Annotated in this window: 51 protein-coding genes (2 of these 51 only partly in view); 15 read left to right on the top strand and 36 right to left on the bottom strand. The window is 35.7% G+C overall.

Going from position 1 to position 57671, the window contains the following annotated elements:
• A protein-coding gene (locus E0W73_RS05755; RefSeq protein ID WP_135221137.1) for a protein-disulfide reductase DsbD family protein crosses the window boundary here: on the top strand, positions 1 to 1668 show its 3' portion. 435 nt of this gene lie to the left of the window's left edge; 1668 of the gene's 2103 nt are visible here — the last part of the coding sequence; the start codon falls outside the window, past its left edge; its stop codon occupies positions 1666 to 1668.
• Positions 1669 to 1966: 298 nt separating this feature from the next.
• Here E0W73_RS05755 and E0W73_RS05750 read toward each other — a convergent pair whose 3' ends face one another.
• From E0W73_RS05750 to E0W73_RS05740, 3 genes are all read right to left on the bottom strand, one after another.
• Positions 1967 to 3283 carry an ammonium transporter gene (locus E0W73_RS05750; RefSeq protein WP_135221136.1) on the bottom strand — a complete coding sequence of 439 codons (1317 nt, stop codon included), beginning with the start codon at positions 3281 to 3283 and terminating at the stop codon, positions 1967 to 1969.
• Positions 3284 to 3623: 340 nt separating this feature from the next.
• Complete coding sequence (locus tag E0W73_RS05745) at positions 3624 to 4931, bottom strand: amidohydrolase family protein (RefSeq protein ID WP_135221135.1); 1308 nt, start codon at positions 4929 to 4931, stop codon at positions 3624 to 3626.
• A gap of 35 nt (positions 4932 to 4966) precedes the next feature.
• Positions 4967 to 7963 carry an amidohydrolase family protein gene (locus E0W73_RS05740; protein WP_135221134.1) on the bottom strand — a complete coding sequence of 999 codons (2997 nt, stop codon included), beginning with the start codon at positions 7961 to 7963 and terminating at the stop codon, positions 4967 to 4969.
• A gap of 130 nt (positions 7964 to 8093) precedes the next feature.
• On the opposite strand from E0W73_RS05740, the gene E0W73_RS05735 reads away from it, so the two are divergent.
• Both E0W73_RS05735 and E0W73_RS05730 read left to right on the top strand, forming a co-directional pair.
• Positions 8094 to 9068, top strand: coding sequence for a Gfo/Idh/MocA family protein (locus tag E0W73_RS05735; RefSeq protein ID WP_135221133.1), 975 nt, complete (start codon positions 8094 to 8096; stop codon positions 9066 to 9068).
• 79 nt (positions 9069 to 9147) lie between these two features.
• Positions 9148 to 10683 carry a YifB family Mg chelatase-like AAA ATPase gene (locus E0W73_RS05730; RefSeq protein WP_135221132.1) on the top strand — a complete coding sequence of 512 codons (1536 nt, stop codon included), beginning with the start codon at positions 9148 to 9150 and terminating at the stop codon, positions 10681 to 10683.
• Positions 10684 to 10763: 80 nt separating this feature from the next.
• Here the strand turns inward: E0W73_RS05730 and E0W73_RS05725 are convergent, their stop codons facing one another.
• The 14 genes from E0W73_RS05725 to gltB all read right to left on the bottom strand — a co-directional run bounded on the left by E0W73_RS05725 (position 10764) and on the right by gltB (position 27731).
• Positions 10764 to 11312, bottom strand: a complete 549-nt coding sequence (locus E0W73_RS05725) for a hypothetical protein (RefSeq protein WP_135221131.1) — start codon at positions 11310 to 11312, stop codon at positions 10764 to 10766.
• An 81-nt stretch (positions 11313 to 11393) separates the two neighbouring features.
• Entirely contained in the window at positions 11394 to 11912 is a 519-nt protein-coding gene (locus E0W73_RS05720) for a hypothetical protein (protein ID WP_135221130.1), read from the bottom strand.
• Between the two features lie 139 nt (positions 11913 to 12051).
• Positions 12052 to 12939 carry a hypothetical protein gene (locus E0W73_RS05715; protein WP_135221129.1) on the bottom strand — a complete coding sequence of 296 codons (888 nt, stop codon included), beginning with the start codon at positions 12937 to 12939 and terminating at the stop codon, positions 12052 to 12054.
• A gap of 116 nt (positions 12940 to 13055) precedes the next feature.
• On the bottom strand, positions 13056 to 13553 hold the full coding sequence (locus tag E0W73_RS05710; RefSeq protein WP_135221128.1) for an SRPBCC family protein: 498 nt from the start codon (positions 13551 to 13553) through the stop codon (positions 13056 to 13058).
• Between the two features lie 224 nt (positions 13554 to 13777).
• On the bottom strand, positions 13778 to 14281 hold the full coding sequence (locus E0W73_RS05705) for an SRPBCC family protein (RefSeq protein ID WP_135221127.1): 504 nt from the start codon (positions 14279 to 14281) through the stop codon (positions 13778 to 13780).
• Positions 14271 to 14597, bottom strand: coding sequence for an ArsR/SmtB family transcription factor (locus E0W73_RS05700; RefSeq protein WP_135221126.1), 327 nt, complete (start codon positions 14595 to 14597; stop codon positions 14271 to 14273). Before E0W73_RS05700 ends, E0W73_RS05705 begins: the two co-directional genes overlap by 11 nt.
• 251 nt (positions 14598 to 14848) lie before the next feature.
• Positions 14849 to 16033 (bottom strand): hypothetical protein, encoded by a 1185-nt coding sequence (locus E0W73_RS05695; protein ID WP_135221125.1) that lies wholly within the window; start codon positions 16031 to 16033, stop codon positions 14849 to 14851.
• 173 nt (positions 16034 to 16206) lie between these two features.
• Positions 16207 to 16671: a DUF1572 family protein gene (locus E0W73_RS05690; protein ID WP_135221124.1), complete on the bottom strand. Its 465-nt coding sequence runs from the start codon at positions 16669 to 16671 to the stop codon at positions 16207 to 16209.
• A 29-nt stretch (positions 16672 to 16700) separates the two neighbouring features.
• The gene (locus tag E0W73_RS05685; RefSeq protein WP_135221123.1) at positions 16701 to 17258 is read right to left on the bottom strand and encodes a hypothetical protein; all 558 of its coding nucleotides are present in this window, start codon (positions 17256 to 17258) and stop codon (positions 16701 to 16703) included.
• Between the two features lie 314 nt (positions 17259 to 17572).
• Positions 17573 to 18205 (bottom strand): hypothetical protein, encoded by a 633-nt coding sequence (locus E0W73_RS05680; protein ID WP_135221122.1) that lies wholly within the window; start codon positions 18203 to 18205, stop codon positions 17573 to 17575.
• Positions 18206 to 18623: 418 nt separating this feature from the next.
• The gene (locus E0W73_RS05670) at positions 18624 to 19076 is read right to left on the bottom strand and encodes a hypothetical protein (protein WP_135221120.1); all 453 of its coding nucleotides are present in this window, start codon (positions 19074 to 19076) and stop codon (positions 18624 to 18626) included.
• A gap of 376 nt (positions 19077 to 19452) precedes the next feature.
• Positions 19453 to 20676 carry a diaminopimelate decarboxylase gene (lysA, locus tag E0W73_RS05665; RefSeq protein WP_135221119.1) on the bottom strand — a complete coding sequence of 408 codons (1224 nt, stop codon included), beginning with the start codon at positions 20674 to 20676 and terminating at the stop codon, positions 19453 to 19455.
• Positions 20677 to 21626: 950 nt separating this feature from the next.
• A complete protein-coding gene (locus E0W73_RS05660) occupies positions 21627 to 23081 on the bottom strand; it encodes a glutamate synthase subunit beta (protein WP_135221118.1) in 1455 nt (484 codons plus the stop codon).
• Positions 23082 to 23213: 132 nt separating this feature from the next.
• On the bottom strand, positions 23214 to 27731 hold the full coding sequence (gene gltB, locus E0W73_RS05655) for a glutamate synthase large subunit (protein WP_135221117.1): 4518 nt from the start codon (positions 27729 to 27731) through the stop codon (positions 23214 to 23216).
• A 416-nt stretch (positions 27732 to 28147) separates the two neighbouring features.
• Between gltB and sucC the strand changes: the two genes are divergently transcribed.
• Positions 28148 to 29341, top strand: a complete 1194-nt coding sequence (gene sucC, locus E0W73_RS05650) for an ADP-forming succinate--CoA ligase subunit beta (RefSeq protein WP_091131042.1) — start codon at positions 28148 to 28150, stop codon at positions 29339 to 29341.
• A gap of 446 nt (positions 29342 to 29787) precedes the next feature.
• Here sucC and E0W73_RS05645 read toward each other — a convergent pair whose 3' ends face one another.
• The gene (locus E0W73_RS05645) at positions 29788 to 30585 is read right to left on the bottom strand and encodes a DUF5694 domain-containing protein (protein WP_135221116.1); all 798 of its coding nucleotides are present in this window, start codon (positions 30583 to 30585) and stop codon (positions 29788 to 29790) included.
• Positions 30586 to 30806: 221 nt separating this feature from the next.
• On the opposite strand from E0W73_RS05645, the gene E0W73_RS05640 reads away from it, so the two are divergent.
• Both E0W73_RS05640 and E0W73_RS05635 read left to right on the top strand, forming a co-directional pair.
• On the top strand, positions 30807 to 31847 hold the full coding sequence (locus E0W73_RS05640) for a sensor histidine kinase (RefSeq protein ID WP_135221115.1): 1041 nt from the start codon (positions 30807 to 30809) through the stop codon (positions 31845 to 31847).
• 3 nt (positions 31848 to 31850) lie between these two features.
• Positions 31851 to 32558, top strand: a complete 708-nt coding sequence (locus tag E0W73_RS05635) for a LytR/AlgR family response regulator transcription factor (RefSeq protein WP_135221114.1) — start codon at positions 31851 to 31853, stop codon at positions 32556 to 32558.
• A gap of 322 nt (positions 32559 to 32880) precedes the next feature.
• Here the strand turns inward: E0W73_RS05635 and E0W73_RS05630 are convergent, their stop codons facing one another.
• Together E0W73_RS05630 and E0W73_RS05625 are read right to left on the bottom strand one after the other, a co-directional pair.
• Positions 32881 to 33348 carry a DUF1456 family protein gene (locus tag E0W73_RS05630; protein ID WP_135221113.1) on the bottom strand — a complete coding sequence of 156 codons (468 nt, stop codon included), beginning with the start codon at positions 33346 to 33348 and terminating at the stop codon, positions 32881 to 32883.
• A gap of 93 nt (positions 33349 to 33441) precedes the next feature.
• On the bottom strand, positions 33442 to 34452 hold the full coding sequence (locus E0W73_RS05625) for a dipeptide epimerase (protein ID WP_135221112.1): 1011 nt from the start codon (positions 34450 to 34452) through the stop codon (positions 33442 to 33444).
• Between the two features lie 152 nt (positions 34453 to 34604).
• On the opposite strand from E0W73_RS05625, the gene E0W73_RS05620 reads away from it, so the two are divergent.
• Positions 34605 to 35006 carry a TerB family tellurite resistance protein gene (locus E0W73_RS05620; RefSeq protein WP_135221111.1) on the top strand — a complete coding sequence of 134 codons (402 nt, stop codon included), beginning with the start codon at positions 34605 to 34607 and terminating at the stop codon, positions 35004 to 35006.
• Here E0W73_RS05620 and uvrB read toward each other — a convergent pair.
• From uvrB to trmD, 12 genes are all read right to left on the bottom strand, one after another.
• Positions 35003 to 36994, bottom strand: coding sequence for an excinuclease ABC subunit UvrB (gene uvrB / locus E0W73_RS05615; RefSeq protein ID WP_135221110.1), 1992 nt, complete (start codon positions 36992 to 36994; stop codon positions 35003 to 35005). The genes E0W73_RS05620 and uvrB overlap by 4 nt on opposite strands.
• A 15-nt stretch (positions 36995 to 37009) precedes the next feature.
• Positions 37010 to 37978, bottom strand: coding sequence for an alpha/beta fold hydrolase (locus tag E0W73_RS05610; protein ID WP_135221109.1), 969 nt, complete (start codon positions 37976 to 37978; stop codon positions 37010 to 37012).
• An 84-nt stretch (positions 37979 to 38062) separates the two neighbouring features.
• A complete protein-coding gene (locus E0W73_RS05605; protein WP_135221108.1) occupies positions 38063 to 38302 on the bottom strand; it encodes a uroporphyrinogen decarboxylase in 240 nt (79 codons plus the stop codon).
• An 80-nt stretch (positions 38303 to 38382) separates the two neighbouring features.
• Positions 38383 to 39333, bottom strand: a complete 951-nt coding sequence (rlmF, locus tag E0W73_RS05600) for a 23S rRNA (adenine(1618)-N(6))-methyltransferase RlmF (protein ID WP_135221107.1) — start codon at positions 39331 to 39333, stop codon at positions 38383 to 38385.
• 345 nt (positions 39334 to 39678) lie between these two features.
• A complete protein-coding gene (locus tag E0W73_RS05595; protein WP_135221106.1) occupies positions 39679 to 40341 on the bottom strand; it encodes a thiamine diphosphokinase in 663 nt (220 codons plus the stop codon).
• A 135-nt stretch (positions 40342 to 40476) separates the two neighbouring features.
• Positions 40477 to 40923: a DinB family protein gene (locus E0W73_RS05590; RefSeq protein WP_135221105.1), complete on the bottom strand. Its 447-nt coding sequence runs from the start codon at positions 40921 to 40923 to the stop codon at positions 40477 to 40479.
• A gap of 2 nt (positions 40924 to 40925) precedes the next feature.
• Entirely contained in the window at positions 40926 to 41408 is a 483-nt protein-coding gene (locus E0W73_RS05585) for a GyrI-like domain-containing protein (protein WP_135221104.1), read from the bottom strand.
• A gap of 2 nt (positions 41409 to 41410) precedes the next feature.
• Positions 41411 to 42241 (bottom strand): DUF4249 domain-containing protein, encoded by an 831-nt coding sequence (locus tag E0W73_RS05580; RefSeq protein WP_135221103.1) that lies wholly within the window; start codon positions 42239 to 42241, stop codon positions 41411 to 41413.
• A 23-nt stretch (positions 42242 to 42264) separates the two neighbouring features.
• Positions 42265 to 44646 carry a TonB-dependent receptor gene (locus E0W73_RS05575; protein WP_135221102.1) on the bottom strand — a complete coding sequence of 794 codons (2382 nt, stop codon included), beginning with the start codon at positions 44644 to 44646 and terminating at the stop codon, positions 42265 to 42267.
• 145 nt (positions 44647 to 44791) lie between these two features.
• Positions 44792 to 47014, bottom strand: coding sequence for an NADP-dependent isocitrate dehydrogenase (locus E0W73_RS05570; protein WP_135221101.1), 2223 nt, complete (start codon positions 47012 to 47014; stop codon positions 44792 to 44794).
• A gap of 279 nt (positions 47015 to 47293) precedes the next feature.
• Positions 47294 to 47644 carry a 50S ribosomal protein L19 gene (rplS, locus tag E0W73_RS05565; protein WP_135221100.1) on the bottom strand — a complete coding sequence of 117 codons (351 nt, stop codon included), beginning with the start codon at positions 47642 to 47644 and terminating at the stop codon, positions 47294 to 47296.
• Positions 47645 to 48092: 448 nt separating this feature from the next.
• Positions 48093 to 48773, bottom strand: a complete 681-nt coding sequence (gene trmD / locus E0W73_RS05560; protein WP_135221099.1) for a tRNA (guanosine(37)-N1)-methyltransferase TrmD — start codon at positions 48771 to 48773, stop codon at positions 48093 to 48095.
• A gap of 183 nt (positions 48774 to 48956) precedes the next feature.
• Here trmD and E0W73_RS05555 point away from each other — a divergent pair, with 183 nt between their 5' ends.
• From E0W73_RS05555 to E0W73_RS05525, 7 genes are all read left to right on the top strand, one after another.
• Positions 48957 to 49316, top strand: coding sequence for a hypothetical protein (locus E0W73_RS05555; protein ID WP_135221098.1), 360 nt, complete (start codon positions 48957 to 48959; stop codon positions 49314 to 49316).
• Between the two features lie 40 nt (positions 49317 to 49356).
• Positions 49357 to 50235, top strand: coding sequence for a sugar phosphate isomerase/epimerase family protein (locus E0W73_RS05550; RefSeq protein ID WP_135221097.1), 879 nt, complete (start codon positions 49357 to 49359; stop codon positions 50233 to 50235).
• Positions 50236 to 50244: 9 nt separating this feature from the next.
• A complete protein-coding gene (locus E0W73_RS05545; protein WP_135221096.1) occupies positions 50245 to 51114 on the top strand; it encodes a Zn-dependent protease in 870 nt (289 codons plus the stop codon).
• 87 nt (positions 51115 to 51201) lie between these two features.
• Entirely contained in the window at positions 51202 to 51552 is a 351-nt protein-coding gene (locus E0W73_RS05540; RefSeq protein WP_135221095.1) for a cupin domain-containing protein, read from the top strand.
• A 142-nt stretch (positions 51553 to 51694) separates the two neighbouring features.
• Positions 51695 to 52849, top strand: a complete 1155-nt coding sequence (locus tag E0W73_RS05535; protein ID WP_244248438.1) for an MFS transporter — start codon at positions 51695 to 51697, stop codon at positions 52847 to 52849.
• A 43-nt stretch (positions 52850 to 52892) separates the two neighbouring features.
• A complete protein-coding gene (locus E0W73_RS05530) occupies positions 52893 to 53825 on the top strand; it encodes a peptidylprolyl isomerase (protein WP_135221093.1) in 933 nt (310 codons plus the stop codon).
• A 95-nt stretch (positions 53826 to 53920) separates the two neighbouring features.
• A complete protein-coding gene (locus E0W73_RS05525) occupies positions 53921 to 54232 on the top strand; it encodes a cytochrome c (RefSeq protein WP_135221092.1) in 312 nt (103 codons plus the stop codon).
• A gap of 94 nt (positions 54233 to 54326) precedes the next feature.
• On the opposite strand, the gene E0W73_RS05520 is transcribed toward E0W73_RS05525, so the two are convergent.
• The 3 genes from E0W73_RS05520 to E0W73_RS05510 form a co-directional block, all read right to left on the bottom strand.
• On the bottom strand, positions 54327 to 54707 hold the full coding sequence (locus tag E0W73_RS05520; RefSeq protein WP_135221091.1) for a GreA/GreB family elongation factor: 381 nt from the start codon (positions 54705 to 54707) through the stop codon (positions 54327 to 54329).
• Positions 54708 to 55074: 367 nt separating this feature from the next.
• A complete protein-coding gene (locus E0W73_RS05515; protein WP_135221090.1) occupies positions 55075 to 55629 on the bottom strand; it encodes a thioredoxin family protein in 555 nt (184 codons plus the stop codon).
• A gap of 127 nt (positions 55630 to 55756) precedes the next feature.
• Positions 55757 to 56650, bottom strand: coding sequence for an alpha/beta fold hydrolase (locus E0W73_RS05510; RefSeq protein ID WP_135221089.1), 894 nt, complete (start codon positions 56648 to 56650; stop codon positions 55757 to 55759).
• A gap of 135 nt (positions 56651 to 56785) precedes the next feature.
• Here E0W73_RS05510 and E0W73_RS05505 point away from each other — a divergent pair, with 135 nt between their 5' ends.
• The gene (locus tag E0W73_RS05505; protein ID WP_135221088.1) at positions 56786 to 57121 is read left to right on the top strand and encodes a tRNA-binding protein; all 336 of its coding nucleotides are present in this window, start codon (positions 56786 to 56788) and stop codon (positions 57119 to 57121) included.
• Positions 57122 to 57254: 133 nt separating this feature from the next.
• Here the strand turns inward: E0W73_RS05505 and E0W73_RS05500 are convergent, their stop codons facing one another.
• Positions 57255 to 57671: the 3' portion of an RBBP9/YdeN family alpha/beta hydrolase gene (locus tag E0W73_RS05500; protein WP_135221087.1), read on the bottom strand. The gene runs 129 nt beyond the window's last position; 417 of the gene's 546 nt are visible here — the last part of the coding sequence; the start codon falls outside the window, past its right edge; it ends in the stop codon at positions 57255 to 57257.

The following is a 57671-nucleotide window of genomic DNA, read 5'->3' as shown; positions in this document are numbered from 1 at the left end:
CAGGTTTGTAAAGAAGTATGCATCAATTCTAATAAAAAATTCTCGATAGCAGTTCCTGCAGCTTTTAAGAAAGAGGATATTCCGGTAGTTGCAGAAGCAAAACTAGACGAAACCAAAGTAGTGGGCCTTGCTGTTGATACAGTGAGCAAAACTCCTGTAGCTGAAAAAACCGAAGCGCAAAAAGCGGATAATGAAACTGCAAAAGCAAAAGACAATTTAGAGTTGCCATCTTCTACAAGAAGTTTATGGTCTATATTTTTCTTTGCTTTTTTAGGTGGTTTTGCTGCATTATTCACGCCTTGCGTATTCCCAATGATTCCAATGACGGTAAGCTTTTTTACAAAACAAAGCAAAAGCAAAGCAAAAGGAATCAGAAATGCTGTTTTTTACGGATTGTCAATCATTGGAATTTATGTTTCACTTGGATTTTTGGTTTCATTTATTTTTGGTGCAGACGCTTTAAATTCATTAGCAACAAACGTATATTTTAACCTCGGGTTCTTTGTCCTACTGATTGTTTTTGCAACATCATTTTTGGGAGGTTTTGAAATTATGCTTCCAAATTCATGGGCAAACAAAGTGGATCAACAGGCTGATAAGGGCGGTATAATCGGAATTTTGTTTATGGCTCTTGCTTTGGCAATTGTATCCTTTTCATGCACTGGGCCAATTGTAGGGCCGCTTTTGGTTGAAGCGGCAACAAATGGAGTTTCTGGGCCGATTGTCGGAATGCTGGGCTTTTCTTCTGCGCTTGCTTTGCCATTTATGCTTTTTGCAATGTTTCCAAGCTGGTTGAATTCGCTGCCAAAATCTGGCGGATGGCTTAATACTGTAAAAGTGTTTTTAGGCTTTTTGGAATTGGCTTTTGCCTTTAAGTTTTTATCAAATGCCGATTTGGTATTGCAATTGCATTTTTTAGAAAGAGAAGTTTTCTTGGTGATATGGATTGCTATTTTTGGTGCTCTTGCCTTTTATTTATTCGGAAAAATTACGTTGCCTCATGATAGTCCAACCAATCATATTTCGGTAGGAAGATTGTATTTAGGTCTTGTTACCCTTGCTTTTACACTTTATTTGATACCAGGACTTTGGGGAGCGCCATTGAAATTGATCAGCGCTTTTCCGCCGCCTCCACAATATAGCGAAAGTCCGTTTGGAGTAGGAGGGTCGGGTCATGCAGCTGTCACTACTGATGCTGCAAAAAGTCTTCCTGAAGGCGCAGAATTGGGCCCTCACGGAATTGTAGTTTTTCATGATTACGAAGACGGAGTAGCCTATGCTAAAAAAGTAAAGAAACCAATCATGCTCGATTTTACAGGTTATGCTTGCGTAAACTGTCGAAAAATGGAGAATAATGTATGGTCTGAAAGTTCGGTACTGCCAATTTTAAAAAATGATGTGGTTTTGATTTCGCTTTACGTTGATGATAAACGCGAATTGCCAAAAGAAAAACAGTTTGTTACCGCTGCTGGAGAAAAAATTGAAACTACCGGTGATAAATGGACAGATTTTATGATTTCAAAATACAAAACCAATACGCAGCCTTTGTATGTAATTACAGATGCGGAAGGAAATAACTTGAATACTTCTAAGCCAACAATCAGCTATGTAAGCACTGATGAATATTTAAAATGGCTAAAAGAAGGGATTGCGAATTTTAAGGAGTGAGTTAGTTTTTTTAGTCTCTTAGTCCTTAGTTCTTAGTCCTTAGTTCTTAGTTCTCAGCCTTACTCTTTTAGTTCTTAGTTGTAAGTTTTTATTTGTTAGTTGTTTGTATTTAGTTAGATTTAAATGCTATTTCTCAATTTAAAGTCTACAATTTAAAGTCTACAATCTAAAGTCTACAATCTAAAGTCTACAATCTAAAGTCTACATTTTAAAGTCTACAATCTAAAATTAAAAAAGCACTCTAAAATTAAATTAGAGTGCTTTTTTTATCAAGTAACGAAAAGTGAAAATTAATATCTTATAAGAATTCTCCGTGTTGAGAGATGTCTAATCCTAGTTCTTCTTTTTCTTCGGTAACTCTTAGAGGAGTGATTTTATTTACGATGAAGAATAAAGCGTAAGAAGCTACAAAAGCAAAGATTGAAACGATAACTAAAGCAGTTAATTGGTTGATGAATAATGTTGGAGTTCCGAAGATTAAACCTTGATTGTCTCCAACTGCAGGATTGATTGCTTTTGAAGCGAAAACACCAGTTAAAAGCATACCTACCATACCACCTACACCGTGACAAGCAAATACGTCAAGAGCGTCATCGATTTTTCCTTTAGGGAATTTGCTTACTACAATGTTACTCACAATTGCAGAAAATAAACCAATAAAGATTGCGTGAGAGATACTTACGAAACCAGCAGCAGGTGTAATAGCAACAAGACCTACAACAGCTCCGATACAAGCTCCAAGAGCAGATAATTTGTGTCCTAAAATTTTATCAAGGAAAACCCAAGCCATCGCAGCGGCAGCGGCAGCAACAGTAGTTGTTCCTAAAGCTTGAGCAGCAAGTCCGTTTGCTCCTAATGCAGATCCAGCGTTGAAACCAAACCATCCGAACCAAAGTAAACCTGTTCCTAATAATACATAAGTGATTCTAGCAGGATTAACTTTTTGAACTTTTCTTTTTCCTAAGAACATAGCTCCTGCCAATGCAGCCCATCCAGCGCTCATGTGCACTACAGTTCCACCAGCAAAGTCTAATACTCCCATTTTAAAGAAAACCCCATCAGGATGCCAAGTCATGTGAGCAAGCGGAGTATATATCAGTAATATGAATAAAACCATGAACAACAAATAAGCCCAGAAACGTACACGTTCTGCAAAAGCACCTGTAATTAATGCAGGAGTAATGATGGCGAATTTTGCCTGAAATAATGCGAATAATATAAAAGGAATTGTTGGTGCAAGGCTCCAAGCGGTATTGGTGCCAACTCCTTCGAAGAATAAATTATAAGACGGATTTCCGATAATCCCTCCAATAGTTGGTCCGAAAGCCAATCCAAAAGCAACAACAGTCCACAAAATAGTAACAATTACCATTGCCATGAAACTTTGAAGCATAGTACTAATTACGTTTTTCTTACCGACCATACCTCCATAGAAAAATCCTAATCCGGGAGTCATTAACAATACAAATGCAGTTGCAACGATCATCCAGGCGGTATCTCCTGTATCAAACTTTACAGCTTCTGCCGGAATTGGGTTGTCTGCAATAATAAAGTTCGAAATAAAGGTTAGGACCAAAATCGTGATAAGAATCACACTTAAAATAATTTTTCGCATAGTTATTTAGTTTTAAAATTTTTTATAAAAGTATAAAATGATTTCATACCCCAATAAAAAATGGGGTCATGTGTTTAATTTTTGTTAATTTTTCATTTTAACCCCCTCTAATTTTATTCTGTATGTTAAAACAATGTAAAAATTTACGATTTGGTAATCAATTTTGCCGTTGGTCTGCGATTTAGGTCATTTTTTGTTGAAGATTGGGTTTGAAAAGTGCGAATTTTAGTCAAAATGTTGCGGTATTATCTTTAAATTTCTAAAAATGATGGTTTTTTGAACAAAAAAAGACATCAAACGATTCACATTTGATGTCTTTTTAAGAAAGTAAGTTTAAGAATTACTTCTGGTTGTATTTTGCTTTAAATTTAGTATTCAGCTTATTCTGAAAAGTATCTAAATTAATGTTTCTTCCTTGAATGAATGCCATGGTCAGCTTATTGGTTCTCATATCAAGTGCATCGCCTTCTGAAATAAATAGTGTTGCGTCTTTTCCTGTTTCCAGAGTACCACACAGACTGTCAATGCCTAAAAGTTTTGCAGTGTTAGAAGTGATCAATTGCACCGCTTTTTCTTTATCCATTCCAAATGCGGCACAAGTTCCCGCTAAAAAAGGAAGATTTCGAACACTCATACGTTCGTGGTCGCCGCTGTTTTCTAAACCAACCAAAATTCCTTTATCAGTTAGGATTTTTGCCATTTTGTAAGGAAGATTTACATCCTGATCATCACTGGTAGGCATATCGTGAACACGTCTCAGCAAAACCCCTACGTTGTATTTCAATAAAATATCTGAGGCTTTGTGTGCTTCAAAACCACCAACGATAACAATTCTTTTGATTGAATTTTTAACTGCCAATTCAATAGCATCTACTATTTGTTTCTCTTCTTCAGCATGAATGTAAAGTATCTGAGTTCCATCAAATAGTCCTTTTGCAGCTTCCAGAACAATGTTTCTTTCTTTTGGAGTATCCTGATTATAGGCTTTTGCATTTACAAAGAATGCATTAACTTCTTCGGCCTGTTTTGGATAGTCCTTATTAGGTTCAATTACTCCAGGTTCGAACCAAGTTCCTGATCTTTTGAAACTAGATGGGAAATTCAAATGAATCCCGTCATTTTCTTTCATAATGGCATCGCTCCAACTCCAAGCATCCAGCTGTACAATTGATGATGTTCCAGAAATTCTGCCTCCTCTAGGAGTAACCTGTGCTACCAAAACCCCGTTTGGTCGAACAGTCTCTACAACTTTAGATTCTGAATTGTAAGCGATGATGCTTCGTACGTTTGGATTGATGCTTCCAATTTCTTCCTCGTCGTCAGAAGATTTTACTGCATCAATCTCTACAAGCCCTAAAGTAGAATTAGGCGAAATAAAACCAGGATAAACATGTTTTCCGCTTGCATCAATTGTGGTGTCGTAGGCATTGTCGGCTAGCCTTATTGTTGTAGCATCTGCAACAAGAGTCAGTTTGCCGTCTTTAAAGCCTATGGCGCTGTTTTGTATTACAGTTCCGTTTCCTAAGTGCGCAGTTGCGTTTAAGATTAAAACCGATTTGGATTGTTTTGGCGCTGGTATCTGCTGTGCAGACAGCTGCATAGAAGCGCAAAACAATAATAGAAGTTTGTATATATTTTTATGTGTCATGATGTTTTTCTTTATCATTTAGAATTTCTAAAGTTTTAAAACTGTTCTAAAGTATCACAGTGATATTCTTTTTTCTCTTTTCTGGTTGGAGTCTGAGTACTGTTTCCTTTGTTTTTTTCCTGCAGCATCTGTCCGATCAGAATGTTTCTTTCTTTGTTGATGGCTTGTTGTTTTTGTGCATCTTTTTCGATGTCAAAATATACCACTCCTTCAATGATTGTTTTTTCTGCTTTAGCATAAATAGATAAAGGGTTTTCGCTCCATAAAACTACATCGGCATCTTTTCCGACTTTAAGGCTTCCTACCTTATCGTCTATATGCAATAGTTTTGCCGGATTAAGAGTTACAAATTTCCAAGCATCTTCTTCAGAAACATTTCCGTATTTTACAGCTTTTGCCGCTTCCTGGTTCAATCTTCTTGACATTTCGGCATCATCAGAGTTGTAAGCTACGACCAGTCCTTCATTGTGCATAATTGGCCCGTTGTACGGAATTGCATCGTTTACCTCAAATTTATACGCCCACCAGTCTGAGAATGTAGAAGCGCCAACACCATGTTGTTTCATTTTATCAGCTACCTTATATCCTTCAAGAATATGTGTAAAAGTGTTTACCCTGAAATTGAATTTCTCTGCTACATTCATTAACATCAAAATTTCAGATTCTACATAAGAGTGACACGTAATAAAACGTTCTTTGTTTAAGATTTCAGCAAGCGTCTGCAGTTCTAAGTCAACTCTTGGTGCTTTGCCTTTTTTAGAAGAATTGAATTTTTTCCAGCTTTCGTCATATTCTTTAGCCAGTTGGAAATAGTCTGTAAAAACCTGCTCAACTCCCATACGAGTTTGTGGGAAACGTGTCGGATTATCAATTCCCCAGTTGGCTTGTTTTACGTTTTCACCCAAAGCAAATTTGATGAATTTAGGCTGGTTTTTGTACAACATTTCTTCAGGAGATTGTCCCCATTTCCACTTTACGATTGCAGAACGGCCACCAATCGGGTTAGCAGATCCGTGCAATAATTGCGAAATAGTTACACCGCCTGCCAAATCTCTATAAATATTAATGTCTTCTGAGTTTACAACATCTTGAATAGTAACTTCGGCTGTCGAATTGTGTCCGCTTTCATTTACACCCTTAGAAATTGCAATATGAGAATGTTCATCGATAATACCGCTGGTAATGTGTTTGCCTTTTGCGTCAATCACCGTTGCAGATCCGTCTGAAAGGTTTTTGCCTACAGCAGCAATTTTTCCATTTTTGATTAAAACATCAGTTTCGGTCAAAATTCCTTCTTTTTCATTTGTCCAAACTGTTGCGTTTTTGAATAGTATAGTCTGTGCAGTCAGTTTTTTGTTTTCTCCAAAAGCAATATTCGGATAAGTTACCGGCATAACTGCATTAGGCTTTTCTGCTTTGGTTGTATCTTTTACAGCAACAAATGCACTTGTTTTTACGGCATTCCAAGAAACTTCTTCTCCGTTAGAAAGTACTGCTTTTCCAGATAAATTAGGGGTGCTTTCGGCAAGTCCAGTCAAACGTGTAAAGTTTGATTTGATAGTGTCTTCAGGTTTTATAACCAATGAAATCCAGTTTTTAGAAATGGCAAAAGTGCTTTTCAATTTTTTGGAATCTGCAGTCGTAACCTCCGATTTTTGAGCTTCGGCAGTTCCGTCAATTTTCCATTTATAAAGATCTTTTCCAATAGTTAAATCGTAGTTCCCGCGAATGTCTTTAGTCGTCATATCGTTAACAACAAATTTATTTCCAAGAACCCAGTTTTCGTATAAAACTGTTTTTTCGTCAAAATAATCTCCTGAAGTTATAATGAAGTTGGCATAACTTCCCACTTTCAAACTTCCTACTTCATTGCTTTTTCCTAAAATGGCGGCCGGAATAGTAGTCAACGCTTCAAGCGCTTTTGTTTTGTCAAAACCATATTTTACCGCTTTAAGTAGATTCGGTTTAAAATCATCTATTTTTTTTAGCTTGTCTGTAGTAAGGGCAAAAACAATTCCGTTTTCAGACAATACTTTTAAGTTTGTTGGCGCTTGGTTCCAGAAACGCATATCTGCCAATTCGATTTGGTTTGATAAATACGGATTAGAAACATCATAAGCGTGTGGAAAACTGATTGGAATGATAAATTTAGCATTGGTTGCTTTGATTTCTTCAATTCTTTCGAATTCATTTCCGCTTCCTTTTAATACATAATTCAAACCGAATTCTTTAGCAATTTTAGAAGCTCTTAAGCTGTTTAATTTGTCTTCTGAAGCAAAAATCTGAACCAATTTTTCATTATTAGCAAGAGCTTCCAATGATAAATCTCTTGTTTCAGAATTTCCTTTTTTATACCAATCCAAATCAAGATACATCTGACGCAACAGCGCCATCATTCCCATAAGCGAAGTTGGATATGCTTGATTGGTCAAAGCGCTTTTCGTAAATGCAAAATGGTTGGTTAATTTATTAGCAATAATTTGTCTGCTGTTCTCGGTACTGTTCAATGCAACCAAAGCACCAGATCCTTGCGCAATTCCGTCTGGCATGTGTGTTCCTACAACACCAAAACCGGCTTTTAAGAATTCATCTGCTTTTGGTTGGTCGTATTTAAAAGCTTCATAACCATTTACTTCAGGCCTTACACTTTCGTTCCAGTAATAACCAGTTTTTTTAGTATCGTATAACGGATTTCGGTTTCGACCCGGAGTCATATTGCCTTTTGGCTTTTCAATTCCAAAAGTGGTGTAAATATCAATAAACGAGGGATAAATCGTCTTTCCAGCCAAATCAATACTGATGGCATTCTTTGGAATAGTTATGGAATTTCCAACTGCAACTACTTTTCCGTCTTGGATCAGTAAGCTTGCTTTTTCAATTTTTTGAGTCGGAGTTACATAAATCACGGCATTGGTCAAAACAGTGTAATTTTTGTTTTTGTTGTGCACGCTTTCATTTACGGGAAAGTATTCTTGAGCATAGGTTTTTGTTAAAAAAACGCTCAAAAAAACTAGTAATAGGGCTTTTTTCATAGGTTATTTACAATTTTGCTGCTAAAAATATGAAATATATGTTACATGAGATTTATTTTTTGTTAATGTTTTTCTTTATTTTAGTTGGTTTCGAATAAAGCCGTTATTTTTAATGAATAGATAATTTTTTATGATAAATACTGAAAAACTAAAATGGGGAATTGTCGGACTGGGAAATATTGCTCATCAGTTTGCATCTGATTTGGTACTGCTAGACAATATGATTTTGAAAGGCTGTGCTTCGAGAGACAGTGAAAAAGCGTCTGAGTTTGCCTCAAAATATACTATTGAAAAAGTGTACAGCTCTTATGACGCTTTGTTTGAAGATGACGAAATCGAGATTGTTTATATTGCAACGCCGCACGATTCTCATGCAGAACTGACGTTAAAAGCACTTGAAAGCGGCAAACATGTCTTGTGCGAAAAACCACTGGCGCTTTCGTATTCAGATGCTGTCAAAATGATTGAGGCTTCCAGAAAAAATAATAAGTTTTTTATGGAAGCTTTCTGGACACGATTTATTCCGGCTATGCAAGATGTTTTGCAGAAAATAAATAGTGGAGCAATAGGAAGCGTAAATTATATCAAGGCAGATTTTGCCTTTCACGGAAGTGAAATAGAAAACAAAAGACTTTTTGATAAAAATTTAGGCGGGGGAGCCTTATTCGATATCGGGGTTTATCCATTATTTCTGTCGTACATTATTTTAGGAAAACCCAATGAAATTATTTCAAAAGCCATTAAACATAAAAATGATATAGATTTACAGACTTCCATGATTTTGCAATATGAATCTGCTCAGTCGGTTTTGCATGTTTCTATAGTTTCTGAATCTGATATGAAAGCTTTGATATCTGGTACGGAAGGTAGAATCGAGTTAAATGCGCCTTGGTACGTGGCAAATGGTTTTTCATTATTTAAAGAAGATCAGGAGTCTGTTTTTAATCTGCCTGCTACTGGAAAAGGTTATGCTCATGAAGCGATTGAATGTTTCAACTGTATTCGTAATGGTCAGATTGAAAGTGAGTTATGGTCGCATCAGAATAGCTTAGAGTTGAGTGGTATGGTTGAAAAGATTAAAAATCAGATTAAACTTTCATTTTGATACAATATTTTGTAGTAAAAAAGCTATATTTTGAAATATTTTTTGTTAGTTTGGAAAATATATTAATGAATAGGTTTTTATGCTTACAAAAGTTTACGGAAGTGCTGTTTTTGGAGTAGAGGCGACTACTATTACAGTAGAAGTCCATATGGATAAAGGAATCGGGTACCATTTGGTTGGTCTTCCAGATAATGCGATTAAGGAAAGCAGTTTTAGAATTGCGGCTGCGCTTAAAAATAACGGTTATGCGATGCCGGGAAAAAGAATCACCATCAATATGGCGCCTGCCGATCTTAGAAAAGAAGGTTCTTCGTATGATTTGACATTGACAATGGGAATCTTAGTGGGTTCTGAACAGATAAAAGCGCCTGAAATTGAACAGTATATTATTATGGGCGAACTTTCGCTTGACGGAAGTTTACAGCCTATTCGCGGTGCGTTGCCGATTGCTATAAAAGCGAAAGAAGAAGGGTATAAAGGTTTTTTTCTTCCCATTCAAAATGTAAAAGAAGCGGCTATTGTAGCAGGGCTTGATGTTTATGGAGTAAGCAATCTAAAGGAAATAATAGATTTTTTTGCCGGAAAAGATACGCTGAAACCAACCGTTATAGATACACGATCCGAATTTTATAAAACGCTAGATTTTCCCGAATTTGATTTTTCAGATGTCCGCGGACAAGAGAGCATCAAACGCTGTATGGAAATTGCGGCAGCTGGCGGCCATAACATTATTTTAATCGGTCCTCCTGGAGCGGGAAAAACGATGCTCGCAAAACGTGTTCCGAGTATTTTGCCTCCAATGACTCTGCGTGAAGCACTTGAAACTACCAAAATTCACAGCGTAGCCGGAAAATTAAAAGAGGTCGGATTAATGAATCAAAGACCGTTTCGAAGTCCGCATCACACTATTTCGAATGTTGCATTGGTAGGCGGGGGGAGTTATCCGCAGCCGGGTGAAATTTCGATGGCGCACAATGGTGTTTTGTTTTTAGATGAATTGCCCGAATTCAAGCGTGATGTTTTAGAAGTCATGCGTCAACCTTTAGAAGATCGTGAAGTAACCATTTCTCGTGCAAAATTTACGATTACGTATCCGTCTTCTTTTATGTTGGTCGCGAGTATGAATCCGAGTCCGAGCGGTTTTTTTAATGATCCGAGTATGCCCAATACTTCGTCTCCACATGAAATGCAGCGGTATATGAGCAAAATTTCGGGTCCGTTATTAGACCGAATTGATATTCATATCGAAGTGACTCCTGTTCCGTTCGAGAAACTTGCCGATGACCGAAAAGCAGAAAGCAGCATCGAAATCCGTAAAAGAGTAACGGCGGCGCGTGAAATTCAGACACGCAGATTTCAGGATATCGAAAATGTGCATTACAATGCTCAAATGAGCAGTAAACTCATTCGTGATTATTGCGTTTTAGACGAACAGTCTAAGGAATTACTGAAAACAGCAATGGAAAGACTCAATCTTTCTGCCCGCGCTTATGATAGAATTCTAAAAGTTTCGAGAACAATCGCCGATTTAGATCATTCTGAAAATATTGTTTCTTCCCATATTGCAGAGGCAATTCAGTATCGAAGTTTAGATAGAGAAGGATGGTTGGGATAACTAAAATCAGTCCTGATTTACTTTTTAATCAGGACTAATTTTAGTTTCAATTGTTTCCTTTTCAGTATTGATTAAAAAAACTATTCTGGAACTTCTATGCCAAAGCTGTGAATGGGAAAAATTAACCATCGACCAGCTAATTTCATTGCCTTCTTTATTTTAATAATGCGTTCTTTATTGTCTTCCAATTTTAGAGTAATCGTTAAATCGTAAATTTCGCATTCAGCTTCGGATCTGTCTTTAAAGTGGTGCACTTTTTTGCTTTCTAGCAGATTAGATTCGATTTTCGTAATTTTTGCTTTCTGCCAATCGAATAGCGTATTAAAATGTGCGATATATTGATTGATTGTCTTGATTTCGAATGCTTTATTTTTATTTACTTTTTCGGTAATGATTTGTATGTACTCATCAGGCGAGCTCATATTATCCATTTCTTCAGTACTTATTGCACTTGTTTGAAAACCATAGAGAGCAGTTTCTTGTGGCGTCATAAAGAGAGCGTATATTTTTTCAGCATTTTTATTTTTGATGTTGTCTACAATTTCTTGTGCAAAACTATCAGCAGTTTGTCCATTGGTATTGCAAGAATTCAAAGTTATGAGGCTGATAAATAATAGGATATACTTCATGTTGAGGTAAAATGGTTTTTAAATTAGATTTTAAATAAATACTTGATTTAAGAACGTAAGGTTCTCTAGGTCAGTTTTAGATTATTGCGAAATTATTTTTGCTTGTAAAATTTGCTCTAAATCCTGAATGCTTTTTTTGCTTTCTGCCTTAAATCCAAAAGAAACCATTGCAGTACCAAAAAGTAACATTCCCAACGGAATTAATAATCCAGGTAGGGCTTCTAATGCAGACTCATTACTAAACATAACAGTAAAAATCACTCCTAATAATGCTAGAGAAACACCGCCAAGCCAGACAATCATAAAAACTTTTACGAAAGTGTGCAGTTGCATTTTTACATTTATCTTGGTGCCATTTAGGTCTTCTCTGATTTCTCCTTTTATAAGTGGTAAAAAAGAATTTCTGTAGGTAATATTTTTTTTTATTTCGAATCTAGAATCGTAAACTCTCCCAAGATAAGGTTTAGTATAAGGATTGTTGAATCCAAAACTAAATGATTTTTCTGGCTCGATTTCATTCTCAAGATGTGCTGTAAGTTCTTGTCTGTTTAATGAAGAATGATATATTAGACGTTCAAACGGAAGTAGTTTTTTTAGCATTTTGATTTAAGGGTTAATTATTTTTGGTATTGCTTAAAATAATGATTTTTTGAAAATGGAAAATGAAATTTGCATAAGGAAATCCCATTTCATTATTGAAGCGGGATTTCAAAATTTTCAATAGCAATGAGAAATTCCATTATTTTGATTTAAGATAGATATACTGTAAATCATCTTTTGCGGTAGCATATTTAAAATATTTTTCTTTGTGAAGAATGGAGTTAAAATAGAGTTCCTGCGCCTCCTTTTTATCTTTTAATTCTGAAAGAGCCATAAACTGAGCAAGAAGTACGTGGTATAAATTATCAAAATTTACTTTACTGTAAGATTTGCTTTCTTCATAACCCGTCCATTCAAAATCATCAAAATCAAGATCAGTATGGTAGTAGTATTTTTTACCATTAAAAGTAGGCAGCTTTTCAGAAAAGGCTAAAATTTTATCGTATTTCTTGAGCATCAAAAGTACTTTAAAACGTCCTCCTACTAAAGAATTCATCGTATTGAAATAAAATATGCATTTCTCAGTTTCGTTTTTAAGACCTAATTCGTCAATATTTATGTTTTTTGAACTCAGATCGGCGTTGTTAAATAAAGATGCAATTCCGCCATGTATTCTGTAATAGTAATTGTCTAAAAGCCAGCGCTCATCAATTTTCTGCGACAATATTTCTTTTGCCACTTCGATATTTGGTCTAGGTTTTTGTTTTTCGCTTACTAGATTATAATGAATTTCACGAATTACATACCATAAAACGAGTTCTTCATTATTGGGTCTAGAAAGATATTTTTTAGAAATAAGCGATTCGCTCCCTTTTCCGACTTCAATCAAAGTTTCGCAAATAGAATTTAGTTTTGGCGTTTTTAATGAATCTATCGACTTTGCAAATTGTTCTCCACTTGCATTTGGGTTTTGAGAATATTTTTCGCTTATGGCAATTAGATTTTTTAAATCTTTATTTTCAAGTTTAACTTGAGCATAATTGCTAAAAACTATAAGAAAGAATAACAGGCTTATTGGTTTTTTCATTTAGTTTATTGATGGTTAGTAGTAAATTTTTGGTAATTTGAAATTGTTTTTTTCATTCGAAAAATACAAAAAAATCCTGCGCAAAGCAGGATTAAAAAACTGTATAAATAAATATTTTATCTCGATGCAAAAATGCTGTCCAAACCTTCCAGTGCAATGGTAAAACCTTCTTTGAAGCCCATCTGAATCGTCATTTCTAAATCTGACAGTTTATCGTGTTTGATTACTACATTCACAAAAGTTGAAGTGCCTTGTTCTGAGAACGTCACATCCCAGTCAGAACGCGGAAATTCGGTGTTTATATTTCCTTCGCTGTCGCAAAAGGCATCCAACCATTTAAAATTTGTCTTTGGACTGATTGAGGTAAAATCGGCTAACGCCCAATGTTCTTCACCTTCTGGGCCTACCATTGCATACAATCTGCGTCCGCCCTCTTTAAATTCCATGCTTTTCGTTCTTGATTTCCAAGGAGCGGGTGCCCACCATTGGTCTAAAATTTCTTGTTCTGTCCAAGCGGACCAAACTGCCGAAAGATCAGCATTAAATTCACGTTTTACATGTACCGTACTTGTTTCTTTGTTTACGGTAAAATCCATTAAAAGATTATTTTTCATAGTCTTGTTATTTTAGGTTCGTTACTAACTTTAGCCTGTTGCGTGAAATTATTTTTTTTCAATTCTATTAAATCAGCTTAGATATAAATCTGTCTAAATCTGCTTTAATCAGTTTGAATCTGCGTGAAAAACAATAAGCAAAAGAATTTCACGCAAATTTTAGCAGATCAAATTTGATTTTAATTTTTGAATGAAGCTACTTTATTCTATTTCACGGGTTAACTTTATTTCTTTTTGTCTTCAAAAATTTTATCCAAGCTTTTCATCGTGGCTGTAATTCCTTCTTTAAAGCCCATTTCTATAATTTTTTCCAATTCTTCCAAACTGTCACGTTTAATTGTGATGTCAACTAGAGTCAAATCACCTTTTTCCAAGAAACTGATATCCCAATAAGAACTTCCAAATTCTGAATTCGGATTTCCGTCGGCATCGCAAAAAGTAGTCGAATGTTTAAAATTTGTCTTCGGAGAAATCGAACTGTATTCAAAAAAACTCCAACGTTTCTGGCCATCTGGGCCAATCATAGCGTAAAGTCTTTTTCCGCCTTCTTTAAATTCCATTATTTTAGTTTCCGATTTAAACGGAGCCGGCGCCCACCACTGATCAAGAATTTCTTGTTCTGTCCACGCCGACCAAACATCTGAAAGCGGTGCATCAAATTCACGTGTAATGTTCACCTTTTTATTTTCTTTATCAACCGAAAAATTCATTATAAGATTATTTCCCATTTTCTTTAGATTTTAAGTTTAATAATACCTGATCCAATTGACTAAAACGCTGTTCCCAAATCTTTTTAAACTGTTCCAGCCATTGATCAATTTCTTTCATTTTGTCTATTTTAAGCTGATAATAAATTTCGCGTCCTGCCTTTTTTTCGTCAAGCAATTCACATTCGTTTAAAATTTTAATGTGTTTTGAAACCGCCTGTCTAGTTATTTTAAATTGTTCGGCAATGGCATTTGGAGTCAGTGCATTGGATGCCACTAATACCAAAATCGCTCTTCGGGTCGGATCGGCTATAGCCTGAAAAATATCTCGCTTCATTGTTTTTATATAATTGTGCAACTAATAGGTTGCAAATATAAGCAACTTTTTGGTTGCATTTTAATTTTATTTACTTTTTTTAAAATTAATAAAAGAAAAAAATGAGCTTATGGAACTGAATGCGTGAGGAATAGGAGTGGAAGTCCGCAGTCTGACAAAGGAATACGAGGACTTGCACAGGATAGCCCGACCCGAAAGGACACGCCCAAAAAAAATCCCATTTGCTTCTATACAAATGGGATTTGGTATTTTTATCTCCTGATCTGATTGCGAACGATAATGTCTTTGAGTTTGGCTTTTAGATCTTCGCCCGTATCAAAAATCATTTGTTCGTTGTTTGGAAAAGCGACAGAGCGTTTGTTGAAATATCCTAGATAATCTTGGTCGCAAGCGCTTCGGTCTCCTTTGTAAGTTGAGTAAATATTCTCAAAGACATATTCGCTTGTTACGGGAAAAGTCTGCACCAACTGATTGGTTTTTAGATCCACATAATCGACTTTTGCCGATACGAAGCACGATTTGAACTGTCTTGATTCGTAGACATTGGCTCGCAATGTTTTGTAATTGTCTACTTTTATTTCTTTTCCTAAACTGTCTTTCACGGGTCTTCCACGACTGTCTAAAAGTGTTTTTAAGCCGTCTTTTACTTGTTTTTCTTTAACAAACTCACGTTCCTTAATTTGTTCTGGCGAAATAGCAATTTGTACAAAATTGATAATCAAGCTGTAATCGTAAACTATGTTTTTTTGTCTTGCACTATGATAAACTGTCCATTTGTCGTTTAGCCCGTAAGTTTTAAAATCTAGCAAATCTTCCTGCAACATTCTCGGAATCACCAAATCGGTTTGATTGGTGGCGTAAACGTCTACATAATCTGTTCCTTTAGCCAGCGCATTATCCATGAGTTTTTTAGCGTCCTTGTAGTTCGGAATCAGATTTTCCAAATAAGCCAAATCATCATAGGCTTTTCTATAATCAAGTTTGTTTTTTGATTTTAAGAGTACCTGAGCGTTATCGTACAAATATTTTGCAAATGCATTTTTGCTTTTTACAATCTGGTCCGAATAATTATCGAAAGCAAAACTGGCATCTCTTCCTTGTTTTAATAAACGAAGCGGCAAGATCGGACGTATTTTTTCCTGCCGATTATTGAGTTGCAGATAGGTATTAAAAATGCTTTTTAAGTTGGCCTGATTCTGCTCTTTTTCCATCATTTCGATGTTTCTTAAATCGCGTTCTTTGGCTTTTGCAAAAGCTTCTTCGAGCATATAAACGTAATCCTGCTTTCCTTTTGAGTCTTTTTTTGTTCGCAGCGCTTCAACAGAACGGTCAATAGCCGCATCATAATTTCCGTCGCTTAGCAAAGACTGCGTAGTTTTGACGCCGCAGGAAACAGCAAGAAAAAATAGAGCAAACAGAAAAGTAATTTTTTGCATAGGGCTTAGTTTTGAAGGTGTAAATATATCTTTTTTAACATTCAACAACTATGCCTTTCTCCAAATTTATTTTAGGCAGCAGTAACTATCATTTCATAATACTGAGCTGTCCCGCTTTCCGCTGCAATCTTTTATGGCTTCGCTAAAGAAACGAGGGATATTGCACTGCTTTATTAAGCCAACAGTTTTTTAATCAGCACAATCTGACCTAAATGGTAATAACTGTGCTCAATCATGGCATCTATATTTCTTAGGTAAGTTCCGTATTTTTCATCCACAAAAACCTGATTGAGTTTTTCGTCTGGCATTTCTTCAACTAAATTGGCAAATTCCGTGGCATCATTCCAAAATTTATCTAAAAAATTCGTCCAGTCTTTCTGTGAGGAAATAGGAGGAAAGTCAAAACTGAATTTGTCTTTTATGTCTAATGCACCTCCTTTAAAAACATTATTTATTCCACTTACGTAATAATGAATATGTTGCGCCAAGACCGCAATAGTATTGAGATTTTGAATAGGAGTTACCGCAATTTTCCAAGCAAGCCCATCAAGCTGGTCTTTGTAATTGGTATTGGCCACCCAAGTTCCGTTTAGGATAATTTCTCTAAAACGATTTGCAATTTCTAAGGTACTTTTCATATTCAGAATATTTAGAAGTTATACTGGTTTTATTCTTGCTGAATCCATTCGTATTTACCGTTTTTTAGATAAATAACGCCTCCGCCACAGCTTTCATCAGCATGAATAAAAATGCCGTCCTGTTGAAGTTTTATTTTATCTTCTTCTTTGACCTGATCTTCGCCGATAATCTCGCCTTCTTCGTTTACATTATTATAGTAAACTTCATTCTTTGGGGCTTTCTCAAAAATGCCAACCCAGTCAATTTCGTCAAAACCTTGCTGAAGAATATCATTTCCAAAACCTAAATAATCAATCTTTTTTCCGTTCCCATACGTAATTTTGAGACCGCTTTTTTGGTTTTTTGTGCTTCGGAATATTTCTACAGTTTCGTCTAGATTGTCTCCGTCAAGATCACATAGAATTTTGTTGGTTTTATGTTTTGTCGAAAGTACAATGGTGTCTGTCTTTTTTATTTCGGGCTCTTTTTCTGATGTAATTTTTACAGCATCTTTTGGCGTAATTTGTAGATTTTCGGTTTCTGTATTTGTTTCCTTTTTACAAGAAAAGGCAAATAAAGCTAAAAGGAGTAAAATTCTAATTTTCATATTTGGCGGAGATAAAATTGGACTGCTAATATAAAAAAATACGTATGAAAAATCACTACTTTATTCTGCTGTGAAAAGTACTGCAATGCATCCTTCTAGTTGTTTACGACAATCTTAAATATATTTCAGCCACCAATTATTCTTTACGTATGTAATCAATATTTTGAATTTAAAATAGTAGATTTAAAGTGGCAATTGAAAAGATTTTGAAGATATTTTAATCACAATACGCTATTTGAAAAAGAATAAAAAGGACAGTATAAAAAGAGTTTTTTCGTGTTTTTTTAGATTAATTTCGTAAGCTCAGTTTGTTTTTATTTGATTGTAATCCAGTCTGATTTTGCGTTCATTATTTTAGGTTCCGCAGGAGTTTCAAAATCGTTGTAAGCTCCAATTCTATTTTCTTCGGTGGTCATAAAAACAAATTCCCAATCGTTTTTTTCATCATAAATGACTTCCCATCCCATCATCAAATTTTGATTGATTTGAGTTTTAGGATATAGTTTTTTGATTTCCTGAATAGAAGATTTCGGATGCAATCCATTCGTAGTTCTTAGCTTTTCGTTTAAAGCAGCAATCGCTAGAATTTCATCAGAATCTCTTTTGGGAATAAGAGCAAGTACCAATTCATCTTTAAAAGAATACAAATACGCTTTTCCGCCGCCGTCAAATCCAAAATCATAGGCTTCGGCTTCAGTTTTGCTGAGATTTTTCAAGAAAGATTCAGCTTCATTCATGGTCATTCCAATGGTAATGTCGCCAACTTTCCCTTTTTCAATCTTAAAATTTTCAAAATCGAAATTTGGAGTTTCTCTGGTTTCTGGTGCTACTTTCTGAATGGTAACTTCTTTCGCTTCTGTATTTGCATTTTCAGTTTGCGTTTCAGTTTTTTTTCCACAGGAAATTACAAATAAAAAGAGAATCAGGAGGCTAATTTTTGATTTCATACCCTCCTTTTTTTGATTTGATATATAATTTCCCAAAAAACGACTGAAAACAATGCGTTAAACAAAACTGCAGTTTTTATATCGTATGGATCATAATTGGAAAATAGATGTAATTCTGAAAATTTTAGGGATAGGAATAAGGCTAAAACTGCGATTATAACCGAGGAAATTATATTTAGTAAAGGTTTCCATTTTAATATGGCGAATGCATAAATGATATTCAAAAGTCCAAAACCACAACCTAATGTGATATATAGATCCGTTTCTAATTTCTGGCGTATTGGCAGCAAAAGAAATGTTGAAATGATATACAAGAAAAACAAAGTTGAATAAAGCAGGAATCGTATTTGTGGTTTCATTTGAATAGGTTTTTAATATCTTATTTTGAATAAATTCAGAAAAGGAAAACTTATCGAGGTCAAGGCAAAAGCGCCTCTATTTTAGCCTCTGATTTTTCTTTCAGCGGACTATCGGCATGCAAGCTCCAGATAACAAGGAATTTTCCATTGGCGACATATTCTTCCGGATGTTCATCGGTTGGCTGGCCGTCTTTTCCCCAAAGCAATCCTTGCAGGAATCGATCGCCTTTAAAAGTGTGCTCAAACTCAAAATACATGATAGAGCCACTATCGCCTTTACTTTTAAAACTCTGAATGGCTTTGCTTTTTATTTTGCCGACAATATTGCTGTATGTTTCAATATCATTGTAAAAAGTACAGGCTTGCGCCGTAATGCAAACATGCCCATCGCTAACCATATAACCTCCTTTTGGAATTTCTTTTGGTTTTAGTTTTAAATCGGCTAGGGTTTGGCTGAATGAATTGGTTGTAAATAATAGTAATAGTGTTGATAGTAGGATTGTAGGTTTCATGATTTTTGGGGTTTATCAAATTAGATTTGGTCTTACAAAAAAAGCACAAAATCTTAAGATATTTGTGCTTTTGTAGAATTTTTTATTACTGTTTGTGTTATTCACAAGCGGTACTCTCGCATCAGTAGAGGGAATAGACGATGCAAATCTTCGCTTGTTCGCTATCATTTGAGTTTCCTTCGTCGAAATGACAATCTGTGTCGGCAGAGCTTATACAAACAAGTATTGAGTTTACTTTTCTTGGACTTCGACTTCGCTCAGCTTGACAATCAATAGAAAAAATCTGCTCAAATCTGCCAAATCTGCGTGAAACAAAAAAAAATCCCGCCTCAATTAAGAAGCAGGATTTAGAGTGATATTCCTTTTTTTTCTATTGTTAAACCGTAGCAGCAACTTCTTCTGGCAACGGAATTTGATTTTTAAGTAAATCTTCAAATGTTTCGGCTTGACGAATTAAGATTCCCTTACCGTTCATCCAAAGAACTTCAGCTGGTTTGTATCTTGAATTGTAGTTGGATGACATTGAGAAACAGTATGCTCCGGCGTTTCTGAACTCTAAAATGTCACCTTCTGTGATTTCTGCAATTCTGCGGTTGTTTGCAAAAGTATCTGTTTCACAAATGTATCCTACAACAGAGTAAAAACGCTCTTTTCCTTTTGGATTAGAGATGTTTTCGATATGGTGTGAAGATCCGTAAAACATCGGACGGATTAAGTGGTTGAAACCACTATCAATTCCGGCGAAAACTGTAGATGTTGTTTGTTTTACTACGTTTACTTTTACTAAGAAATGACCTGCTTCAGATACAAGGAATTTTCCTGGTTCAAAAATCAATGTCAAATCTCTACCATATTCAGCACAGAAAGCATTGAATCTTTTAGATAATTTTTTACCTAATTCTTCGATGTCTGTTTCGATATCGTCTTTTTTGTAAGGCACTTTGAATCCGCTTCCGAAATCTAAGAATTGTAAATCTTTGAAATGTTTAGCTGTGTCGAACAGGATTTCGGCAGCATACAAGAATACTTCGATATCTAAAATATCAGATCCTGTGTGCATATGAATTCCGACAATGCTCATTTTTGTGTTTTCAACGATTCGCAAAATATGTGGAATCTGGTGAACAGAAATTCCGAATTTACTATCGATGTGTCCAACAGAAATATTAGCGTTTCCGCCCGCCATTACGTGTGGGTTGATACGAATACATACCGGAATATGAGGATGTTTTGTTCCGAATTGCTCTAAAATAGATAAATTGTCGATATTGATTTGTACACCCATTGCGGCTACTTCTTCGATTTCTTCTAGAGAAACGCCGTTTGGTGTAAAGAAAATTCTTTCGGGTTCATAGCCAGCGTGAAGCCCTAACTGAACTTCCTGAATTGATACAGTGTCTAAGCCAGACCCCATGTTCTTTAATAACTGTAGAATCGCAATGTTTGACAATGCCTTCATGGCGTAATTAACTCTCAAGTTCTCCACCTTAGAGAAAGCTTTGGTTAATCGGTTGTACTGTGATTGGATTTTTTCAGCATCGTAAACATACAATGGACTTCCGAATTGGTCTGCTAACTGCAGTAAATCTTTTGCTTGCATTTTTAAACTTATTTTGGGCAAAGTTATTACACTTTTGATTACCAGCAAATAAAATGCAGAAAAATAACAAAATATAACAAATTGTTTTATTTTAAACAAAAAGTTGTTGTATTTGAAATTTTGTAACTCTTTTAAGGTGCTAAGGTTCTAAGATACTAAGATGCTAAGTTTTTTTGCCACGAATTTCACAAATTACACGAATTTTTAAAATGCTGCTGAGATTTTTTGCCACAGATTATATTGACTAAATGGGGTTTAATGCCAATTTCTTCTAAAGATTAAGATTTTTAACCACAAATTACACAAATTTTCGCAAATTTTTAATTTTTTATTTTTCGCAAAAATGCTCAAAACATAGCCCGTGGTTTCAACCACGGGAAACGTTGCGGATTGAACGTAATCCTTTTATTGCGTCCCCGTGTTTGAAACCACGGCAATATTTGAAAATCAGATTTTTTAATTTTCATTTTTCTCAAAACACATAAAATATAGCCCGTGATTCAACCACGGGAGCGTTACAGATGAGGCGTAATCCTATTATTGCGTCCGTGTTGAAACCACTGGCAATATTTTAAAATCAGATTTTTTAATTTTTATTTTTCTCAAAAATGCTATAACATAGCCGTGGTTTCAACCACGGGAAACGTTACGGATTGGGCGCAATCCTATTATTGCGTCCCCGTGGTTGAAACCACGGGCTATGTTTGAAATAGAAAACGTTTAGAAAAAATAAAAATTCGCGAAAATTTGTGCAATTGCTTCGCCAGTTCGCTATCGCTCGGGTTGTGGCAAATAAAAATCAATATAATCCTTTTAATCTGTGGCAAAAAAACAAAACCCCTGAATATAAAATTCAAGGGTTTGTTAGTAGTTATGTTGTTTATCGGAATAAAGATTTAATAAAGTGCTAGGAAAAAAACTTAGCACCTTAGTATCTTAGAACCTTACAATTAAAGGCTTGGTAAATCTCCTTTTCCTTTAGTAGGCAGGTTAGTAGATCCCATAAGGAACAAATCTACCTCTCTTGCTGCTTCGCGACCTTCTGAAATAGCCCACACGATTAATGATTGTCCACGACGCATATCTCCAGCGGTGAAGATATGAGGAACATTTGTCTGATAATTATGAGCTTTATAGTTGCTTCTTGCGTCAGTTTCGATTCCTAATTGCTCGCTTAATGTTTTCTCAGGACCTGTAAATCCAAGAGCCAATAAAGCTAAATCGCAAGGCCAAATTTTCTCAGAACCTTCTTTTTCGATTAATTCAGGACGCTGACCTGGAGTCATTTTCCAAGCTACTTCAACCGTTTTTAATCCAGTTAATTCGCCTTTATCGTTAGAAATGAATTCTTTTGTGTTGATCAACCAGTTTCTGTCGCAACCTTCTTCGTGAGAAGAAGATGTTTTTAACTGCAACGGCCAGAAAGGCCATGGAGTTGACTCGCTTCTTCCAACTGGAGGTTTTGGCAAAATCTCAAAGTTAGTTACCGATTTCGCTCCGTGTCTGTTTGAAGTACCGATACAGTCAGAACCAGTATCTCCACCACCAATAACGATAACATCTTTTCCAGTTGCTTTAACCTGATCCGGAATTGATTCTCCGTATAAAACTTTAGTTTGTTGTGTTAAGAAATCCATTGCCTGAACAACTCCTTTGCTTTCGATTCCTTTGGTTGGAAGGCTTCTTCTTTCAGTTGCTCCTCCGCATAATACGATAGAATCGAATTGGTTTAATTCTTCAACGCTGAAATTAACACCAACATTTACATTGGTTTTGAAAGTGATTCCTTCTGCTTCCAGAATCGCTACACGACGGTCGATGATTCCTTTTTCTAATTTGAAATTTGGAATTCCGTAACGTAATAAACCTCCAATTGCGTTGTCTCTTTCAAAAACAGTTACAGTGTGACCTGCTCTGTTTAATTGCTGAGCTGCTGCAAGACCTGCAGGTCCTGAACCAATAACGGCAACTGTTTTTCCAGTTCTTGATTTTGGTGGCTGTGGTTTAATCCATCCTTCAGCGAAACCTCTTTCTACGATGCTTTTCTCGATGTTTTCGATAGAAACCGGATCTTTGATGATTCCTAATACACATGATTTCTCACATGGAGCAGGGCATAAGCGTCCTGTAAATTCAGGGAAGTTATTAGTAGATTGTAAAATCTCTAACGCGCTCTGCCATTCTTCCTGATGCACCATGTCATTGAAGTCAGGAATTAAATTTCCTAACGGACAACCACTGTGGCAAAAAGGAATTCCACAGTCCATACATCTTGATCCTTGTTCTCTTAATTTATCTTTTGGTACCGGAATAGTAAATTCGTTGTAGTTCGAAACACGTTCTGCAACTGCTAAATTACTTTCGTCGGCTCTGTTATATTCTTTAAATCCGCCTATTTTACCCATGACTTTTCAATTAAATTCCAATTTCTTTAAATTCCAAATTCCAATCCTTGGACTTCGCTCAGGAAGTCATTTTCATTGACATTGATATTGCCATTGTAATTGAAATTGATTTTTGTTTTTTGAAATTGATTTTTATCCCGCTATTAATTCTTCTATTTGTTTTTCTTCTGCAATTCGTTTTAATGCTTTTTTGTAATCAGTTGGCATTACTTTTACGAAGTGCTGTGTTTGATTTTCCCAGTCTGCCAAAATTCTCTTAGCTAATGGACTGCTGGTGTACAATGAATGGTTTTTGATCAGTTTTCTTAGTTTCGTAAGATCTTCTTCTTCCATTGGATCAAATGCAACCATTTCCATGTTACAAACTGTAGAATCGAATTTCTTGTTCGGATCGTAAACATAAGCCACACCGCCACTCATACCCGCTGCGAAGTTTCTTCCTGTTTTTCCTAAAACTACTACTGTACCACCTGTCATGTACTCGCATCCGTGATCTCCAATTCCTTCTACAACTGCTGTTGCTCCAGAGTTTCTCACACAGAAACGCTCTCCTGCGATACCATTAATATAAGCCTCTCCGGTAATAGCTCCGTAAAGGGCAACGTTTCCGATAATGATGTTGTCTTCAGGGTTGAAAGTCGCAGTAGGAGGTACTTTTACAATTAGTTTTCCTCCAGAAAGACCTTTTCCTAAGTAATCATTACAGTTTCCGTGAATTTTAAATGACAATCCGTTTGTTGCAAATGCACCAAAACTTTGTCCGGCAGAACCTTCAAAATCAACTAAAATAGTGTCAGCTGGTAATCCTTGTGCGCCATAAATTTTTGAGATTTCGTTACTCAAAATCGCACCTACAGAACGGTCTGTATTTTTGATTTTGAAGGTAACTCTCGTTTTCTCTTTTCTATAAATAGATGGAATAGCTTCTTTGATGATGTCAAAATCCAATACATTTTCAAGAGCGTGGTCCTGAGTTGTCGTATTATGATTTGGAACCGTTTTCGCTTTTTCCGGTTTGTATAAAATAGTCGATAAATCTAAACCATTTGCTTTATAATGTTTGATAGCTTTGTCTACGTTTAATTTTTGAGACTGACCTACCATTTCTTTTAAAGTTCTGAAACCTAACTGAGCCATGATTTCTCTTAACTCTTCAGCAATGAAATACATGAAGTTGATTACGTGCTCTGGAGTTCCTTTGAAATTTTTTCTCAATTCAGGATCCTGAGTTGCAATACCAACTGGACAAGTATTCAGGTGACAAGCTCTCATCATGATACATCCAGAAGCTACAAGCGGAGCTGTTGCAAATCCGAATTCTTCTGCACCTAATAAAGCAGCAATCGCTACGTCACGGCCTGTTTTTAACTGTCCGTCACATTCTAAAACTACACGGCTTCTTAAGTCGTTCAAGATAAGTGTTTGTTGTGCTTCAGCTAAACCAAGTTCCCATGGAATACCTGTGTGCTGTAAAGATGTTAATGGAGCAGCTCCCGTTCCTCCATCGTAACCAGAGATTAAGATAACGTCAGCTTTTGCTTTGGCAACACCGGCAGCGATAGTTCCAACTCCAACTTCAGAAACCAGTTTCACGTTGATACGAGCTTCACGGTTTGCATTTTTCAAATCGTAGATCAACTGAGATAAATCCTCAATAGAGTAGATATCGTGGTGAGGCGGAGGTGAAATCAAACCTACGTAAGGTGTAGAGTTTCTCGTTTCAGCAATCCAAGGCACTACTTTTTCTCCAGGTAACTGTCCACCTTCACCAGGTTTTGCTCCCTGAGCCATTTTGATTTGGATTTCTTTGGCATTTGTCAAATAGTTGATCGAAACTCCAAAACGTCCAGAAGCAACTTGTTTGATTGCAGAGTTTCTAGAATCTCCGTTAATTTCTTTCTGGAAACGTCTTGGATCTTCTCCACCTTCTCCAGAGTTACTTTTTCCACCAATTCTGTTCATTGCAATCGCTAAGTTCTCGTGCGCTTCCTGGCTGATAGAACCATAAGACATTGCTCCGGTTTTGAATTTTTTCACAATTTCTGTCCAAGGCTCTACTTCGTCAATAGAAATTGGGTCCAAATTGTTGAATTCAAACAAACCTCTAATAGTCATTAAGTTTGAGCTTTGCTCGTTTACAGCATTAGCATATTCTTTATAGCTTTCAGGGCTGTTTAAACGAACTGCCTGCTGTAATTTAGAAATAGTGGTTGGGTTAAACATGTGTTTTTCACCACCACGTCTCCATCTGTAAATACCTCCAATTTCAAGAGAAAGCAAGTTTGCAATTTTTGAATTAGGGAAAGCTTTTTGGAAACGTTTTTTAACCTCTTTTTCAACTTCCATTAAACCAATACCCTCAATTCTTGATGGAGTGTAAGGGAAGTATTTAGAGGTAAATGTTTTGTTTAATCCTAAAATCTCGAAAATTTGAGCAGCTCTGTACGAATGTAAAGTAGAGATACCAATTTTGTTCATGATTTTCACGATTCCTTTTGCAATTGCTTTGTTGTAGTTTACAACTGCATAATCTGCTTTTACTTTTGTAATGAAACCTTTTTCAACCTGATCGTGAATGATTTCGTTTACCATGTAAGGGTTGATGGCGCTTGCGCCATATCCGAACAATAAAGCAAAATGATGAGGTTCGCGTGGTTCAGCAGATTCGATGATGATTCCAAATTTAGAACGAACTTGCAAAATGTTTAAGGAGTGGTGAATGTAAGAACAAGCCAATAACATAGGAATTGGCGCTAATTGTTCGCTTACACCTCTATCCGATAAGATGATGATGTTGCATCCTTCATTAACCGCTTTGAAAGTTGCCTGAACACATTTTTCAAGAGCACGCTCTAAACCGTTAACTCCTTTTTCTATTTTGTATAAAGTAGAAATAGTAGCCGATTTGAAATCTGCGTGATCGATATTTCTGATTTTATCCAAATCCTCGTTAGAGATAACCGGATTTTGGATTTTTAATTTTTTACATTGTTTAGATTCAATTTCGAAAATATTGAAATCGCCACCAATCGCTAAACTGATATCAGTAATAATTTCTTCACGAATACCATCCAATGGCGGGTTAGTAACCTGAGCAAATAATTGTTTGAAGTAGTTGTACAACAATTGAGGCTGATCTGAAAGAACCGCCAAAGGTGTATCGTTACCCATAGAACTGATGGCTTCAGCTCCATCGCTACCCATTGGATTGATGATAGTTTTTAGATCTTCAATAGTGTAGCCAAACAAACGTTGTCTTGTTAAGAAATCTAATTTTTCAACAGGAGTAGGGTTGTTGGTATAAGGAACGCTAGCTAATGGTAACAAGTTTTCCTCAACCCATTGTTGGTACGGACGTTTTGTAACGATCGCTTTCTTAACTTCTTCGTCTTCGATGATACGGCCTTCGTTCATATCAACCAAGAACATTTTTCCTGGCTCCAAACGTCCGTGCTGGATTACATCTTCTGGATCGATGTCTAATACACCAATTTCAGATGACATAATTACGAAGCCGCTTTTTGTTAAGGTATAACGAGAAGGGCGTAACCCGTTTCTGTCTAGTAAAGCTCCAATTACGTTACCATCAGTAAACGGAATAGAAGCTGGACCATCCCAAGGCTCCATGATGCAAGCGTTGTACTCATAAAAAGCTCTTTTCTCAGGAGACATTGTCTGGTGTTTTTCCCAAGCTTCAGGAACGACCATCATCATTGCTTCTGGAAGCGAACGTCCCGTCATTAATAAAAGCTCCACTACCATATCCATAGAAGCAGAATCTGATTTTCCTTCTAAGATAATTGGGAATAATTTTTTGATATCATCGCCAAAAACAGCGCTCTGCATCAGCTCTTCGCGAGCACGCATACGGCTTACGTTTCCGCGAAGTGTGTTGATTTCACCATTATGACACATGTATCTAAATGGTTGCGCTAAGTCCCAAGATGGGAATGTATTAGTAGAGAAACGCTGGTGTACAAGCGCTAAACGCGTCACCAAGTCCGGATCTTTCAAATCTATATAATAACGGCTGATGTCTTCCGGCATCAATAGACCTTTATATATAATAGTAGTTGTCGATAAACTAGTAAAATAAAACATGTGGCTTTCAGAAGTTTTAGATCCTCTTACGGCATGTTCAGCAATTTTTCTAGCTGCAAAAAGTTTTGCATTAAATTCGTTTTCAGTTAAATCCTGTCCGTTTTTAGAAACGAAAACTTGTTTAATTGTTGGTTCTTTTTCTGCGGCGATTTCACCTAAATTTTCAACGTCAACTGGCACATCTCTCCAACCTAAAACTTTTAAGTTCTGGTCTTTGATAGTGGCCTCAAATGCATTAATACAAAAAGAAACCTGGTTTTTGCTTTTTGGTAAAAAAACCATTCCTACTGCATACTCACGCGCTTCTGGGATTTCAAAGTCACAAACTTTCTTAAAGAAATCATGAGGAATGTCGAATAAAATTCCAGCCCCATCTCCAGTTCTTCCATCAGAACTAACGGCACCACGATGTTCCAATTTAATTAAGATGTCTAATGCTTTATGAATAATATCATTTGACTTAATACCATTCAAATTACAAATAAATCCTGCACCACAATTGTCGTGTTCAAATTCAGGCAGATAAAGCCCTTGTTCTTTAACTTTCATTCTTGATATTTTTTTTACAAAAATAAAGATTTCGTTAAACATAATGTATTGAATTTATGCTTTTGCTTTCATTTTTGTTGTAATATTAGAAAAAGGGTTCTTAATTATTAATATTGTTGTTTAAAGCATTGCGAATTGATAAAAATACAATTCCACTTAAAATATATTAGGAAAAATCGTCAATGAGGTATTGTTAACGTTGAAGTTTTTGTTAAATATCAAACTTTTTGGCATTGTTGTGTTAACATTTTAGATACAATTGTTTAATCATTTTTTCTCTTTTGCTTAAAACAGCATCGCAATCTCTTTTGTTAGTCTTTTTTAATTGAAAAAAGATTTTACTTTTCAGTTGAATTTTGCTACTTTTGTCGCACTTTTATTCTGAAATAAATTCAGAACCAGACAAATTCTATATTATGAACATACACGAATATCAAGGAAAAGAAATTTTAGCGAGTTACGGAGTACGTGTGCAACGCGGAATCGTGGCTAATAATGCAGTTGAAGCTGTGGCTGCTGCAAAACAATTAACTGCCGAGACTGGAACAGGATGGCATGTAATTAAAGCACAAATTCACGCAGGTGGTCGTGGAAAAGGTGGTGGAGTTAAGCTGGCAAAAAACTTACAACAAGTAGAAGAGTTAGCAGAACAAATCATCGGAATGCAGTTAATTACGCCTCAGACTCCGCCTGAAGGAAAAAAAGTTAACAAAGTATTAGTAGCTGAAGATGTTTACTATCCTGGAGAAAGCGAAACTTCTGAATTTTATGTTTCTGTTTTATTGAATAGAGGTACAGGACGCAACATGATTATGTATTCTACTGAAGGTGGAATGGATATCGAAGAAGTTGCTGAGCACACACCACACTTAATCTTTACTGAAGAAATCGATCCTTCTGTAGGATTACAAGGTTTCCAAGCTAGAAGAATTGCTTTCAATTTAGGTCTTTCTGGAAACGCTTTCAAAGAAATGGTGAAATTCATCGATGCACTTTACAATGCTTACATTGGTTCTGATGCTTCTATGTTCGAAATCAACCCAGTTCTTAAAACTTCTGACAACAAGATCTTAGCTGTTGATGCTAAAGTTAACATCGACGATAACGCTTTATACAGACAACCAAAATATGCTGAAATGAGAGATATCCGTGAGGAGAATCCAATCGAAGTTGAAGCTAAAGAAGTTGGTCTTAACTATGTTGACCTTGACGGTACTGTAGGATGTATGGTAAACGGAGCTGGTCTTGCAATGGCAACTATGGACTTAATTAAATACGCTGGTTTTGAGCCTGCTAACTTCCTTGACGTAGGAGGAACTGCTGATGCTAAGCGTGTTGAAACAGCTTTCAGAATTATCTTGAAAGATCCAAACGTAAAAGCTATCTTAATTAATATCTTCGGAGGTATCGTTCGTTGTGACCGTGTGGCTCAAGGTGTTGTTGATGCTTACAAAAACATGGGAGACGCTATCAATGTGCCAATTATCGTTCGTTTGCAAGGAACAAATGCTGAAATTGCAAAAGAATTAATTGACAACTCTGGTATGCCAATCTTATCTGCAGTTCAATTCCAAGAAGCTGCTGACCAAGTTAAGGCTGCTCTTTCTTAATTCAATAAGAAATCAATTTATATACAAAAATCCATTCCGAAAGGAGTGGATTTTTTTTGTTTTAATTTAACCGCAAAGAGCGCAAGGTTTTTTTGTCAAGGATTGTGAATATAAACGCGAAGTTCGCAAAAGCTAGATTAAATTTTACATAATGTATTTCAATATACCCTGCGGTTTCAACCGCAGGAACGTTTAGAGATGGATTATACATTGTGTCCCCGTGGTTGAAACCACGGGTTATATTGATAATTGCTTTTTTAATTAAAAATATTTATATAGCAATCTTGATAATTTTGAGAACAAAACTAAATGTTTAAAAAAAAGTTAGCCACAGATTTTAAAGATTAACACAGATTTTATAAATCCTTTTAATCCTAATAATCTGTGGCTAAAAAAGCTTTGCAAACTTCGCGTAATCCTTTCCGTGCTTTGCGGTTAGAAAAATACTATTTCAAAACAGTTGCCAAATCTACAATTTCAAATGTAGGATCATGCGTTATAAATTCTCTGATTAATGCAGCATGACCAGCGCCAACTAAAATCATTATTTTGTCGTCTGTGCTTTCAGTTAATTTCTGAATCAACGAATACATGTATAAGTTTCTCTGATACCATTTTGCAACTAAAGAAGCTCCTGTGAAATCGTTTACACTTCCAGTTCTGTTGGCTATTTCCAAATACCATTGAATGTTTTGGTTTTCTGTTTCTTTTTTGTTGTAATAAAGCATCATATCAGTCAACGAACTTTTGATGATTCTTTGGTTATGCTGATTCTGGAAATCTTCCATTGATTCAGTGTTTTTCTTCATCAAATCTTTTTGATTGGCTTTTTCCATACTCATCATTAAACTGTCGTATGGAAAATTATTACGATAGTCCATTGCATATAATTTTTTATGATTCAGTTTTTTAGCCGTTCGTAATGCTAACTGCGTAATTTCATTGGCGTCTTTTTTAAGCAAACTGTCTGTGTTTTTGTTGTAAAATTTATCCAACTGCTCTTGTTTGCTGTATTTCCATTCGACAAATATTTTATCTGGGCCAAATTTTTTTATTTCATCTGTCATTATTTCGAGTTCTCTTTGGCTTTTCTCAGACATTACATTAAAAGTGTTTACTTGAGCAACGTCTCGGCCAGGATTTTCGTAATGAAAAGTTCCGATCAGTAATATTTGTTTTTTCTTGGTTTGAGCCACGGTTAGATTCAAGGTAAGAAAGGCCAGTAATAAAATGATTTTTTGCATGATGATTTTGTTTTTAAATTCACTACAAATGTATCGGCAGATTAAATTCTTTATTTTGTTTTTTGATGAAGGCTTGATTTCATTAGACTAACTATTGAAATTTTATTTTCAAAATGTTCGTGTAAGGTTTTCGATTATTCATCCTTAAAAAGAAAGGTTTGATATAAATATCGATTTCTTTTAAAGCCATAATCGTATTTTTGAATTCATAACTGATTTTTATGAAAATTAAAATACCGTTTTACTACCATATCATTCTTTTCCTCGGATTGTTTTTAACCTACTTCCTTTGGGATTTTGGTATAAATAACAGAATCGCAATAGTACAGCAACCTAAACTTTATTTTTGGGTTACGTCTACTTTTATGTCTTCGGTTTTTGTGGTTTATATTCTTAATTTTTATACAGTTTGTGATTGGTTTCTAAACAAAAAAAAAATTTATTTTTACTTTTTGAGTATTCCATTTTCTTTGCTGATTTTCGCAGGAATCCGTTATCTTTTTCAGGAAATAATTATGTTTCAGATTACAGGATTTCACAATTATTTTGCCGAAGCAAGGGAGGTGAGTTATTATATAAAAGACAATTTTTTCTTTGGATTGCCAGCTATTATTCTTAGTGCTTTGAGTTATTTATTCTGGCAGTCTCAATATTCGCAGAAACAAAATCAGGAATTGCTTTTGGAAAACAAAAAAGCTGAGTTTCAAATGCTGAAGGCACAGGTCAGTCCGCATTTTTTGTTCAATACACTGAATTCCTTTTACAGTCAGCTGGTTTTAAAAGATGATGAAATGGCTGATGATATTTTGGTTCTTTCTGATTTGCTTAGATATGTTATTACCGAAACAGACAAAGATGAAGCGATTCTTTCCAAGGAAATCCAGTTCATTCAAAACTATATTCATTTGCAGAAAAAACGTTTTGAAGATCAGCTGTATTTGAATTTTTCTGTTGAAGGAGCATATTCAAATGAAAAAATCCTTTCTTCGGCTTTAATTCATTTTGTAGAGAATGTTTTTAAGCATGGAAAACTGAATAATGAAGAAGAAAAAGCTTGTATCTCAATCAAAATAAAAGAAGGTTTTTTAGAGATTTCTACTTTAAATTTTAACGTAAATGGAGAAAATTATTCGTCTACCGGAATTGGTTTTGAGAATCTAACCAAAAGACTCGAATACCTGTACAAAGACCGATTTATACTCGAAAAAACAGAGGAAAATAATACCTTTAAAACCTATTTGAAAATACCGCTAAAAAACTAATCTATGGCTTTTAAGTGCATTATTGTAGACGATGAACCGCCTGCAACTAGGATACTGGAAAATTATATAGGGAAAGTAAATTTCCTTGAAAAAGTTGGGGTTTTTAATGATTCCTTAAAAGCATTAGAATTTTTGAATGCCCAAACAGTCGATGTTATTTTTCTGGATATTCAGATGCCTCAATTGACAGGTTTGCAGCTTTCCAGAATTATTTCGAAAAATATAAAAGTCATTTTCACAACTGCTTATCCTGATTTTGCCTTAGAAGGTTTTGAGCTGAATGCAGTCGATTATTTATTGAAACCCATTTCGTTTGAGCGTTTTTATCAGGCCGTTTCAAAACTGAATTCGGAGCCAAAAACAATAGTTTCTAATCAAAGTAATCTGCCAGACTTACTGTTTGTTAAAACGGATGGAAAAAATAAATTTCAAAAGATTTTTTTAAGTGATATTCTGTATGTAGAAAGTCTTCAGAATTATGTTTGTATTCATACCGAAAAGCAACAGATTATTACGCATTCTTCGTTGAAAAATGTAATTGAGTCTCTACCTGAAAATGAATTTATACAAATTCATAAATCGTATGTGGTTTCATTAAAACATATTGCATCAACCGATAATTTTTCTGTCTTTATAAATGAAAAAGAACTGCCGATAGGAGCTACTTTTAAAGACGCTTTTTTTGATACGATTGATCAGAATAAAATTTAACCGCAAAGCACGCAAGGTTTTTTATCTTTGATGCTTTAGAAAAAACCAAAGTTCGCAAAGGTAAATCAATAAGGTTTTACGAGTTTTATTTCAGCATAGCCCGTGGTTTCAACCACGGGGACACAAAGCATATCACGAAATGTATTTCTACGCTTTCCAGCGGTTGAAACCGCGGGCTATATTTGAAAATTACAACGTAATAAGAATCTTTTTTTAAAGAACAAAGTTCGCAAAGCTATACGGATAAAGCTTTGCGAACTTTGCGTTTTTCTAAAGCATCAAAGATAAAAATACTTGCGTGCTTTGCGGTTAAATCGTCCAGTTAAGACTTTTTCTTATTGCCGTTTTTGTAAACCACTTTTTCTACAACAACTGGTTTTCCATTTCCTTTCGGGAATGATTTCTTTTTAGGCTTTCCGGCAGCTGACCCCGATTTTGACGGACTTTGATCGCCTCGGTATTTTTCAGAATCTTTTGGTACAGCCTTAAATTCAGGTCTTTCCTTAGAAGTTTCTCTTTTCGGAATCTCAGCTTTATGTTTTGCTAAAACTTCATTAGGATTCTTCGGATTTTCTTTAGTTCCTCTTAAATGAATTACCAATCCGTTCAAGAAGTTTCTTAAAACCTGATCCCCACACGCAACATAATTTGGATGGTCTTCGGCTCTAAAAAAAGCACCAAGCTCAGATTTTGAAATTCTAAAATCAACCAATTGCATTATTTCAACTATTTGGTCGTCGCGAAGCATAAGCGCCACGCGGAGTTTTTTTAATATATCGTTGTTTGTCATTTTTTGTTTTTTTTTCAGGTTTGAGGTTTCAATTTTGTATTGTTGCTTCCTCAAGATTGTTTTTGCAAAGGTACATTTTTTTCAAAGTAAAAATCAGAATATTATAACGCCATTTCCGGTTCTTTCGGGATAAAATGTCTTTCCGTTTACGATTTTAACGCCGTTTGCAATATCTTCTGCAAGCAATAAAGCGCCGTCCATATCGACATAATCCAGTTCGGGAAGTAAATGTGCGATTGCCGCAATTCCAACCGATGATTCCGTCATGCAGCCCACCATGGTTTTTAAACCTAATTTTTTGGCTGCAGCAATCATTCTTCTTCCTGGAGTGATGCCACCACATTTCATCAATTTGATGTTAACGCCATGAAAATGATTATAACATTTAGCAACATCTTCTTCGCTTATACAGCTTTCGTCTGCAATTATTGGGAGCACAGAGTTTTTGTAAACCTCACTTTGGCCTTCCCAATCCTCTGCATTTAAAGGCTGTTCAATAAATTCTACATTTAGTTTTTTAAATTCTGCAGCGTTTTTGAGTGTTTCTTCAACAGTCCAAGCGCAATTGGCGTCGACTCTGAAAATCGATTTGCTGTGCTTTCTGAGTTCTTTTACAATAGAAACATCATCAGGAGTTCCGAGTTTGATTTTATAAATCGGCCACGGAAGTTCTTCCATTTTCAGCATCATATTTTCGACAGTATCGATTCCAATAGTGTAATTTGTCAGCGGATTATGATGAATATCGTAATGCCATAATTCATACAGTTTTTTGCCTTTTTTGCGGGCGTACAAATCGTTATATGCATTGTCGAGCGCACATAAAGCAAAAGGATTGTCTTGTAAGAACGGACTTATTTTTGACCAGAATTCTTCGGGTGTTTCGTTTGAGGTTTCTGTGACAAGACTTCTTATTTTCTCAATGTCTTTTTGCAGAATATCTATGGTGATATTATAATAAGGATTTGAGGTAGCTTCGCCGTATCCTGAAAAACCGTCGTCGTGTAATTCAACAATCAGTGAAGGCTGAAAATCGATTGTTTTTCTAGAAATTCTAAAAGTATGTTTAAGTTTAAGATTGTATGATCTGAGGATTAATTCCATGTTATTTAGAAAATTGCTAATGCAAGTAGCAAAGAATTGGTAAATTATTGTGAAGCGTTTTTATTCCTTTATGCTTGAAATTTAAACAATCAAAAAAGCACTATTTTGTATTTATTTTTGATTGTAATATTTTAGCTAAAAATAAGAATTTGATGAATACTGAAGCAGAAAAAAGAAGTTTACTTTTAGAAATGATCTTGTTTGCAACCGTAGATGGACATTTGCACAAACGTGAGCTTGATTTCTTGAGGATTGTAGCTAATGAACTGGGTATTGGCGAAACTGAATTTCAGGATTTATTTCATCAAGAAACCAAACCGCTTCCGATAAAATCTGAAATGCAGCGCATCAATCAGTTCTATAGATTAGCTTTATTGATGCATTGCGACGGCATACTGCACGAAAAAGAATTCAAAGCCATACAGCAGATTGCATTAGAGATGGGACTAAATCCGACTGCTGTAAAAAGAGTTTTAGAATTAATGAAAAAAGCACCTAATACGGTGCTTGATCCAAATGTTGTGGTAAAAGTTTTTCAAGAACAGCATAATTAAGGCAGCTGTTCCTGTAGTTTTTTAATGTCATCACGCAATTTTGCCGCCTGAATAAAATCGAGTTCTTTAGCCGCTTTTTCCATTGATTTTCTTTTTTCTCGAATCATTTTTTCTAATTCTGCTTTAGACATATAAGCCGTTTCTGGCTCTGCCGCTTCTGGCATAATATGTCCCAACTCATATTCTACAAGAGGGTTTTTAGTAAATGCAGTTTCGATTTTTTTGTTTAATGCTTGCGGGACAATGTTATTTTCTACGTTAAAATTAATCTGTTTTGTTCTTCTATAATTGGTCTCGTCAATTGTCTTCTGCATGCTTTCTGTAATTTTATCAGCATACATTATGGCTTTTCCGTTTAAGTTCCTTGCGGCACGGCCTATAGTTTGTGTTAGCGATTTACGGTTACGAAGAAAACCCTCTTTGTCGGCATCCAAAATAGCTACGAGTGATACTTCTGGCAAATCTAGACCTTCTCGCAGTAAGTTTACCCCAATTAAAACATCAAAAAGCCCTTTTCTTAAATCCTGCATGATTTCGATGCGTTCTAAAGTGTCAACTTCCGAATGAATATAACGACAACGTATATTTACTTTGGTCAGGTATTTTGCCAGCTCTTCGGCCATTCTTTTAGTTAAAGTCGTTACCAAAACCCTTTCGTCCAATTCGCATCGAACCTGAATTTCTTCGATTAAATCATCAATCTGATTTAAACTTGGACGGACCTCGATAACCGGATCCAATAATCCAGTCGGACGAATAATTTGTTCGATATAAACCCCGTCCGATTTTTGCAATTCATAATCGGCAGGAGTTGCAGAAACGTAAATCACTTGGTTCTGCATGGCTTCGAATTCTTCAAATTTCAATGGTCTGTTGTCCATTGCGGCAGGTAATCTAAAACCGTATTCCACTAGGTTTTCCTTTCTGCTTCGGTCGCCTCCGTACATGGCATGAACTTGAGAAACCGTTACATGGCTTTCGTCAATTACCATCAAATAATCACTCGGAAAATAATCTAATAGGCAGAAGGGCCTTGTTCCGGCTTCACGTCCGTCAAGATAGCGAGAATAATTTTCAATTCCGGAGCAATAACCCAATTCGCGAATCATTTCCAAGTCAAAATTGGTTCTTTCCTCCAGACGTTTAGCTTCCAAGTGTTTTCCTATTTCCTTAAAATAATCCACTTGTTTAACCAAATCCTGCTGAATTTCCCAAATAGCTCCTTGCAAAACTTCAGGAGAAGTCACAAACATATTGGCAGGATAAATCGTAAGTCTTTTATATTTTTCGATTACTTGAGAAGTTTTGACATCAAAAGATTCAATTTCTTCAATTTCATCGCCAAAGAAATGAATTCGGTAAGCATCGTCAGCATAACTTGGATATACTTCAACAATATCACCTTTTATTCTGAACGTTCCCGGATTAAAATCGGCCTCAGTTCGAGCATATAAACTCTGAACAAGACCGTGAAGTAATTTGGTTCTAGAAATGACCTGATCACGATAAACTTCGATGACATTTTTTTTGAATTCCGTCGGATTACCGATACCGTACAAACAAGAAACCGAGGCCACTACCAGAATATCTCTTCTACCAGAAAGCAGAGACGAAGTGGTGCTTAAACGCATTTTTTCGAGTTCTTCATTAATAGACAAGTCTTTCTCGATGAAAACTCCTGTTACTGGCATAAAAGCTTCGGGCTGATAATAATCGTAGTACGACACGAAATATTCGACAGCATTGTTCGGGAAAAATTGTTTGAACTCAGAATACAGTTGCGCTGCAAGTGTTTTGTTATGTGCTAGTACCAAAGTAGGTCTTTGCACCTCTTGAATTACATTGGCAACCGTAAATGTTTTTCCGGAGCCGGTAACTCCTAATAAGGTTTGGTATTTTTCTCCGTCGATTACACCTTGAGCCAGTTTTTGTATGGCTTGAGGCTGATCTCCTTTTGGACTATATTCTGAGGAAACTTGAAATTTCATTTTGAATGCTGAAAATTAGTTCTGTAAAGATACGAAGTTTGAATTCGAATCTAAAAAATTAATGACAGCATCATTCGTAATTTTAGATTGATCGATAGTCAAAAAATGACCTGCATCTTTTATGATTTTTGTTTTGCATCTGGCTAAATATTTTTTTGCTCTTTCTAAACTTTCTTCAGAATTAATAACGTCTTTGTCTCCAATTACAACTAAAACAGGATTTTGAATCATTTGCAATTCTTTGTCTGAGAAAGGAGTCATTTTGAGCATGCTAGAATTTGATTTAGCGTATTTATTGGCCAAATAAAATTGTCGCTTGTAAATGGGACTTATTTTTTCGGGATGCGTTGAAAAAGTCGATAATGTTTTTCCAAATTTCTTTTCGTTAGGAAAAAGTTTCAGCATCAGGGCCGAAGAAGTCTTACCGAATTTATCAATAAATTTAAAGGTTTGCGCTGGACTCAATAAAACAACTTTGTCTATTGAATTGTTTTTTTGGGTTGCCAGTAATGTCGCAATCCATCCGCCTCGTGAAGCTCCGACAATATCAAATTTCTTTAATTTGTAATGGTCGAAGATTTCGTTGTACCAAGTCACAATTTCTTCAGATGAAAGCGGTTTTGCTGTCAAATTCGATTTGTTTGGCTCCATGATAAAATCGATGGCGTAAATTCTATGGTTTTTGGATAAAGATTTGATATTAGGATACCACATGGTAGAGCTGGCGTCCATTCCGTGAAGCAAAACCAGGTCTTTTCCGTTTTTTGGACCCGCAATAATAACATGAGCGGTTCCGAAACTTGTTTTTACATTTTCTTCCGTATAAGGAACGTTCCAAAGCTTTAAAGATTTGTCGTAAGCGTTTTGGTATTTGACTTCTTCGCTTTTGGTTTTAAAAACATAATCGTCAAATTTTGCTTTTTTTGTAGCACAGCTTGCTACTAAAAAAAGGACAACTGCTAAGCGTGAATATAGTTTTAACATGGCAAATAAAATTCAGTTTTCAACTTAAAGTTACAATTATCGCAGGCGGAAACCGTATCAGAATTTTATTTTAAAATATCATAATTATAAGGTTGTGTTGCTCTTTGAGGTTAGATAATATACCTGCACCAACGCTAAAATTGCATTTGGAATAATAACAGGTAAAAGCCATTGACCTAAATCTCTGTAATCATTTAAAAATATGCCATAGATGACAAAGGAGATACAGCCAAACATATTAATGAGCCTAATTGTTCTGAGATTTTTCAGCATAAAACCTCCAACAATAAATACAGATGTGAGATAACCGATATATTCTGCCATGATTTTGATTTTTAGTAGTTTACAATAAATGTAACGAAAGTAAATTACAAAATCACAGTTGGGTTTTGAAAATCAGTGTTTTATACGAACCATTTTTGTTCTTGTTTATCATCTAAAAAACTCCAAGCCACAATACGGCTATTTTTCTGACCTTGCGACATTTCAATTGTTTTTATAGTAAAAGCATTAACTTTCTTTAAGGTTTTATAAATCGCTGAGAGATTTTCTTTTTTAGAAACCAAAGTCGTAAACCACAATACCTGTGAAGTGTATTTGGCACTTTCGTAAATCATTTGTGTAATGAATCCGATTTCGCCGCCTTTGCACCATAATTCTGCATTTTGTCCGCCAAAGTTCAAAACAGGATTTGTATTTCTTTTTTCCTTCTGATTTAGATTAGAAACTTTTCGAGATGCACTTTTATTGGCTTCTTCTGCAGAAGCGTGAAAAGGAGGGTTGCACATTGTGAAAGCAAAACGATCTTCTGGAGTAATAATATTTTTGAAAATAAATCTAGGTTCCGTTTGTTGCTGTAGGCTAATAGAATCAACCAATTGTGGATTGGCTTGGATGATTTTCGAGCAGTTTTCAATCGCTTTTTGGTCAATATCAGTTCCAACAAAACTCCAATTATAGACGGCATTCCCTAATATCGGATAGATTAAATTAGCGCCTGTTCCGATATCCAGACCTAAAACTGTGGGGTCAGACGGAATAATTCCGTTATTGGATGTTGCCAGCAAATCGGCGATATAATGGATATAATCTATTCGGCCCGGAATTGGCGGACACAGATAATTGGGTGGAATATTCCAGAAATTAATATTGTAATATGTTTTCAGTAAAGCCTTGTTGAGCACTTTTACAGCTCCTGGATTGGCAAAATCAATAGTTTCTACTCCGAATTTGTTGATTGATAGGTATTGTTTCAATTCCGGACAATTCGAAATTAGATTTTCGAAATCATAACGGGAACGATGAAGATTTCTTGGGTGTAAATTGCTTTTTTCGGAATTGTCTTTTGCTTTCATTTCTATTGATTTCGGTGCAAAGATAGGTATTCCATTTTTGGAATAAGAATTCCGAAGGAATGAGAAATTTTGTAGCAACGGATTTAATCCGTTGAATTAGGATAATGGATGGAAAAAAGTTCCTTGGAAACGGCTCAATTACGTTGGTTGTTATTTACACCGGATTGAAATCCGGCCTTACAAAATTGTTTGAACCTAATGGCTTTAATGCTTTCAATCAAATTCCGTAAGAATGACGTATTTTGCAGCATTATGAAAACGATTGCCCTAGCCCTGATGGAAGCGGTATCCTTTTTCTGGCTTCTTTAGCCAGGAAAAGATATAGCGGACAGCAGGAAATAGCTCCTAATCAAAACACTCCATTAATAGTAAATCTCCATTTGCATGTGAAATAGTGACAAGACCATCTTTTTCAACAGAATTGCTGCTTCCTGTTCTGTAGCCCATTGTGAGCGTGTCGTTGTTTAATTCGTATTTTAAATTGGTTGACGAAATTCCGTTTACAATGCCAATCGGAATAAGGGAAATCGGTGTTTTTGCCGTATACCATTTCTCAAATTTTGTAGGTAAAAGAAATATTTTAGAATGGTCGTCAAGAATTACGATTTTGAGCAGATTGCGGTAACGAACAATCTGCGTCAGGTTGGTAATGGTATGATCAGCACGTTTTCCGGTAGCCCAAACGACATTTACGGCCGGTATTTTTCTTTCGATTAAATAATCAAAAGCTTTTTCGAGGTCGGTTTTATCCTGATCCGGCGTATGAACAATTTCGATAGGATATTGAGAAGTCTTGTAAAGTTCAGGATCAAAGCCCCGGTCAAAATCACCTAAAAGCACATCTACTTTTATACCCAATTCAATCACTCTTTCTATAGCCGAATCTAAAACGATTACCAAAGGAGACCATTCAAGCAATTGTCCTAATAATTCTGGATCGCATGCAGCGCCATTAGCAATAATTAAAGCAGGTTCCTGATCGTCTCGAACTATATGATGTGATGACATTTGATTTTTTTAGAATAGTACGGCAAAGGTACGGCTACAATTTTAGATTTTAGATTGCAGATTTTAGATTTTTTGCCACAGATTCTGCAGATAAGAAAGATTAGTCGATAAAATCCTTTAATCTGTAGCAAAAGATTAAAAATCAAGCAACCTTCTATGATAATTGATTTGGCCTAAATGATAAGCCAAATGTGTTGAAAGATGAATCAGAAAGAAACCTGTTGTCATTTCTTCTTCAAAAACAATTTCAGGATAAATGGCTTCTAAATCGGTTTTGGTTAAAGAATCGAGCACTTTATTGACCATCAAAATTGTATTTTCGATTTTGTCTATTAATTCTGTTTTAGGAATATCTTTCAAAGAAAATTCCAACGGACGATTACGGACATAGCCAGTATTGCCAAGATTTTTCCCAATATAAGTGTTGATATTTCCCATTAAATGAAGACACAGATTTCCGGCAGAATTTGAAATGTTTTTATCAACAACCCAAATTGTGTTTTCGTTTTGGTACGATTCAATTTCTGTTTTAAGTTTATTCAGATCTCTGTTAAAAAGAGTTTTTAAAGCTTCTGTAATCATAATTAATTTCTGTTTTTAATCGGAATCCAGATTTTTTCCTCAGAATCGGGATCTTCTTTTTTGTATTTCTCATCCATAACGGCAAAATGTGGCCTGTCGTCTACTGTATATTCTGAATTTGGAAGCCATTCTGTAAAAATAGAATGATAGGTTTTGTGGGCTTCAGAAGCAGGACCGAAATGAGTAAAAACAGCATAAAGCCCCGCTGGAATAATCAAGGTCTGCATTTCCATTGGTACCTCTTCAAATTTTGACACTTCTATAGCTGCCCATTTCTGAAAAGCAGAGGCCGGATCAAAATGATCAAAATGAGCATCGGGAAAAACTTCCAGTGAATATAAATTGTTATTCAGCGTGTTTTTTATTTCTTTTCGTTTTGGCATAAAACCGCTCCATAACTGAAAAGTTTTATTGTCTAAAAAAGACATTTCGAGATGCTGCCCAATAAGTTTTTTTTCTTCTAAAGTTCTAATTTCGGCTTTCATGATTATGGTTTTGGTGCAATAGTAAATATTTTTTCATCGGTTTCACTCAGAGAAAAATATCCTAAAGGGTAATTGCTTTTGTTTGTAGTATTAATAATGTTTCCTTTTACAGTTGCAGGAGGCGTCTGAAAAGGACCTCCAACATTGCTTCCGGCAATGCTGACTAGGATATTCATGTAGTTGTAATATTGTTTTGAAATTCCGTAATGCGTAATTTCAATTTCATTTCCCGGTTCTAAATCCTCTTCATCAGAACGGCTAAAAATTTCGTTTCCCTGATAAAATCTGTCGTCAGAAACATAATAGCTTGAAGTCACTTTGTTTGAATACACATATTTAAAAAGATAAAAATTTTCTTCTTCAGCAGGATCGGTAAAATAGGCTTTTACTTCAATATCTTCTCCAGTAAAACCTCCTTCATTATTTTGTTCGATTCTCGTAATCGGAGCAACAGGTTTTAAAATTTCTGTAGCCGTATAGGTATTGCCTCCGCTGACCACAGTAAGCGTGTACTGTTCGTTTAATACGGGTTTAAAAGAATTACAAACATAACGGCCAGTACCCGAGACTTCATTAAAATTGAATCGTTCATTTTTACTGTTTCTAATGTAGACTACGGCACCCGAAACATGTGGCACACTGCTTTCGTAATAGCCAGTTGTGGTGGTCAGTTTTACCGCTTGCTGTTTTCCTGAGGTTCCTTTTTGCCAGTTTATGGCGGCTTCAATTACCAATTTAGGAGGAGCGGTATCTAAGTCGACTTCTACAACTTCTTCACAACCAGCAAAGAAAAGCGGCACTAAAAGTACGATTGTTAAAAATGCTTTTTTCATGATTTTTAGGTTATGTGAATTGTTCAAAATTTAAAATTATACGTTACAGACGGCACAACTCCAAAGATGGATAATCTTACCGCTTCATTTTCACCTGTATCTACATTCTGGCGGAAATTGATCGAGGCTGCATTCATTCTATTATAAAGATTGTAAATACCAAAGACCCATTCTGCTTTCCATTTACGCTCTTTGTTTCTGCTTGGCGTCAGAGTTGCTGAAATGTCTAAATGATGATAAGCGGGCAGACGATTTTCATTTCGTAGGCCATAACTCGGAACCGTGATGCCCAGATATTGATACTGTCCGTTCGGATATGTAACCGGCTGCCCGGATTGCAATGTAAAATTAGCAGCAAACGACCATTTTTCGTTTAGATTATAAGATGAGGTTACGGCCAGATTATGTGTTTTATCGTAGGCAGAACTGTACCATTCGCCATTATTTATTCCGATTTCTTGCGGCGTTCTGCCTGGAGTCTGCTGTTCTGATTTTGATAAAGTATAAGAAATCCAGCCGTTAAATCTTCCTTCGTTTTTCTTTACCATAATTTCAAGGCCATAAGCTCGCATGCGGCCATTTAAAATAACCTGCTCTACAGCATTGTTGGCAATTAGGTCGGCACCGTCTATATAATCTAAGCGGTTTTTAATCTTTTTATAATAAGTTTCGACTTCAATGGTATAAGCACCGTCCTTAATATTCCTAAAATAACCTAATGCGCCTTGATCAGCGATTTGAGGTTTGATGTAATTATCGCTCGGCATCCAGACATCAAGCGGTGTAGGAGAGGAGGTATTGGATATTAACTGAAGATACTGCGCCATTCTGTTGTAACTTGCCTTAACAGATTGGTCGTCATTTAATTGATATGAAATTGAAAAGCGGGGCTCAAAATTACGGTAATCCTGAATTACTTTATTTTTCTCAAAATACTTTGTTGAAGTCGGAATTCCTTTTTCGTAAATCTGCATATCTTCATTAAAAGTAACAGGCTGATTATTCTCGTAATAATTGATTGTCGATTCGCCCAGACGATAAAAAAGGCTATAACGGAGTCCGTATGAAAGTGTTATTTTTTTTGAAAGCTGACTTTCGGCATCCAAATAAAGAGACGGTTCAAAAGCATATTTTTTGTCTAATTGATCCGGATTTATTCCCGAATCTTCGCCTTTGGGTTTAATGGTTCCCGGATTGAATTCGTAATAAATTCCGTTTAAGCCATAATTGAGTTTGAATTTATCCGAAAAATAATGTTTGAAATCGTATTTGATATTGTAGTTTTTGATGCCAGAGTCCCATTTAAAACCAACTACATCAAGCTCTAAACCGTAATAATAATCACTGTAAATCAGCGATAAATTAGAAAATAGTTTGCTCGAATACAAATGATTCCACCGCAGGTTTAAGGTCGAATTTCCATAAATATTGGTAAAGCTTTTATTAAGGCTGAATACGTCTCGGCCAAAGTAGCCAGATAAATACAAGTTGTTGTTGTCGTTTATTTTATAGCTCAGTTTTGTATTAAGGTCATAAAAATATGCGGCGTTATTTTTGTCTTCCTCAGAAAATTTGAGAAATAAATGCGCATAAGAAGTTCTTCCACCAATGAGAAACGAAGCTTTGTCTTTTACAATCGGTCCTTCGGCAAGCAGACGGCTCGAAATTAATCCAATTCCTCCATTTATATGGAATTCTTTACTGCTTCCGTCTTTTTGATAAATATCTAAAACAGAAGAAACCCTGCCTCCATATCTTGCCGGAATTCCTCCTTTAAACAATTTTAAATCTTTAACCGCATCGGGATTAAAAACAGAGAAAAATCCAAAAACATGCGAGGAATTAAATATTGTCGCTTCATCTAGTAATATAAGATTCTGATCGGCGCCGCCTCCGCGAACATTAAAGCCTGAAGCGCCTTCGCCTGCATTTGTAACTCCCGGAAGCAATAAAATCGATTTTATGACATCGACTTCTCCTAAAACGACAGGCATTTTTTTTATGGCTGAAATAGAGAGTTTATTTACGCTCATTTCAGGAGATTTAATATTGATTTTGCTTCGATTGTCTTTTATAATTACTTCCTGAAGTTCTTCTCCGCCTTCTTTGATTGAAAAATTCATTTTGGTATTTCGATTCAAAACAATGCTCCTCTGAATCGTCTGATAACCTATAAAGCTGATTTCGATTTCGTATTCGCCTTCTGGAACAGAAAGTGAATAAAAACCATATTCGTTTGTAGCAGTTCCTGTTTTTAAAGCCGGAATGTAAATGCTAACACCAATCAGTGTCTCATTATTTTTGCTGTCGCTGATGATGCCGCTTAAAGTAAATTTTTCCTGTGAAAAGGAATTAAAAACCGTAAATATAACAATCAACAAAAGATATAATTTTTTAGGAAGCATTATATTGATTTTGATTACATAAATAAATAATTTGTGCTAAATAGTAAAAAGATTGATTGTTAAATTATGGCTAAGATAAAAAAAAGGACAACCTTGCGAGTTGTCCTTTGTTATATTGAGATTACACAAAAGTGTTTTTCTGCAATTATTTAATTTTAGCAATAATAGCGTTAAATGTTTCGCTAGGACGCATTGCTTTGCTCACCAATTCAGGAGTTGGCTGGTAGTATCCTCCAATATTTTGAGCTTTTCCTTGTGCTCCAATCAATTCAGCGTCAATTTTAGCTTCGTTAGCTTCAAATTCAGCTGCAATTGGAGTGAAGATTGCTTTCAGTTCAGCATCTTTAGTTTGAGCAGCCAAAGCTTGAGCCCAGTAGAATGCTAAATAAAAGTGAGAACCGCGGTTGTCGATTTGCCCCACTTTACGAGCTGGAGATTTGTCGTTTGCCAAGAATTTATCGTTAGCCTGATCTAAAGTTTCGGATAAAACAATTGCTTTAGCATTGTCTAAAGTTTGTCCTAAATGTTCTAAAGAAGCACCAAGAGCTAAAAATTCTCCAAGAGAATCCCAACGCAAGTATCCTTCTTCTGTAAATTGCTCAACATGTTTTGGAGCAGAACCTCCAGCACCAGTTTCAAACAATCCACCACCATTCATTAAAGGAACGATAGACAACATTTTTGCAGAAGTTCCTAATTCTAAGATTGGGAATAAATCTGTTAGGTAGTCACGTAAAACGTTTCCAGTTACAGAGATTGTATCCAAACCTTTGATGATTCTGTCTAAAGTAAATTCAGTTGCAGCAACTGGGTTTAAAATACGGATATCTAAGTTTGTAGTATCGTAGTCTTTAAGATATTTTTGAACTTTTATGATCAATTCTCTATCGTGCGCTCTGTTTTCATCTAACCAGAAAACAGCTGGGGTATTAGATAAACGAGCTCTGTTTACAGCTAGTTTAACCCAGTCTTGAATAGGAGCGTCTTTTGCTTGACACATTCTGAAAATGTCATTAGCTTCAACGTTTTGCTCCATTAAAACAGTTCCGTTTGCGTCAACAACACGAACAACTCCGTCAGCTTTCATTTGGAAAGTCTTGTCGTGAGATCCGTATTCTTCAGCTTTTTGAGCCATTAATCCAACGTTAGGAACGCTTCCCATTGTTTTTGGATCAAAAGCACCGTGTTTTTTACAGAAATCGATAGTAGCAGTGTAAACTCCAGCATAAGAACGGTCTGGAATAACAGCAAATGTGTCCTGAAGTTTTCCTTCTTTGTTCCACATCTGTCCAGAAGTACGGATCATCGCAGGCATAGAAGCATCAACAATTACGTCTGAAGGAACGTGTAAGTTTGTAATTCCTTTATCAGAATTAACCATTGCCAAAGCAGGACCATTTTCGATTGCTTGTGCGATAGCTGCTTCAACTTCTGCTTGCTCAGGTCTTCCGGCTATTTTAGCGTAGATGTCGCCTAAACCATTTCTTGTATCTATATTCAATTCAGCGAATAAAGAAGCGTATTTTTTGAAAACATCTGCAAAATATACTTCAACGATAGCGCCAAAGATAATTGGATCAGAAACTTTCATCATGGTAGCTTTTAAGTGTACAGAAAGCAAAACTCCTGCCGCTTTAGCTTCAGCAATTGCATCTGCAGCAAAAGCTTTTAATTTGTTTACGCTTAGAACAGAACTGTCGATAATCTCTCCAGCTTTTAACGGAGTACTTGCCTTAAGTACAGTTGCAGTTCCGTCTTTAGCAACAAATTCGATTTTTACGTCATTAGCTTCGTTTACAGTCAATGATTTTTCACTTCCGTAGAAGTCGCCATTTGACATAGAAGCTACTTTTGTTTTTGAGTCAGCAGACCAAGCACCCATTGAGTGCGGGTTTGCTTTTGCAAAGTTTTTAACTGCTCTTGGCGCTCTACGGTCAGAGTTTCCTTCACGTAAAACTGGGTTTACAGCAGAGCCTAATACTTTTGCATATTTTGCTTTAATTTCCTTTTCAGCATCGTTTTGAGGATCTTCTGGGAAATTTGGTACGTTATATCCGTGTGATTGTAATTCAGCAATAGCAGCTTTTAACTGCGGTACAGATGCTGAAATGTTTGGTAATTTAATAATGTTCGCTTCCGGCTTTGTTGCCAATTGACCAAGTTCGGTCAATGCATCCCCGATTTTTTGAGCATCTGTTAATGCTTCAGGGAAATTGGCTAAAATTCTTCCTGCAAGAGAAATATCTCTTGTTTCGATTTCGATTCCTGCTGTAGCTGTAAATGCCTGAACAATTGGTAATAAAGAATAAGTTGCCAATAAAGGCGCTTCATCGGTTAAGGTGTAGAAAATTTTTGATTTTTGTGTCATTTTTTTTTTTTTTATAATCGTGTCGTCAAAGAATGGCGATGTGAAAAGTATAGTCGGCTCAAAACGAGCGGAGCAAATATAATAAAAACAGTCCGAAATCGGTGTAGTTTTATGTCGAAATAAAGGATTTATCAGATTGTTATTTCGCGCTCATTAAATTGTCAAATCGATGATTTTGCTATTAAAAAATTACGGTTTTGACAGTGAAAAAAATAAAGCATAAAAAAAACTCGTTTCAAAGTATGTGAAACGAGTTTTTTATAACATTTAGATAAATAATTATCTTCTTTTATCTTTAATCTTAGCTTTTTTACCAGTAAGTTCTCTGAAGTAGAAAATTCTAGCTCTACGAACTGCACCTTTCTTGTTGATTTCGATTTTTTGTAAAGCTGGTAAGTTTACTGGGAAGATACGCTCAACTCCAATTGCTCCAGACATTTTACGGATCGTGAAAGTTTCTGTGTTACCAGAACCTCTTCTTTGAATAACAACTCCTTTAAAAAACTGAGTTCTTGTTTTTTCACCCTCTTTAATTTCGTAGAATACTGTGATAGTGTCTCCAGCTCCGAAATCTGGGAAATCTTTTTTAGCAACGAATTCGTCTTGAACGAACTTTAATAAATCTGCCATGATAGTTTTAAATTATTGTTTAATATAAGAGCAACATTCACGGATCTCGCCAGAGGTTGGTCAAATTCGGGTGCAAATGTAGTTAAAAAAATATAAATTCCAAATTTTTTAAAATTACTTCGTCTGTTCGCTATCGCTCGAGTCCAAATCCTTTTTTAAAGCTGATTCTTCGGTACTTATTTGTAAGTATTAGGCATTCAGGAATTTTAGTATTCAGGCTAAAAACTGTTTTAACAACTTAAATACTATTTAACCCCTTGGGTGAAATTACTTTTTCAATTGTACTAAATCAGTTTAGACATAATCTGTCTAAATCTGCTTTAACCTGTATGAATCTGCGTGAAAAATTTATAAGCAAAAGGATTTCACGCTCCCACTAGCTATCGGGATTAATGGATTTTAGCAGATCAAATAACTAAACACTAATTATTGAACACAGGATGATTTATTATTTCTCTTCCAATAAATCCGGCCGTCTGTTTTTAGTATGCTCGTATGCAGCATCTTCTCGCCATTTTTCAATTTTAGCAGCGTGGCCGCTAGTTAATACTTCTGGTACTTTCCATCCTTTGTAATCGGCTGGTCTTGTGTATATAGGCCCAGAAAGTAAATTGTCTTGAAAGCTGTCTGTAAGAGCAGAAGTTTCGTCGCTTAAAACTCCGGGAATCAATCTGATTAAGGCATCAGACAAAACCAAAGCCCCGAGTTCTCCTCCTGATAAAACGTAATCCCCAATTGAAATTTCTTTGGTAATAAAATGATCCCTTACACGCTGGTCTACGCCTTTGTAATGTCCGCATAAAATGATGATATTCTCATACATCGACATTTTATTAGCCATTTTCTGGTTCAAAGTTTCGCCATCTGGTGACATATAAATAATTTCGTCGTAATTGCGTTGGCTTTTTAAATGTGTTATACAGTCGTCTATAGGTTGCACCATCATTACCATTCCGGCTCCGCCACCAAACTGATAGTCGTCTACGCTTTTCTGTTTATTGGTTGTGTAATCACGGAGATTATGAAAGTGAACTTCAACCAAACCTTTGTCAATAGCACGTTTCATAATAGAAGCTTCAAAGGGACTTCTCAGTAATTCAGGTAAAATTGTTATAATGTCAATTCGCATTTTATTCAAAACTTTAGAGGCAAAGATACAAAGTAAAAATAAAGCTTTTGCTTTTAAAAAATCTATAGGCTAAATTTGTAAAATTTTACGTATAATAATTCGTTTTATTTTGAATATTGAATTTTAAATGCGTACTTTTAATAGTGTTTAACGCTTTACAATGAAACTAAATAAAAAAAATATATGAAAAATATCATACTTGCTGGATTTTTACTTGTCTTGCTGGCTTCGTGTTCTACTACTTCTAATGCACCTGAAAAATGGGTAGGTCAGACTAAGCAAAAACTAATAAAGGCCCATGGCACACCTGTTCGAACCATAGCAGATAATCAACAAGGAGAGGTCCTTATATATGCAGAACAGTTTTTTATGACCAATGAAGGTCAAAACGGTTCAAAAATCGCCGGACCTTCTTACTGGAACTACGATTACATCTTTGTGAATAAGGAAGGGAACATTTATTCATGGAAAAGTGAAAAGCAGAAATTCCCTCCGCAGACTATAGACAGTAAAAAAATGGTAGCAATTAGTGCTTTGAAATGATTTACTTTGTTTAATTTGTGTTCTTTAATTGGGGAATAAAATGATTTCAAGAAGAACATTTATGATAAACAGTGCTTTAGCAACCGTTGGAATTTTGGCAATGCCGTCAATGGCTTTTAATTCCCGAAAAAGAGATATTGGATTACAGCTGTATACACTTCGCAGCGAACTAGCAAAAGATGTAAAGACTGTTTTAGAAAAAGTTTCTAAGGCAGGTTTTGCAACTGTAGAAACCTATGGTTTTTCTGTTAATAATCAGTTCTGGGGACTTGCTCCAGCTGAATTGAAAAAAATGCTTGACGCCAATGGACTGAAAGCTATTAGCGGACATTATAACTGTGGTTCTTTCTTGGCAGACGGAAACCTTTCTGAGCTAAAAGCTTCTATTGAAGCCGCTAAAACCTTAAAAAGCAAATATTTTACCATTCCCTGGGTCGATGAACCTTTTAGGAAAAATCTTCAAGATTATAAAATTATTGCCTCAAGACTAAATTTGGCTGCAGCATCGTGCCGTGAATCGGGCTTGCAGCTTGCCTATCACAATCACGATTTTGAGTTTCAAAAGCATGATGGGATAACCGGTTACGAAATTCTTCTTGATGAAACTGATAAAGATTCGGTTTGTTTTGAATTGGATTTGTATTGGGTTGTCCGTTCCGGAAATGATCCTATCAAGTTGTTTAAAGAAAATCCAGGAAGATTCAAGCTATGGCATGTAAAGGATATGGATAAAAACAATCCAGCGCTAAATACAGAAGTAGGCAACGGTAGTATTGATTTTAAAAGTATTTTTAAAGAAGCAGCTTTATCGGGCATGGAACATTATTTTGTTGAACAAGAGAATAATTTTGCTGTTGATTCTTTTCAGTCGATTAAAAGCAGCAACGATTTTTGCAGTAATAATTTTGACAAACTTTAATTTTTGAAGATGCACAAAATTTATTTATTACTTATTGTTCTTTTTTTGTGTTCTTGCCAAAAAAACAATCAAGATAATTATTTTGATACTATTGAAGATAATGATTTCAATCTAATGCCTCCTGCGCCTGGCGAGTGGCTGTATGGTCGTAAAGAAAAAGGACAGGATTTTGAAACTTTCTTAAAAACGAAGCATATTGTTCCCAATGAAAATTCAAATATTATTTACATTAAACCTATTGGTGACTTTACAGAGCTTCAGACCAGACAAATTGAGTTAACTAGAGCATATCTTGAAATCTTTTTTCAGCTAGAAACCAAAGTTTTAGAAAATACTTCAAATGATGTAATTCCGAAACATGCTAGAAGAATTGGCCAAGAAGGTCAGGAACAGTTTCTGGCAGGCTATATTTTAGACAGTCTTCTAAAAAAAGAAAAACCCCGCAACAGAATTGCCTTAATGGCTTTGACAGAAAAAGATCTGTTTCCCAAACCAGAATGGAATTTTGTTTTTGGATTGGCTTCTTATACTCAAAAAATAGGTGTCAGCTCTATTTACAGACTTCAGGATCGTAAATTAACCGAAGCTAATTTTAATTTATGTCTGTCAAGGTTACTAAAAATATGTTCGCACGAAATTGGACATATGTTCGGACTACGCCATTGTGTGAAAGTAAATTGTGCCATGAACGGGACAAATAGTCTCGAAGAAACAGATACCAAGGTCATTAGGTTGTGTTCGGTATGTCAGCAAAAATTGAATTCGAGTATCAAATACGATAATAAAAAGAGATTAGTCGAGCTTGGGGAATTCTTTAAAAATAATAATTTGAAAACAGAATTTGAATTAATGAAAAAAGACCTCGAAAGCATAGAATAAATGGATTCAATTTAACGGACAGAATCTTCTAGAATTTATTTCTAATTTTGAGAACAAATTGAAGATTAAATTATAAATAAATAAGATATGCAACATTCAGCAACAAGCAAAGAGTTTATAAAAGGAGATGAAATAGAATGGGAAATCGTCGGAGAAGGCATTAAGCGCAAAATTCTGGCTTATGATGATAAGGTGATGTTGGTAAATGTTTATTTTGAAAAAGGCGGAATAGGCGCGCTTCACGACCATTATCATTCACAGGTAACGTACGTTGCAAGCGGTAAATTTGATGTTACCATTAGCGGTAAAACAGAAACTTTAAAAGAAGGGGATAGTTTTTATATTCCACCTCATGCGGTTCATGGGGTTGTTTGTTTGGAAAGTGGCATGCTGACAGATGTTTTTAGTCCTGTTAGAGAGGATTTTTTAAAAGCGTAAAGGTTTTAAAATCGATACAATTGATCTTTCAAGACTTAAAGCAAAACAATAATTTTAAAAAATTATAACTTTTTTAAAATTTTGATTCGGATTAGATCGGTATTTTTGCAACATGAATTTATCAAAAACGAATGTCTTGTTTATGGCAGTTTGCACCGGACTTATAGTTGCAAATCTTTATTACTGCCAGCCTCTTATTGTCTTAATTGCAGAAGAATTTAAAATTCCCGAAGCCAGTGCGGGCACCATTACGTATCTTACTCAGGCAGGCTATGCTGTCGGATTATTTTTCATGGTGCCGCTTGGCGATAAGATAGAACGCAAAAGGCAGATCCTAATGACTACTTTCGCAACAGTGATTGCTTTGCTGATTGCGGCCACTGCCAAAAGTTTTCTGGTTCTGCAGATTGCCTCATTGTTAATCGGAATCACTTCAATTGTTCCACAGTTGATTTTGCCTTTGGCGGCTTCTCTTAGTGCAACAGAGCAAAGAGGAAAAGTAGTTGGAACCATCATGAGCGGTCTTTTGGTTGGAATTCTGCTTTCGAGAACTTTAAGCGGATTTATTGGTCAGGTGCTAGGTTGGAGGTCTATGTTTTACATCGCCGCCGCAATTTGTCTTTTAATCTTTTTTGTAATCCAGAATAAATTTCCAGAGAACAAGCCTCAGTTTCAAGGAACTTACGGACAATTGATACAATCTTTGTTTACGCTTATAAAAACACAGCCTGTTTTAAGAGAAGCAACTGCAATCAATGTTTTTAGTTTTGCACAATTTGGTGCATTCTGGACAACCATGGTTTTGCTTCTTTCGGGAGAACCGTTTCATTTTAATAGTGCAACAATCGGCTTATTCGGAATTGTAGGTGCTTCTGGAGCTTTGGCAGCGCCTTTGGTCGGAAAACTTGGCGACAAAGGAAACTCAAGAATTGCAGTTGGTTATGGTATATTGCTGATTCTAACTAGCTTCTTGATTTTTTACTTTTCAATTGAAAGTGTGATCGGAATAGCAATCGGAATCGTATTTATTGATATCGGAATTCAGGGTGTGCATATTTCCAATCAAACGCGAGTTTATTCTTTATTGCCAGAAGCGAGAAACCGATTAAATACCGTGTTTATGTCGCTTACTTTTTTAGGAACGGCAGCTGGATCTGCATACGGTTTATTGTTATGGAAATTAGGAGGATGGCACGCTGTAACAATTGGCTGTATGATTTTATCGTTATTAGCACTTACAGTTTATGGATTGACCTATAAGTCAAAATCGAAAAAACAAAAACCGCAAATTGATTAAAAAATTAATTTGTAAATTTGCGTTCAAATTAAAAACAACAATAATGGAAAACGGAATATACGCTAAATTCAACACTAGCAAAGGTTCGATTTTAGTAAAACTAACACACGATCTAACACCAGGAACTGTAGGGAACTTCGTGGCTCTTGCAGAAGGAAATATGGAAAATAAAGTAAAACCTCAGGGACAAAAATTCTATGATGGTTTAAATTTCCACAGAGTAATCGCTGATTTCATGATTCAAGGTGGTTGCCCAAAAGGAACAGGAACTGGGGATCCTGGATACAAATTTGACGACGAGTTTGTACCGAGTTTAAAACACGATCGTGCAGGAATTTTGTCTATGGCAAATTCTGGACCAGGAAGTAACGGTTCTCAATTCTTCATTACACACGTTCCAACTCCTTGGTTAGACGGGAAACACACTGTTTTTGGTCACGTTATTGAAGGTCAGGACGTCGTTGACGCTGTTGCTCAAGGTGATGCTTTAGAGTCTGTAGAAATTATCAGAGTTGGTGAAGAAGCACAAAAATGGAATGCAATTGAAGCTTTCATTGGTTTAAAAGGTGCTCGTCTAAAAAGAGAGGCTGCTTTAAAAGCCGAATCTGAAGCAAAAATGGAACAATTAGCAGCTGGTTTTGATAAAACAGAAAGCGGTTTGCGTTACAAAATGATTCAAAAAGGTGAAGGTAAAAGAGCTGAAGCTGGAAAAACAGTTTCTGTTCATTACGAAGGGTCTTTAGAAAACGGAAAAGTTTTTGATTCTTCTTACCCAAGAAAAAAACCAATCGAATTCAAATTAGGAATCGGACAAGTTATCGAAGGATGGGACGAAGGTATCGCTTTATTGCAAGTTGGAGACAAAGCGCGTTTTGTTATTCCGTCTGATTTAGCTTATGGTCCATCTGGCGCAGGAGGTGTTATTCCGCCAAATGCTACTTTGATTTTTGATGTAGAATTAATGGATGTAAAGTAAGAATTTAGACCAATTATAAATTGTCTTAATAGTAAATCCCGTTCGCAAGCCGAATGGGATTTTTTTTATTTTTACTCAAAAAACAGAGACAATTAATGAAATCAAAAATTTTAATTTTAAGTGCCGCTGCAATTGTATTATTCTCTTGCGGAACACAAAAAACTGCAATTGCCGAGGCTTCTCCTAAAGCTGCGGAGACAACAAAAGGAGATGTTGATTTAACTCCAGAATTGCTAGAAGGTAAAAATCTATACGAAAACAGCTGTGCAAAATGTCATAAATTATACGAGCCGAAAAAATTTGATAAAGAAAAATGGGCTCCGATTTTGGTAAGAATGCAGAAAAAAGCGAAGTTAGACGATGTAAAAATGGCGTCGATTACCAACTATATACACTCACAATTGTAGAAAATTCAATAGAAAACTATTCGGCAACGGATAGTTTTTTTGTTTCTAGGAAGACATAAAAAAACACCTTCAAAAATAGAGGTGTTTCAAAAAGTTACGGATTGCTTACAGCAACGATTTTTAAAGTCTTAACTCCGGCCGGAAGTTCCCAATCTACTTGGTCATTTTCCTTAAAACCAATGATGGCAACGCTTAAAGGAGCTAAAATAGAAATCTTAGATTGTTTTACATCAGCAGAAGACGGCAGTACAATCTGAATTTTCATTTGTTTGTTTGCTTTTACATCTTCTACCGTTACTACAGAATTAATCCTGATAATAGATTGGTCAAGGGTTTCTCCTTTGCTCACAACGGCACGATCCAGTTCCTGAGAAAGCTGATTGGCTTCTTTGGCATTTGTATTGTTTTTGCTCTTTAAAATTAATTCCCGCAAGAGTTTGTAATCTGATGAACAGAATGTTGGTATTGGTTTCATAATCGTCTTCATTATAATTAGTAAAATTTATTAATTGTCTTAAATAGTAGAAATAAATCACATTTCAATTTAGAAGTATTGAAATGATAAGCGTCTGTTGATGGAAAACCGATTTTTTTGAAAGAGAGACTTTTTCAAAAAAAAACAAATTAAAAATGGGGTTTAAAATCCTCCGCCGAAAAGAAGAAACTGAAAATAGACGGAGGCCTAAAAAATAAAGGCCTTATTATGTGAAATAATTACAGCGCCAGTCGGTTTTCTACTTGCAGAAAACGACTTTTTAAAAACTGTATACGGTATTATATTTCCCATAAGGATGATTAATTGATTTGCAAAGATAGCTAATCTTTTTGAAAATAAGCAATTGTCATTTCCATTTGATGTTGCAGCCAATACTTGGTTTCTGCGGTTCTTTTAAACTTCTGTTGTAGATTAAAGCATCAATTGCGCCTCTAAGGTCGCTTCCGCTAAGGGGTATTCCGTTGCCGGGCCTAGAATCATCGAGCTGGCCACGGTAAAATAATTTATCTTGATTATCAAATAAATAGAAATCTGGAGTACAGGCCGCATCATAAGCTTTTGCGGTTTCTTGGCTTTCATCAAACAGATACGGAAAATCCATTTTGTTTTCTAATGCAAATGCGGTCATAAATTCTGGTGCATCCTGAGGGTATTTGGTGGTATCATTGCTAGAAATAGCAATAATGCCGATTCCCTGAACACGGTAATCATTGGCAATCATAACAATTTCCTGGATAACATGAAGTACAAACGGGCAATGATTACACATAAAAATGACCAAAGTTCCTTTTGATCCTCTTAAATCTGCAAACGAATATGTGTTGTTTGAGTTGGTGTCTTTTAGAAAGAATTCAGAAGCTACTGTTCCCAAAGGAAGCATGTTTGAAGGTGTCTGTGCCATTTTCAATCAGAAATTAGATTTCCAAAAATAGAATTATTATTCTGTAAATAAAAGCGCACAAGTGTAAAAAAATATCCGGAGAATCGTCAGTTAATCAAAACGCAATTCTCCGGATAATATGAAGGGTTTATGAATTTAGAAAGTCAAGTAAATCTTCATTTAATTTTTCTCTATCGGTGTAAAATAAGCCATGTGGCGCACCTTCGTAAACAATATAGGTGTTGTTGGCAATAGATTCTGAAGCTTTTTTAGAAGTCAGTTCCATCGGAACTATCTTGTCATCATCTCCATGAATAATGAGAGTTGGAACTTTTATAGCGCTCAATTCATCTCTAAAATCGGTTGTGTTTAAAGATGCCGCACATTGCAGTGTTGCTCTAGGTGAGGCCACTGAGCATAAATTCCTGTAGTATTCTAATAGAGAGTTGCTTAAGGGTTTGTTGATGATGTTTACGCCAAAAAAGATTTTTCCGAAATTATCCAGAAAGCCAATTCTGTCTTCTTTTATAGAGGCAGCTGTGCTTTCGCTTTTTTCTACTGGTCGTCCTTCTGGATTGTCTTCCGTTTTTAATAGAAACGGAATGATGGAGGATACTAGGACTGCTTTTGCAACCCCTTTTCCGTGATGTCTGCTAAAGTAACGAACCACTTCGCCACCGCCCATTGAAAATCCAACCAAAGTGGCTTCCTCCAACTGAAGTTGTTCTATAATTTCGCTCAAATCATCTGTAAGAGTGTCAAAATCATACCCATTCCAAGGTTGTGAAGATTTTCCGAAACCTCTTCTGTCGTAGGCAATTACTCTGAAATTGTTTTGTACTAAAAACTCAATTTGGTATTCCCACATTTCGTTAGACAACGGCCATCCGTGAATCAGGATTACGGGTTTGCCTTTACCGTAATCTTTTACATAAAGTTTTACGTTTTGAGCGGTTTCTATATATTTATCTGTATTGTGATGTCTGATATCAAAATCGTGATCTCTTAGAGATGGACTGGCATTCATTACACTGTTTTCCATTTGCTATAATTTTAATGTTACTTTCAATTACAAGTCAAGTAAAATTAGAATTGTAGTCCAAAAAAATGGTTATAGAATTATAGTACTTCATTACAAAATTAATAGGTTTGCATGTAAAGCTTAATTTAGAATAAAATGGATTTAACTTGGAGTGAATTTGAAAGAACCGATATGCGAATTGGGACTATTGTGGAGGTAAATGATTTTCCAGAAGCCAAAAAACCGGCTTTTCAGCTTACAATTGATTTCGGTCCAGAAATCGGAATCCGAAAATCATCGGCTCAAATTACCAAACGATATAAAAAAGAAGATTTGGTAAACCGACAGATTGTATCAGTAGTAAATTTCCCAAAGAAACAAATCGGGAAATTTATGAGCGAGTGCCTTGTTTTGGGAGCAGTAGGCGAGGAGGGAGACGTAATTTTATTAGCGCCTGATTTTAAAATTCCAAACGGACTTAGGATTGGGTAGTTTTTTGTTAGCGGTCAGGGGTCAGTTTTTTACCGTTTATTACAGCACTAAACATTGATTGCTTTTTTTATTTTAAAAGTGATTACTAATAAGCTGAATAAAACTCTAAAAACTGACCACTGATTACTGTTCACTAACTTATTTTAGAAATAAATTCTCGTAAAATACGTTGGCCTTCTTCCCAATATTTCAAATCAGAATCAGAGTTGATGTGACCCTGTTTTCCCACGTTTATAAAATCACTTCCCCAAGCTTCTGCAAAGTGTTTTTTCCTTTCGAAAGAAGCATAAGGATCATTTTCGCTCGCAACAACCACCGACGGAAAAGGTAATTTGTACACAGGCATTGGCGCGAAATTCCGAATGCTTTCTGGCGTGTGTTGGGGTGAATCTACATCTGCGGGAGCTACAAGAAAAGCGCCTATAATGCTTTGGTTGGAATTTTTTGCTGCCCAATGCAAAACCAAAGAAACAGCCAGACTATGAGCCACTAAAATAGTGGGTTTGTTAAGGTTTAAAATATGTTCGTTCAATCGCGTAATCCAATCTTC

The organism is Flavobacterium foetidum (assembly GCF_004634245.1).
Taxonomy (GTDB): Bacteria; Bacteroidota; Bacteroidia; order Flavobacteriales; family Flavobacteriaceae; genus Flavobacterium; species Flavobacterium foetidum.
Note: the sequence above shows the minus strand (reverse complement) of the source record. Positions and strands in the feature narration are given on the sequence as shown.

What these genes read in the sequence shown, in the direction of transcription:
- E0W73_RS05750 (WP_135221136.1), bottom strand. Translation starts at nt 3,283, where the DNA reads ATGCGAAAAATTATTTTAAGTGTGATTCTTATCACGATTTTGGTCCTA.
- E0W73_RS05745 (WP_135221135.1), bottom strand. Translation starts at nt 4,931, where the DNA reads ATGACACATAAAAATATATACAAACTTCTATTATTGTTTTGCGCTTCT.
- E0W73_RS05740 (WP_135221134.1), bottom strand. Translation starts at nt 7,963, where the DNA reads ATGAAAAAAGCCCTATTACTAGTTTTTTTGAGCGTTTTTTTAACAAAA.
- E0W73_RS05735 (WP_135221133.1), top strand. Translation starts at nt 8,094, where the DNA reads ATGATAAATACTGAAAAACTAAAATGGGGAATTGTCGGACTGGGAAAT.
- E0W73_RS05730 (WP_135221132.1), top strand. Translation starts at nt 9,148, where the DNA reads ATGCTTACAAAAGTTTACGGAAGTGCTGTTTTTGGAGTAGAGGCGACT.
- E0W73_RS05725 (WP_135221131.1), bottom strand. Translation starts at nt 11,312, where the DNA reads ATGAAGTATATCCTATTATTTATCAGCCTCATAACTTTGAATTCTTGC.
- E0W73_RS05720 (WP_135221130.1), bottom strand. Translation starts at nt 11,912, where the DNA reads ATGCTAAAAAAACTACTTCCGTTTGAACGTCTAATATATCATTCTTCA.
- E0W73_RS05715 (WP_135221129.1), bottom strand. Translation starts at nt 12,939, where the DNA reads ATGAAAAAACCAATAAGCCTGTTATTCTTTCTTATAGTTTTTAGCAAT.
- E0W73_RS05710 (WP_135221128.1), bottom strand. Translation starts at nt 13,553, where the DNA reads ATGAAAAATAATCTTTTAATGGATTTTACCGTAAACAAAGAAACAAGT.
- E0W73_RS05705 (WP_135221127.1), bottom strand. Translation starts at nt 14,281, where the DNA reads ATGGGAAATAATCTTATAATGAATTTTTCGGTTGATAAAGAAAATAAA.
- E0W73_RS05700 (WP_135221126.1), bottom strand. Translation starts at nt 14,597, where the DNA reads ATGAAGCGAGATATTTTTCAGGCTATAGCCGATCCGACCCGAAGAGCG.
- E0W73_RS05695 (WP_135221125.1), bottom strand. Translation starts at nt 16,033, where the DNA reads ATGCAAAAAATTACTTTTCTGTTTGCTCTATTTTTTCTTGCTGTTTCC.
- E0W73_RS05690 (WP_135221124.1), bottom strand. Translation starts at nt 16,671, where the DNA reads ATGAAAAGTACCTTAGAAATTGCAAATCGTTTTAGAGAAATTATCCTA.
- E0W73_RS05685 (WP_135221123.1), bottom strand. Translation starts at nt 17,258, where the DNA reads ATGAAAATTAGAATTTTACTCCTTTTAGCTTTATTTGCCTTTTCTTGT.
- E0W73_RS05680 (WP_135221122.1), bottom strand. Translation starts at nt 18,205, where the DNA reads ATGAAATCAAAAATTAGCCTCCTGATTCTCTTTTTATTTGTAATTTCC.
- E0W73_RS05670 (WP_135221120.1), bottom strand. Translation starts at nt 19,076, where the DNA reads ATGAAACCTACAATCCTACTATCAACACTATTACTATTATTTACAACC.
- lysA (WP_135221119.1), bottom strand. Translation starts at nt 20,676, where the DNA reads ATGCAAGCAAAAGATTTACTGCAGTTAGCAGACCAATTCGGAAGTCCA.
- E0W73_RS05660 (WP_135221118.1), bottom strand. Translation starts at nt 23,081, where the DNA reads ATGGGTAAAATAGGCGGATTTAAAGAATATAACAGAGCCGACGAAAGT.
- gltB (WP_135221117.1), bottom strand. Translation starts at nt 27,731, where the DNA reads ATGAAAGTTAAAGAACAAGGGCTTTATCTGCCTGAATTTGAACACGAC.
- sucC (WP_091131042.1), top strand. Translation starts at nt 28,148, where the DNA reads ATGAACATACACGAATATCAAGGAAAAGAAATTTTAGCGAGTTACGGA.
- E0W73_RS05645 (WP_135221116.1), bottom strand. Translation starts at nt 30,585, where the DNA reads ATGCAAAAAATCATTTTATTACTGGCCTTTCTTACCTTGAATCTAACC.
- E0W73_RS05640 (WP_135221115.1), top strand. Translation starts at nt 30,807, where the DNA reads ATGAAAATTAAAATACCGTTTTACTACCATATCATTCTTTTCCTCGGA.
- E0W73_RS05635 (WP_135221114.1), top strand. Translation starts at nt 31,851, where the DNA reads ATGGCTTTTAAGTGCATTATTGTAGACGATGAACCGCCTGCAACTAGG.
- E0W73_RS05630 (WP_135221113.1), bottom strand. Translation starts at nt 33,348, where the DNA reads ATGACAAACAACGATATATTAAAAAAACTCCGCGTGGCGCTTATGCTT.
- E0W73_RS05625 (WP_135221112.1), bottom strand. Translation starts at nt 34,452, where the DNA reads ATGGAATTAATCCTCAGATCATACAATCTTAAACTTAAACATACTTTT.
- E0W73_RS05620 (WP_135221111.1), top strand. Translation starts at nt 34,605, where the DNA reads ATGAATACTGAAGCAGAAAAAAGAAGTTTACTTTTAGAAATGATCTTG.
- uvrB (WP_135221110.1), bottom strand. Translation starts at nt 36,994, where the DNA reads ATGAAATTTCAAGTTTCCTCAGAATATAGTCCAAAAGGAGATCAGCCT.
- E0W73_RS05610 (WP_135221109.1), bottom strand. Translation starts at nt 37,978, where the DNA reads ATGTTAAAACTATATTCACGCTTAGCAGTTGTCCTTTTTTTAGTAGCA.
- E0W73_RS05605 (WP_135221108.1), bottom strand. Translation starts at nt 38,302, where the DNA reads ATGGCAGAATATATCGGTTATCTCACATCTGTATTTATTGTTGGAGGT.
- rlmF (WP_135221107.1), bottom strand. Translation starts at nt 39,333, where the DNA reads ATGAAAGCAAAAGACAATTCCGAAAAAAGCAATTTACACCCAAGAAAT.
- E0W73_RS05595 (WP_135221106.1), bottom strand. Translation starts at nt 40,341, where the DNA reads ATGTCATCACATCATATAGTTCGAGACGATCAGGAACCTGCTTTAATT.
- E0W73_RS05590 (WP_135221105.1), bottom strand. Translation starts at nt 40,923, where the DNA reads ATGATTACAGAAGCTTTAAAAACTCTTTTTAACAGAGATCTGAATAAA.
- E0W73_RS05585 (WP_135221104.1), bottom strand. Translation starts at nt 41,408, where the DNA reads ATGAAAGCCGAAATTAGAACTTTAGAAGAAAAAAAACTTATTGGGCAG.
- E0W73_RS05580 (WP_135221103.1), bottom strand. Translation starts at nt 42,241, where the DNA reads ATGAAAAAAGCATTTTTAACAATCGTACTTTTAGTGCCGCTTTTCTTT.
- E0W73_RS05575 (WP_135221102.1), bottom strand. Translation starts at nt 44,646, where the DNA reads ATGCTTCCTAAAAAATTATATCTTTTGTTGATTGTTATATTTACGGTT.
- E0W73_RS05570 (WP_135221101.1), bottom strand. Translation starts at nt 47,014, where the DNA reads ATGACACAAAAATCAAAAATTTTCTACACCTTAACCGATGAAGCGCCT.
- rplS (WP_135221100.1), bottom strand. Translation starts at nt 47,644, where the DNA reads ATGGCAGATTTATTAAAGTTCGTTCAAGACGAATTCGTTGCTAAAAAA.
- trmD (WP_135221099.1), bottom strand. Translation starts at nt 48,773, where the DNA reads ATGCGAATTGACATTATAACAATTTTACCTGAATTACTGAGAAGTCCC.
- E0W73_RS05555 (WP_135221098.1), top strand. Translation starts at nt 48,957, where the DNA reads ATGAAAAATATCATACTTGCTGGATTTTTACTTGTCTTGCTGGCTTCG.
- E0W73_RS05550 (WP_135221097.1), top strand. Translation starts at nt 49,357, where the DNA reads ATGATTTCAAGAAGAACATTTATGATAAACAGTGCTTTAGCAACCGTT.
- E0W73_RS05545 (WP_135221096.1), top strand. Translation starts at nt 50,245, where the DNA reads ATGCACAAAATTTATTTATTACTTATTGTTCTTTTTTTGTGTTCTTGC.
- E0W73_RS05540 (WP_135221095.1), top strand. Translation starts at nt 51,202, where the DNA reads ATGCAACATTCAGCAACAAGCAAAGAGTTTATAAAAGGAGATGAAATA.
- E0W73_RS05535 (WP_244248438.1), top strand. Translation starts at nt 51,695, where the DNA reads ATGGCAGTTTGCACCGGACTTATAGTTGCAAATCTTTATTACTGCCAG.
- E0W73_RS05530 (WP_135221093.1), top strand. Translation starts at nt 52,893, where the DNA reads ATGGAAAACGGAATATACGCTAAATTCAACACTAGCAAAGGTTCGATT.
- E0W73_RS05525 (WP_135221092.1), top strand. Translation starts at nt 53,921, where the DNA reads ATGAAATCAAAAATTTTAATTTTAAGTGCCGCTGCAATTGTATTATTC.
- E0W73_RS05520 (WP_135221091.1), bottom strand. Translation starts at nt 54,707, where the DNA reads ATGAAACCAATACCAACATTCTGTTCATCAGATTACAAACTCTTGCGG.
- E0W73_RS05515 (WP_135221090.1), bottom strand. Translation starts at nt 55,629, where the DNA reads ATGGCACAGACACCTTCAAACATGCTTCCTTTGGGAACAGTAGCTTCT.
- E0W73_RS05510 (WP_135221089.1), bottom strand. Translation starts at nt 56,650, where the DNA reads ATGGAAAACAGTGTAATGAATGCCAGTCCATCTCTAAGAGATCACGAT.
- E0W73_RS05505 (WP_135221088.1), top strand. Translation starts at nt 56,786, where the DNA reads ATGGATTTAACTTGGAGTGAATTTGAAAGAACCGATATGCGAATTGGG.